Here is a 55,285-nt window from a genome sequence, read left to right as displayed (position 1 = left end):
GCTGCTCGGGCGGCGCGAGGCGCCGCTGCGCGAGGTCGCTGACAGCATTGGCGAGCAGGCCTACGTCACCACCTGCGACGTCACCGATCCCGCGCAGGTCGCCACCGCATTCGCGGCTGCGCGCGAGCGGCGTGGTGCGATCGACATCCTCGTCAACAATGCCGGGGCCGCCACGACCGCCCCGTTCGCCAAGCTCGAATTCGAGACCTGGCGCAGCACGATGTCGGTCAATTGCGATGCCGTGTTCCATTGCACCAGGGAAGTGATCGAGGCGATGGTTGAGGCGGGCAGCGGGCGGATCGTCACCGTCGCCTCGGTCGCGGGGCTTCACGGCGTCGCCTACGCCTCGCCCTACAGCGCGGCCAAGCACGCGGCGGTCGGGCTGATGCGCTCGATCGCGCTCGAGATGGAGGGCAGGGGCGTCACCGCCAACGCCGTCTGCCCCGGCTTCGTCGATACCGACATGTTCGCCCGCTCGGTCGCGACGATCCGTGAAAAGACCGGACGCAGCGCCGACGAGGCGCGCGCCGAACTGGCCCGGCTCAACCCGTCGGGCCGCGTCATCACCCCCCAAGAAGTCGCCGCCGCCGTGGTGGAACTGGTCCGGTCGGACCGGAATGGCGAAGCAGTGGAGATCGCATGAATCCCGAAACCTTCCAGCCCGAGCATTTCCTGTGGGACTTCGCAGACGGCGTCGCCACGATCACGCTCAACCGGCCCGAGCGCAAGAACCCGCTGACCTTCGAAAGCTATGCCGAATTGCGCGATACCTTCCGCGCGCTGACCTATGCCCAGGCGGTCAAGGTGGTGGTGGTCGCGGGTGCGGGCGGCAATTTCTCCTCGGGCGGCGATGTCCACGAGATCATCGGTCCGCTGACCGAGAAACCGATGCCGCAATTGCTCGAATTCACCCGCATGACCGGCGACCTCGTCAAGGCGATGCGCGGCTGCCCGCAGCCGATCGTCGCCGCGCTCGACGGGGTTTGCGTCGGCGCGGGCGCAATCATGGCGATGGCGAGCGACATGCGGCTGGCTACGCCCGAGACCAAGACCGCCTTCCTGTTCACCCGCGTCGGGCTCGCCGGCTGCGACATGGGCGCCTGCGCGATCCTGCCGCGGATCATCGGGCAGGGCAGGGCATCCGAGCTGCTCTATACCGGCCGCGTGATGAGCGCCGAGGAAGGCGAGCGCTGGGGCTTCCACAACCGGCTGGTCGATGCGGGCGACCTGCTCGACGAAGCGCGCAAGCTTGCCCGCTCGCTCGCCGCGGGGCCGACCTTCGCGCACGGCATCACCAAGACCCAGCTCGCGCATGAATGGAATGTCGGGATCGATACCGCGATCGAAATGGAGGCGCAGGCCCAGGCGATCTGCATGGCGACCAAGGATTTCCACCGCGCCTTCGAGGCCTTCGCGGCCAAGGAAAAACCGGTCTTCGAAGGAGACTGACCATGGAGCTACTTCCGTCCGGCCACAGCGACAGCTTCGCGCGCGACAATCTCCCGCCATTCGAACAATGGCCGGAGCTGCTGCTCGACGGGTTCGGTTATGCCGAGCGGCTCAATGCGGGGGTCGAACTGTGCGACCGGCTGGTCGACGAGGGGCATGGCGACCGCATCGCGCTGATCGGCAATGGCCGGTCGCGCACCTACAAGGAACTGGCCGACTGGTCGAACCGGATCGCACGCGCGCTGGTCGAGGATTACGGCGTGGTGCCGGGCAATCGCGTGCTGATCCGCGGGCCCAACAACCCGGCCTTGGTCGCCTGCTGGCTCGCCGCGACCAAGGCCGGCGCGGTGGCGGTCAACACCATGCCGATGCTGCGCGCGGGCGAATTGTGCAAGATCGTCGACAAGGCCGAGATCGGCCTTGCTCTGTGCGATACGCGCAGCCTCGACGAAATGGTCGCCTGCGCCAAGGATTCGCGCTTCCTCGAAAAGGTCGTCGGCTTCGACGGGACCGCCAATCACGATGCCGAGCTCGACCGCGTTGCGCTGTCCAAGCCCGTGCGGTTCGAGGCGGCGGACACCTCGCAGGACGACGTCGCGCTGCTCGGTTTCACCTCGGGCACTACCGGCGAACCCAAGGCGACGATGCATTTCCATCGAGACCTGCTGATCATCGCCGATGGTTATGCGAAGGAAGTGCTCGGCGTGACACCCGACGATATTTTCGTCGGCTCGCCTCCGCTGGCCTTCACCTTCGGGCTCGGCGGGCTGGCGATCTTTCCGCTGCGGTTCGGTGCGGCCGCGGCGTTACTCGAACAGGCGAGTCCGGCCAACATGGTCGAACTGATCGAGACCCACCGCGCGACGATCAGCTTCACCGCGCCGACCGCCTATCGCGCGATGCTCGCCGCGATGGACGAAGGCGCCGACCTCTCCTCGCTCCGCCTCGCCGTGTCGGCGGGCGAGACGCTGCCCGCACCGGTATGGGAGGAATGGGAGCGCAAGACCGGCACACCGATCCTCGACGGGATCGGGTCGACAGAATTGCTGCACATCTTCATCACCAACCGCCCCGACGACCGCGCCCCCGCCTGCACCGGGCGGCCGGTCACCGGCTACGAAGCGCGCATCGTCGACGACGAGATGCAGGACGTGGCGCAGGGAGAAATCGGTCGCCTCGCCGTGCGTGGACCGACCGGTTGCCGCTACCTCGCCGATGCGCGCCAGGCGGAATACGTCCGCGAGGGCTGGAACCTGACCGGCGACAGCTTCCGCCAAGGCGAGGACGGGCGCTTCCACTTCGCCGCGCGATCGGACGACATGATCATTTCCTCGGGCTACAATATCGCCGGGCCCGAGGTCGAAGCGGCGCTGCTGTCGCATTCCGACGTCGCCGAATGCGCGGTGATCGGCGCGAGCGATGCGGAGCGCGGGCAAGTGGTCGAGGCCCACGTGGTCGTCGCCGCGGGCGTGGCGCGCGACGAAGCGACCGTTGAGCGCTTGCAGGAGCACGTGAAGGCCCGCATCGCCCCCTACAAGTACCCGCGCTCGGTGGTGTTCGTGGATGCCTTGCCCAAGACGACCACCGGCAAGATCCAGCGGTTCCGCCTGCGCGAAAATTCATAGGAAAGACACGATGCACGAGACGATCCACCCCGAAGGCTGGGCGCCCGCGATCGGTTATGCCAACGGTATCGCGGCCTCCGGGCGCACGCTGTATCTGGGCGGCCAAATCGGCTGGAATGCGCAGCAGGAATTCGAGAGCGACGATCTGGTCGACCAGTTCCGGCAGACGCTCGAAAACATCGTAGCGATCGTCGAGGCGGCGGGCGGCGAGCCCGGTCATCTCGTTTCGATGACCTGGTTCATGACCGATCTCGAGGACTACACCGCGCGCCTGAAGGAAATCGGGCGCGCCTATCGCGGCGTCATCGGCAAGCACTTCCCCGCGATGGCGGTGGTCGAGGTGAACCGCCTCGTCGAACGCCGCGCCAAGGTCGAAATCCAGGCGGTCGCGGTCTTGCCGGACTAGCGGAGCTTGGCGCGTGCCATCGCTGGGCCAGCCAATCGATCAGTATCACCATGTCCCCCGCCTTTCTTGCTGCGGGTATTTGCGTCTCTGACTGGAACTTGGGTAAAAATTAACTCGGGATCGGCATAACCGGGTATCGCAGCGAGGGCCTTACGCGGGCCGAATTGGCAAGCGAACTGGCGGGCACATGAAACAGGGCAGCATCGGGCGAGAAGTCCTCGATTTTCTGGCGGGCAATCTGCTCGACCCGACGCCGCTGAACTATCGATTCGGCTATCTCTACCTCACCCGCATGAGCAAGGTGGTCGTCGAGGAGACCGACTTCAATATCGAGAACGGCCTGCGCTTGCGGCAGGACACGATCATCGAGATCATGGGCAAGCATGTCGAGGCGTCGGACGATCCGGCGGAACGGCTCGCGGCCCGCGAAGAGGCGGTCGACGTCTACCTCAGCGCCGCGGGCGAACTGGCCCGCGAGACGCAGCAGCAGGCCGACGATCTGGGCATCGATATCGCCGAGGAAAGCCAGACGATCCGTGACGGCGCGCAGGGAGATGATTTGAAGGCGGCGATCCGTCGCATTCTCGATCGTGCGGCCGAAGCCGAGCGCGAACTGGCCGATTCATCGACCCGGATCGAGCGCCTCCAGCGCGATCTCGACGAGGCGCGCAACAAGGCCCTGGTCGACGAACTCACGGGCATCCCGAACCGTCGCGCCACGCGCGCGAAGCTGAAGGACCTAGAAGTCGACAAGGTGCGATTCAGCCTCGCCATCATCGACATCGACCATTTCAAGGCGATCAACGATACTTACGGCCACCCGGTCGGCGACCGTGCGCTGAAACTGGTCGCCAACGCGTTGACCGAATCGCTCGCGCCATGGTCGGTGGTGCGCTGGGGCGGCGAGGAATTCCTCGTGATCGCCGAGACGCCCGACGCCGCCAAGCTCGCCGACAAGGTGCGCGAGGCGAAAGACGAGCTTGCCGGTCGCAAACTGAAGCTGCGCGAGACCGACGAACCGATGGGCGCGATCACTTTCTCTGCCGGCGTCGCAGCCAACATTTCCAGCACCGACGAGACGCTCAAGCAGGCCGACCGTGCGCTGTATGATGCCAAGAAAGCCGGTCGCAACCAGGTGCTGGTCGCGCAGGAGTCCGAGCAAGTCACCGCCGCCGCCTAGAGGACGCCGCGCCCGGCAGGGTCCGGACCGTAGCGCGGCCGAGGCTCATCGGGATTTCGTGCGGGAAGCAGTGGTGCCGCTTACTGGACTCGAACCAGTGACCCCATCATTACGAATGATGTGCTCTACCAACTGAGCTAAAGCGGCGCGGCCCGCGCCTGCCGATCGGGCATTGCGGGCGAGGGCGCGCCAATAGCGTCGTGTGCGCCACGCGGCAAGCGTAAAGCTGGGGCTCTCCAAAAAGCGGTTGACCTGCGCTTGCTCCCCACTAGATGTGAAGCAACTGTAACAACGTGCTGTAACATTGTAATGAGCGATTCGACCGACCAGACCTCGACGTTCGGACCCACGCGGGACGAGGGGGAGTTGCGCACCGGCCTCGCCGAGGCGCTGCTCTCGCCCGAGACGCGCGAGGGCATGCTCGCATTGCTGACCGACCTCTGCACTCCGGCCGAACTGCACTCGCTGGCCGAACGCTGGCATGTTGCCCGGCTGCTCGACGCGACCGAGCTATCCTATCGCGACATCTCCGAACGCACCGGGGTCTCGCCGACCACGGTCACGCGGGTGGCGCGCTTCCTCAAGACCGAACCCCACAAGGGCTACCGGATCGCGATCGATGCGCTCGCGGCGAGGGAGGCGCGCAATGTTCGCTGACCGCGACCGGCTCCACATCGCGATCCAGAAATCGGGGCGCCTGTCCGACGACAGTCGCAACCTGCTGAAGAAGGCGGGGTTGCGCGTGCAGAATGGCAAGAACCGCCTGACTGCGCGGGTCGAGAACTTCCCGATCGACCTGATGTTCGTGCGCGACGACGATATCCCGACCTTCGTCAATGACGGCGTGTGCGAATTCGGGATCGTCGGCGAGAACGTGCTCGAGGAGTTCGCACTCGGTCGCGAGCGGGTCAAAATCGAGACCGTGTGCAAGCTCGGCTTCGGCCGCTGCTCGCTCAAGCTCGCCGCCCCGGTGGGGCGCGACTTTCCCGGGCCCGCGGCGCTGGCCGGCGAGCGCATCGCAACGTCTTATCCGCGCATCACGCGGGCCTGGCTCGAACGGCAGGGCGTCGATGCTCGGGTGGTCGAGATGACCGGGGCGGTCGAACTCGCGCCCAAGCTCGGGATCGCGAACTACATCTGCGATCTCGTTTCGACCGGCCAGACGCTCGAGGAGAACAACCTTCGCCCGGTCGCCGACGTGCTCGATAGCGAAGCGGTGCTGATCCGCGCGAGCCGCGATTTTCCTGCCGAGGTCGAGACCGTGTCCGACAACTTGCTGACCCGGATCGACGGCGTCCTCGCGAGCACCGGGTCGAAATACATCCTGCTCAACGCGCCCGGCGAGGCGCTGGGCGAGATCCAGCGTATCCTGCCCGGTGCGGGCAGCCCGACGGTAACGCCGCTGCACGGCAAGCCGGGCGAATTCGCGGTCCACGCGGTGTGCCAGGAATCGGTCTTCTGGGAGACGTTGCAGGAACTCAAGGAAGCGGGCGGCTCGGCAATCCTCGTCATGCCGATCGAGAAGATGCTGCTGTGATGCAGCGGATCGTCTGGAGCGAGGCCGCGGCAGGGGAGCGGCGCAAGGCGCTGGCACGGCCCGACCTGCGCGCCGATGCAACCATGCGTTGGCGCGTCACGGAAATGCTCGACGCGGTGTGCGATCGCGGCTGGGAGGCGGTTTGCGATCTCGCCACGCGGATCGACGCCTCTGCGCCCCGACTGATTGCGGTCGCTCCTGCCGCAGCGCAAGCGCGGCGGAGCTTGGGTGCCGAAGCGGTCGCGGCGATCGAGCTGGCAGCGGAGAATATCCGCGTGTTTCACGAAGCCTCGCGCCCAAGTGACCTTGCGGTCGAGACCATGCCGGGGCTGACCGTGCGCAAAGTCTGGCGCGCTATCCCCCGCGTCGGACTGTATGTTCCGGGCGGCGAGACCCCGCTGTTTTCCAGCCTGCTGATGCAGGCGCTTCCGGCGCGCGCAGCAGGCGTCAAGGACCTGACCGTCGTCACGCCCCCGCGCAAGGATGGCGGGCTCGATCCGGCGCTCGCGCTGGCGGCCGAATTGTCCGGCATCGAGGCGGTGTGGACGATCGGCGGCGCACAGGCGATCGCCGCGCTCGCGTTCGGCGCGGGCAAGATCGCCGCCTGCGACAAGATCTGCGGCCCGGGCAACGCCTGGGTGGCCGAAGCCAAGGCGCAGGTCGCGGCGCGCGGAGTCGCGATCGACCTCCCCGCCGGGCCGAGCGAGCTCATGGTGATCGCCGATGCCGGTGCGGAGGCGCGCGTGGTGGCGGCGGATCTGCTCAGCCAGGCAGAGCACGACGCCAATGCACAGGTGCTGCTGGCGACGCCCTGCGCGAACCTGGCCTCCGCGGTGGAAGCAGAGCTCGAAATCCAGCTCGCCGATCTTCCGCGCGGGAAGCAGGCGCGCGCTGCGATCGCCAATTCGCGCCTCGCGTTGGTGGATAGCCTCGACGAAGCGGTCGCGATCGCCAATGAATATGCACCCGAGCACCTGTCGCTCGCGGTTGCCGACCCCGAGGCGCTGCTCGACCGAATCGCCAATGCCGGGGCGGTGTTCATGGGCTACGACGCAGCCGAGACCTTTGGCGATTACCTCGCCGGGTCGAGCCACGTCCTGCCGACCGATGGCGCGGCGCGCGCCTGGGGCGGGATCTCGGTGTACACCTTCCTCAAGGCGATCAGCGTGCAGCAACTGACCAGTGACCGGGCCGATGCGCTTGCCGCCCCGGCGGCCACGCTTGCCCGCCTCGAAGGGCTCGAAGCCCACGCCCGTGCGGCCGATCTGCGCGCAGAAGCGGCATGAGTGCGCGACAATCCCTCGCCGAGAAACTGGCACGGCCCGAAATCCGCGCGCTCGCCCCGTTCGACATTGCCGAGACCGGGCCCGATCCCGATGCGATCCTGCTCGACAGCAATGAAAGCCCCTTCGCGCCGATGGGGACCGATGTGCCGATCAATCGCTATCCCGAATCGCAGCCACAGGCACTGCGCGCGCGAATGGCGGCGCTATATGGTGTCGAACACGACAACCTCTGGGTCACGCGCGGCGCGGACGATGCGATCGAACTCCTGGTCCGGACTTTCTGCAATCCGGGAGAGGACGCGATCGCGATCAGCTCGCCGACCTTCACCGCCTATGAGCGCTTCGCCGCAGTGCAGGGCGCGCGGGTGCTCGACGTGCCGCTCGACGATGGCTTCGATCTGCGCGCCGATGTGCTGGCCGAGGCGATCCTTGCCGACGGCAAGGTCAAGCTCGCTTTCGTCTGCTCGCCCGCCAACCCGACTGGCAACGTCGTGCCACCTGCCGATATCCTCGCGCTGGCCGAGCGCCTGCCCGACACGATCGTGGTGGCGGACGAGGCTTATGTCGAATTCGCCGGAGTCGAGAGCCTCGCGGGCGAGGCGGCAGGACGCGGGAACCTCGTCGTGCTGCGGACGCTTTCCAAGGCTTTCGGGCTCGCCGGGGCACGGGTCGGCGCGCTGGTGGGACATCCCGATACGGTCGCGATGACCTCGCGCGCTTCGCCGTTCTATCCTTTGCCGGTGCCCTCGATCGAGGCGGCGATGGCCGCGCTCGCGCCTTCGCGCCGCTCGCTGCACGAGCGCCGGATCGCCGAACTGCTCGAAGAGCGCGCCCGGCTGGCCAAGGCGCTCGAAGGCGCAGACGGCATCGTTTCGGTGCGCGTCGGCGGCGGCAATTTCCTGTTCCTCGAAGTCGAGGATCCGGCGGCCCTGGCGCGCGAAATGCGCGCGCGCGCGATCCGGGTCCGGTTCCGCCCGCAGGCCGCGCCCGGTGGCGTACGGCTGACCGTCGGTACGCGCGAGGAAAACGACGCGGCACTTGCCGCATTCGGAGTGAGGGATTCGGGCGCGAGGACTCCTTCGCGGCGTGCCGAAATCGTGCGCGAAACCAAGGAGACCAGGGTCGCACTCGCGCTCGACCTCGATGCCGAGGGACCGCGGCGCGTCGCCACCGGCAACCCGTTCTTCGATCACATGCTCGACCAGGTCGCCGCGCATGGCGGCTTCGCGCTCGACCTCACTTGCGAGGGCGATCTCGAGGTCGATGCCCACCACACGGTGGAAGACTGCGCGATCGCGTTGGGCGAAGCGCTGCGCGAGGCGCTCGGCGACAAGCGGGGGATCGGTCGCTACGGCTTCGCGCTGCCGATGGACGAGGCCGAGGCCAAGGTGCTGATCGACCTCTCGGGCCGCCCCTACGCAGTGTGGGAAGGCGAGTTCGCCGCCAGCCATATCGGCGATTATCCGACCGAGATGACGGCCCACGTCTTCCGCAGCCTCGCGGATTCGATGAAGGCCGCGATCCACATCGCCGTCGCGGGCGAGAACGACCACCACAAGACCGAGGGCGCGTTCAAGGCGTTCGGACGCGCGCTGCGACAGGCGATCCGCGCCGAAGGCGATGTGTTGCCTAGCACGAAAGGCCTGCTGTGACGCTTGCCATCGTCGATCTCGATTACGGCAATATCGCCTCGATCCGCCACGCTTTCGCGCGGCTGGGCGTGGACGCTGAAGTGACCGCCGATGCGGACGCATTGCGCGCGGCGGATCGCGTCGTCCTGCCAGGCGTGGGAGCGGCGGGGCACGCGATGGCACGCCTGCGCGAGCGCGACCTGGCCGACACGATCCGCGCGCTCGAATGCCCCGCGCTCGGCATCTGTCTCGGCATGCAATTGCTGTTCGAAAGGACCGACGAAAACGACATCGAATGCCTCGGCCTCATCCCCGGCCGAGTGCGCGCGCTCCAGCCTGCGGCGACCCGTCCAATCCCGCATATGGGCTGGAGCGCGCTTTCCCTTCCCGATCCCGCGGCGGGTCTCGCGGCGGGCGACTACGTCTATTTCGCGCACAGCTTCGCCTGTCCCGATGGCGAGGCGACCGTCGCGCGCGCCGATTACGGCGAGCCGATCCCGGCGGCGCTCCGCCAAGGCAATTGGTGGGCCGCGCAATTCCATCCCGAACGTTCCGGCGCGGCCGGGGCGCGATACCTGCAAGCCTTCCTGGAGTGGCAGCCTTGATCCTCTACCCCGCCATGGACCTGATGGACGGTGCCCCGGTGCGCCTCGAAAAGGGCGATTTTTCCGCCCGCACGGATTACGCCGCCGATCCCGCGGAAACGCTTGCCGGTTTCGCGGCGGCGGGCGCGACCTGGGCGCATGTGGTCGATCTCGACGGCGCACGCGCGAAGGAACCGCGCCAGCACCAACTGATCCGCACGCTGGCGAAGGACGCGCCGCTCAACCTGCAGGTGGCGGGCGGATTCCGCACGATCGACGACGTCCGCCGCATGCTCGAAGCAGGTGCCGCGCGGGTCGTGATCGGCAGCCTTGCGATCCGCGAACCGCGCACCGTCAACCGCATGCTCGACCTGTTCGGGCCCGAGGAACTGGCGCTCGCGCTCGACATCAAGCTGATCGAGGGCGAGCCGATCGTGGTTACCGCCGGCTGGACCGAGACGAGTGGCATCACGCTTTACGATGCCGCCGCGCGCTTTCCTGCCGGGTGCCACCTGCTGCTGACCGATGTCGGCCGCGACGGCATGCTGCAGGGGCCCAATTTCGACCTGCTCGACGAGGCGCAGGCGCGGCTCCCGAACTGGAAAATCCAGGCCTCTGGCGGCGTCGCCACGCTCGACGATTTGCGCGCGCTCAAGACGCACGGCGCGGTCATCGGCAAGGCGCTGTGGGAAGCCCGCTTCGGCCTCGCGGAGGCGCTCGATGCCTGCGCGTAGGATCATCCCCTGCCTCGACGTGAAGGACGGCCGGGTGGTCAAGGGCGTGCAGTTTCGCGACCACCGCGACGTCGGCGACATCGTCGAAAACGCGACCCGCTATTCGGCGGAAGGTGCGGACGAGCTGGTGTTTTACGACATCACCGCCAGCCCCGAGGGGCGCAGCGTCGACACCGCGTGGATCGAACGCGTGAGCAGGGTTATCGACATCCCCTTCGCGGTTGCGGGCGGGATCCGCGACCTCGCCACCGCCGAAGCAGTGCTCGAGGCGGGCGCGGACAAGGTCTCGGTCAATTCGCCCGCGCTCGCGCGGCCCGAGCTGATCGACGAACTGGCCGCCGCCTTCGGTGCGCAATGCGTGGTCATCGGGGTCGATTCGATGCGCGAGGAAGGCGGCTATCGCGTCTGGCGCAATACCGGCGATCCCGAGCGCTCGGACGAGGCGGGCAGGCTCACGCTCGACTGGCTGCGCGAAGCGACCCGGCGCGGGGCGGGCGAAGTGGTGCTCAATTGCATGAGGAAAGACGGTGTGCGCGACGGCTACGATTGCGAACACCTGCATGAAGTCGTCGCTGCGGTCACAGTCCCGGTGATCGCCAGCGGCGGCGCCGGCGCGCCCCGACATTTCCGCGAGGCGTTCGAACACGGCGCGAGCGGCGCGCTGGCGGCAACGGTCTTCCACGACCGGTTGATCGCGATCCCCGACCTGAAGCAGGACCTGCTGGCAAACGGAATCGAGGTGCGACCATGACCGAGGACCAGCTCGACCAGCTCGCTTGGAACAAGATGGACGGCATGCTCCCCGCGGTGGTGCAGGACGATGCGACCGGACAGGTGCTGATGCTAGGCTACATGGACCGCGCCGCGCTCGAGGCGACGAAGGAGACCGGCAAGGTCACCTTCTTCAGCCGCTCGAAGCAGCGCCTATGGACCAAGGGCGAGACCAGCGGCAACACGCTCGATCTCGTGTCCGTCATGCCAGATTGCGATGGCGATGCGCTACTTGTGCGGGCCATCCCCAATGGGCCGACCTGCCACCTCGGCACGATCTCCTGTTTCGGCAGCGACGGCGCAACAGGCCTCGCTTTCCTCGCCCAATTGTCGCGGGTGGTTGCAATGCGGGCCGACGATCCACCGGAAGAGAGCTACACCGCGCAACTCCTGTCCGAAGGCCGAGAGAAGATCGCCCAGAAGATCGGCGAGGAGGGCGTCGAGGTCGCCTTGGCAGCCGTCACCCGCGACGACGATGGCCTGACCGACGAACTGGCGGACCTCGCCTATCACCTCGCCGTGCTGCTGCAGGCGCGCGGACTGTCATGGGACGATGTCGGGGAGCGGCTGCGGAAACGTCACGCTGCCGATTGATGGAGGCCCGAGCCGGAATCGAACCGGCGTGCAAGGATTTGCAGTCCTCTGCGTAACCACTCCGCCATCGGGCCTCATGGGTGGTGAACGGCGCGCACTAAACGAGGTCCGCCCGGGTTGCAATCGCCCAATGCACGGAACTTGTCACGTCCACCGCACATAGGCATGACGACGCCCAAAGGAGAACCCCGTGAAAACCAGAGCCGCCGTCGCCTTCGAAGCCAAGCAACCGCTCGAGATCGTCGAGCTCGACCTCGAAGGGCCCAAGGCGGGCGAGGTCCTGATCGAGATCATGGCGACCGGCATCTGCCATACCGATGCCTACACGCTCGACGGATTGGACAGCGAAGGACTCTTCCCAAGCGTGCTCGGCCACGAGGGCTGCGGCGTGGTGCGCGAGGTCGGCCCGGGCGTGACCTCGGTCAAGGAAGGCGATCACGTCATCCCGCTCTACACCCCCGAATGCCGCCAGTGCAAAATGTGCCTTTCGGGCAAGACGAACCTGTGCAGCGCGATCCGGGAGACGCAGGGCAAGGGGCTGATGCCCGACGGGACGACACGGTTCTCCTACCAGGGCAAGCCGATCTACCACTACATGGGCTGCTCGACCTTCTCGAACTTCACCGTCCTGCCCGAGATCGCAGTCGCGAAGATCCGCGAGGACGCGCCGTTCCACACCACCTGCTATGTCGGCTGCGGCGTGACCACGGGCGTCGGCGCGGTGGTCAACACGGCGCAGGTGAAGCCGGGCGACAACGTCGTCGTGTTCGGGCTCGGCGGAATCGGCCTGAACGTGATCCAGGGCGCGAAGATGGCCGGGGCGGACCGGATCGTCGGCGTCGACATCAACGATTCCAAGCGCAGCTTCGGAGAGCATTTCGGGATGACCGATTTCGTCAATCCGAAGGAGGTCGACGACGTCGTTGCCTATCTCGTCGAGCTGCTCGACGGCGGGGCGGATTATTCGTTCGACTGTACCGGCAATACCGACGTGATGCGCCAGGCATTGGAATGCTGCCACAAGGGTTGGGGCACCTCGATCATCATCGGCGTGGCCGAGGCGGGCAAGACGATCGAGACGCGCCCGTTCCAGCTGGTGACCGGGCGCAACTGGCGCGGCACCGCATTCGGCGGGGCGAAGGGGCGCACCGACGTGCCCAAGATCGTCGACTGGTACATGGACGGCAAGATCCAGATCGATCCGATGATCACCCACGTCCTCGATCTTGAGGACATCAACAAGGGCTTTGACCTGATGCATGCGGGCGAGAGCATCCGCAGCGTCGTCGTCTACTGACCACCCCAAGGGAGAGAAGAGAATGTTCAGCCACGTGATGCTCGGCGCCGACGATATCGACGCCTCGAAGAGATTCTACGATGCCTGTTTCAAGGCGCTCGGCGGGCGCGAAGGGTCGGTCGATCCCAAGGGTCGTGTGATCTACATGCACAATGGCGGGGTGTTCCTGCTGACCAAGCCGATCGACGGGCAGCCCGCAAGCTGCGGCAACGGCTCGACCATCGGCTTCGCCGCCGATAGCCCGGAGATGGCCGATGCCTGGCACGCGGCGGGCGCGGCCAATGGCGGGACCCCGATCGAAGACCCGCCCGGCATGCGCGAAGGCGCAGGCATGAAGCTCTACCTCGCCTATCTGCGCGATCCGGCCGGCAACAAGGTCTGCGCGATGCATCGCCCGGGGTGATCGCGTGGCGCTCGAAACCGTATCCGAGAACAAGGCGTTCGGCGGGACGCAAGGCGTATACTTGCACGCCTCCGCCGAGACCGGCACCGAGATGAGCTTCGCGGTCTACGTCCCGCCGCATGAAAAGGGCGCAAGACTGCCGGTGCTGTGGTATCTCTCGGGCCTCACCTGCACCCATGCGAACGTCATGGAGAAGGGCGAGTACCGTGCCGCTTGCGCCGAGCATGGCGTGATCCTCGTCGCGCCCGACACCTCCCCGCGCGGCGACGATGTGCCCGACGCCAAGGACGAATACGATTTCGGCAAGGGCGCGGGCTTCTATGTCGATGCGACGCAGCAGCCATGGGCGAAGCACTATCGGATGCGCAGCTATACCGAGCGCGAGCTGCCCGGGCTGGTCGCGGCGAATTTCCCGGTCGACATGGATCGCCAGGGCATCACCGGGCACTCGATGGGCGGCCACGGCGCGCTGACCATCGGTCTGCGCAATCCCGAGCGCTTCCGTTCGGTTAGCGCCTTTGCCCCGATCTGCGCGCCTTCACAGGCGCCGTGGGGCGAAAAGGCGCTGGGCCGCTATCTCGGCGACGACCGCGCGGCGTGGCGCGAATACGATGCCGTCGCGCTCATCGAGGACGGCGCGCGCGTGCCCGAACTGCTGGTCGACCAGGGCACGGCGGACCAGTTCCTCGACGAACAGCTCAAGCCGGAGCTGCTGCGCGCGGCCTGCCAGGATGCCGGCATCGATGCCGAGGTGCGAATGCAGGAGGGCTACGACCATTCCTATTTCTTCATCTCGACCTTCATGGCCGAGCATGTCGCGTGGCACGCGCGGAGGCTGAGGGCCTAGCTTGCTCGAATCCGTCCCCGTGCAGGCATGGATACTGCTCATCATCGGTATCTGGGCGATCAATCCGGCGCGAAATCTGTGGGACCATGTCAGCCACGCCCCCAACCGCCGCGACATTACCCTGCCTCCGGAAGACTTGGCTTGGCGGACCGGAACAAACCTGTTCCGGTCGGCTGCCTCCCTATTGGTGCTGGGAGGCGTGGCGATCTTCGTCTTCACGCCGACGGCGGAAGAATTTGCCCGCTCAGATTTCCTGGTCCCTGCCCTGTTCGGGACATTCGGCATCCTTGGCCTGCTGAGCAACATCAGGGGCTTACGCGAAGGCGAAAGCGAGCCGTTGGTCAAGGGATCTTCGCGAAGCTACCGGCACGATGACGAGCCCGCGAAATACTGGCTTTCGGTAAGCTGGAACTGGATCCTGGTCGTCGGGCTGCTGGTCGGGGCGGTGGCGACTGGCCGCGATGCAATGGAACCACGGTGCCAATACGATGAGGCGACTGACGAACTGCCCCGTTCGCTGCGCATCTGCGCGGATCTGATCGCTGACGCAGCGGGAGAACCCGAGCAGGCCGGCCTGCTTGCCGAGCGCGGCAGGATTTATGATCTGACTGGCTCGCGCGAACTCGCCCTCGCCGATTACAATCGGGCGACCGTGCTCGATTCGGAAAATCCCTATCTGCGGTATGATCGCGGGTTCCTGTTGCTCAGGATGAACCGCTTGCCTCAGGCTATCGAGGACCTTGATGTCGCCATCGAGCTCAATCCCGATCACAATGATGCCTACCTGAAGCGCGGCGTCGCCTACTTACGTATTGGAGACCTGCCGGCAGCGATCGCAGATTTCACCGTTCTTGCAGATCGTGAACCGGAGAATCCCTATGCCTATGCAAATCGCGGTGCCGCCTATGCCGGGCTCGGACGAGTGGAAGAAGCTCGGGCCGACTTCGCCAGGGTGGACCGCGAGTCCGAACTGTGGCGCGTCGTCTTGCAGGGTCGGGCATTGCTGGCCCTGCGAGAGAAGGACTACGAGCAGGTCGTGAGTCTGTTGACCGATGCGATCGCCCTCAATCCCGAAGATCCGTGGTCGTATCGCTCCCGGGCCGATGCATATTGGGAAATGGGGGAACTGGATCTCGCCCGCGATGATGACGACACTGCGTGGGAGCTCGAACAGAAACTCTATCCCGAGCGGATCCCGGTGCTCATCGAGACCAAGGAAATCCCCCGAGGCGATTAGCCATCCTCGAACGCGCCCTTGCGCTTCGCCATCTGGCTGGCGACGGCTTCCATCTGGTTCCTGGTCCCGATCAGCCGCTGCTGGCGGATCGATTCCTCCATCAGGATCTCGTCGGGCTTGAGGTCGAGATAGGTGCCGAACAGCCCCTTGGCTTCGCGAATGGCGTTGGGATTGCGGTCGGCGATGATGCGCGCGAGCTCGGTCGCGCGTTCGAGCGGCTCGTCCGCAAGCTCGGTGACGACTCCCCAGTCCTGCGCCTGCTCGCCGGTGAACTCCTCATAGGTGTAGACCAGCCGCCGTAGCACGTCGTCGCGCACCGTGCCGCGCCACAGCTGGAAACCGCCCATGTCGGGGATGATGCCCCATTTGAGCTCCATGATGGCCATCCGCGTTGCGGGATGCGCGACCCGGATGTCTGCGCCGCTGGCGATCTGCATGCCGCCGCCGAAACACACGCCGTGTAGCGCCGCCACTACCGGCATCGGCAGCTTGCGCCAGCCGACCGAGACCTCCTGGAACCTGTTGGCATTGCCGTAGGTGCGCTCGGTCAGCGGCGTCGGATCGTTCTGGCCGACCGTGGCCATGCTGGCGAGGTCGAGCCCGGCGCAGAACGCGCGGCCTTCGCCCGACAGGACAACCGCGCGGATACCCCGCGCCCTGGACAGGGCGAGCTGCGCGCGGATGATGCTGTCGAACATCTCCGGGTCGAGCGCGTTCATCTTGTCGGCGCGCACCAGCCGGACCTGCGCGACGTGATCCTCGACCTCGATCGCAACGCGCTCATTGTTCTCATAGGACAGTTCGGTCACGCTCGCGCTCCTCGGCATCTGGATTGCCAGCCTTGTCGCGAAGGATATCGGGCTCGTCCAGTGGGATCAGCCGATATCGTCCGGCGCGATCGGTCGCGAGCATCCCGGCGAGCCCATGGACGCGCAGCTTGGCGCGGAGACGGAAGGCGTGGACCGCAACGCTGTTGGTTTCGGGTTCGTGCCGGATGTCCCAGACTTCGCGCAAGAGGCGGTTCCGGCTAGCCCCGCGCGGCCCGAGTTCGGCCAGGTGCCATGCCATTTCGAATTCGCGTGGGTGCAGGCAGAGCCGGCAATCCCGTACGAAACCATCGCGGCGCAGCAGGTCGAGCGTGAGCGCGCCAACGGATCGACAGCGCGAAACCTCTCCGGCGCGATCGAGCACGCGTCGCGCGCGGATCGCCAGTTCGTCGATTGCGGTGCCGGGCGCGAGCACGTCGCCGACGCCCAGCGCCAGCAGCCGGGCGCGCAGGCGCGGATCGGCGATATCGGTGACGAGCGTGTGTTTGATCGGCTGGGGCAGGAACCCGTGTTCGCGGTCGACGAGCCACAAGACCGGCTCTCCTGCGCGCTCCGCCTCCTCACACCCGATCCGGTGCCACCCTCGCCGTTCCAGGTCGTAGCCGCGCGGCAGGTGCCGCGGCGACTGCCAGCCGAACGCCCCCTTCGATGTCCTCCCCATGCAGCAGGGGAATGCCTCAATATTCGTGCAAAGGTAAGTCGAACCCGTTCGGCTTTGGACCTAACGGCGGGCGAGGAAGTCCTTGAGATTGCGGGCTGCCTGCCGAATACGCTGCTCGTTCTCGACCATCGCGATCCGCACGAAGCCTTCACCCCGCTCGCCATAGCCGACCCCCGGTGCGACCGCGACCTTGGCTTCTTTCAGCAGCAGCTTCGAGAATTCGAGGCTGCCCATCTCGCGATAGGCTTCGGGGAGCGGCGCCCAAGCGAACATAGAGGCAGGTGGCGGGGGGATGTCCCAGCCGGCGCGGGCGAAGCTTTCGGCCAGCACGTCGCGGCGTTTGTGGTAGATCGCGCGGGTCTGTTCGGCATATTCGTCGCCATGGTTGAGCGCCGCCGCGCTCGCGGCCTGGATCGGCGTGAAGGCGCCGTAATCGAGGTAGGACTTCACCCGCGTAAGCGCGGCGATCAGCTCGCGGTTGCCGACCGCGAAGCCCATCCGCCAGCCCGCCATCGAATAGGTTTTCGACAGCGAGGTGAACTCGACCGCGACGTCCTTTGCCCCCTTGGCCTGCATGATCGAGGGGGTCGGGTTGCCGTCGTAATAGAGTTCGGAATAGGCGAGGTCGGACAGTACCCAGACCTCGTTCTCGCGCGCCCAGTCGACCAGCCGCTGGTAGAACGCCGCATCGACCACCTCGGCGGTCGGGTTGGAAGGATAGTTGACCACCAGCACCTTGGGTCGCGGCACGGTATAGGCCATCGCCTGATCGAGCGCGCGCCAGTAATCCTCGCCCGGCGTGGTCGGTACCGCGCGGATGCTGGCGCCCGCGATCATGAAGCCGAAAGTGTGGATCGGGTAGGACGGATCGGGCGCGAGCACGACATCGCCCGGCGCAGTGATCGCGGTGGCGAGGCTGCCGAGACCTTCCTTCGATCCGAGCGTCACGACGATCTCGCTTTCGGGATCGAGGTCGACTCCGAAGCGGCGCTTGTAATAACCCGCCTGCGCCTTGCGGAGGCCCGGAATGCCGCGCGATTGCGAATAGCCGTGCGCCGAGGGCTTGCGCGCGACCTCGCAGAGTTTGTCGATCACGAAGTCCGGCGGCGGACGATCGGGATTGCCCATGCCGAGATCGATCACGTCTTCGCCCGAGGCGCGCGCGGCATGGCGCATCGCGTTGACCTCGGCGATGACATAGGGCGGCAGGCGCCGGATGCGGTAGAAATCGTCGTCCATCGCATTGTCGATAATCGATCACGGTCCCGACCGGAACTGACTTTGTTGCGACGCACTATTTCTATAGGAACGCAGTCGAACGCGAACGGAGAACCCATGGCCCAGGACGAAAACAGCGACGATCCCTTCGGCATGGGGCAGTTCGCCAAGCTGATGCAGTTCCAGGCCGAGGCCGCGCGCGAGATGTTCGGCCAGTTCCTCCCCGGCGCGGGGGCCGAACCCCCCAAGGTGCACGGCATGGAACACTGGCTGGCGCTCGGTCACCGGGTCAACGCGATGTGGGCCGATTTTCTCCAGCACCAGGCGAGCGAGGCGCAGGAACAGGCCCGTGGTTTCACTCCCGCCCAGTTCGCCGCGCTGATGCAGGGTTGGGCGGGTTCGATGCCCAAGGTCGACATGGATGCCCAGCAGAAGGCATGGGGCGAGGGCCTGCAATTGTGGGACAGCGTGATGAAGGGCTTCGCCGGCAAGCAGGGTGAGGAGCCCCCCGAACTGCCCCGCAAGGATCGCCGCTTCGCCGACCCGGCGTGGCGAGCGCACCCAGCCTACGCGTTATTGCATCAATTGTACCTCATGCTGAGCGAGTACTGGGTCTCCACCGCCGACAATATCGAGGGGCTCGATCCGGCCCAGCGGGAGAGCCTGCGATTCGCGACCCGCGCGATGACCGAGGCCATGAGCCCCGATCATTTCCTGATGACCAACCCGGTGGTGCTCGAGAAGACCATGGCAACCGGCGGCGAGAACCTCGTGAAGGGCCTCGAGAACCTGATCGCGGATCTCAAGAAGGGGCAGCTGACCCACACCGATCCCGATGCCTTTACGCTGGGCGAGAACATCGCGACCACGCCGGGCAAGGTCGTCCACCAGACCGATCTCTACCAGCTGATCCAGTATTCGCCTTCGACCGGCAAGGTGCTCGAGGTGCCGCTGGTGATCTTCCCGCCGTGGATCAACCGCTTCTACATCCTCGACCTGACCGCGAAGAAAAGCTTCATCAAATGGGCGGTCGACCAGGGCATCACAGTGTTCGTCGCGAGCTGGAAATCGGCCGACGAGAGCATGGCCGATGTGGTGTGGGACGATTACATCCGCGCGCAAATGGACGCGATCGACCATGTGCGCGCGCGGCTCGACGTGCCCGCGGTCCACACGATCGGCTATTGCGTCGCCGGGACCACGCTCGCCGCGACGCTGGCGATCCTCGCGCGGCGGGGCGAGGCCGAGAAAGTGAAGAGCGCGACTTTCTTCACCGCGCAGGTCGATTTCGAGAAATCGGGCGAATTGAAGAACTTCATCGACGACCAGCAGTTGGAGACGATCGCCAAGCTCAGTCCGCAGGGCTATCTCGACGGGCGCTACCTCGCCGCGACCTTCAACATGCTCCGCGGCAAGGATTTGATCTGGAACTACGTCGTCAACAACTACCTGCTGGGCGAGGACTATCCGGCCTTCGACCTGCTCCACTGGAACGGCGACGTCACCAACCTGCCGTCGAAATGGCACAACGACTATTTGCGCGACCTCTATCGCGACAACAAGCTGGTGGTGCCCGACGCGCTGAGCGCCGACGGCACGCCGATCGACCTGACCCGGATCGAGACTCCGGTCTACCTTCAGGCGGGTCGCGAGGATCACATCGCCCCGGCCGAAAGCGTGTGGCGCTTCACCCGGCACCTGAAGGGCGACAAGACCTTCTTGCTCGCCGGATCGGGCCATATCGCGGGCGTGGTCAACCATCCTGATGCGGGCAAGTACCAGTACTGGCTCGGCGACAGCGAGGCCGACACGCTCGAAGCCTATATCGCGGGCGCGGAGGAGCATCCGGGAAGCTGGTGGCCCCACTGGGTCGATTGGCTGCGCGGCATCGACGATGACGAGGTCGATCCGGCCGGCAAGCGCAAGCCGGGCGGCAAGGGCGACGAAGTGATCGAGGATGCGCCCGGCAGCTACGTGAAGACGCGCTAGACCGTTTCTCACCTGCGATTGTGCACTGCACAAAAATCTTGACTTGATCGCGCGCACCCGTTATTGTGCAGTGCAACAAAGGCGTTCGGAATCCGTCCGGGCGTCGGGCAGATCCAAGTCAAGCGAGGCACTATGGCCGACCAGAATTCCAAAGCCGATGCGCCGGTTGCCGAAAAGGTGACCGAGGCCGTCGCGACCGACGTTCCGGCCAAGCCGGATATGAAGAAAATCGATGCCGCGGTCGAAGCGGCCTCGAAGCCGAAGCAGAAGCCCGCTGCGAAAAAGGCTGCGCCGAAAAAGGCGAAGACGCCCGCAGCGAAGAAAACCTCCTCCAAATCAACGAAGACCAAGGAGCCGAAAATGGCTACGAAGCAGACCAAGACCACCAAGAACACCGCGACGGACCAGGCCAAGGCCATGTTCGCCGACCTCTCGACCCGTGCGCAGGGCGCCTACGACAAGACCCGTGAATATGCCGGCGAAGCCGTCGAATTCTCGAAGGGCAACGTCGAAGCCGTCGTCGCCAGCGGGAAGATCCTCGCTGAAGGCGTGCAGGGCATGGCCAAGGGCGCGGTCGAAAACGGCCGTGAAGCCGTCTCGACCATGACCGCCGACGCCAAGGACTACGCCGCCGTGCGTAGCCCGAGCGAACTGGTCCAGCTCAACAGCAAGATCGCTTCGCGCAATTTCGACGCGATGGTCGCGCAGACCTCGAAGAACGTCGAAGCGTGGACCAAGCTAGCCACCGAAGCGTTCGCGCCGATCCAGGATCGTGTTTCGATCGCGGTCGAAAAGGCACGCAAGGTCGCCTGAGCGACCTGCTCCCCCGAGTTAGTGCGGCCCTTCCGGCGACTCCTCTCCCCGCCGGACGCTGCATGAACCGCAGGCCGGGTGGCGCACGCCATCCGGCCTGTTTGCGTTTCGGCAACACTTCGCCGCGATAGCAGTCCGTTAGGGCCGCGCCTCGAGGGCAGCCCCTTGTCTTTCTTCGCTTCGATAAGATATTCGCCACCGGTAATGATCGATCCCAGCACCATCCTGGCCGCGAGCAAGCCCCCGCAGGGGCCCGATACCGACGACGAAACCGGTATCGCGACCAAGACGCGCGCCAAGCCCAAGCGGCCGAGCCAGTTCAAGGTGCTGCTGTTGAACGACGATTACACCCCGATGGAATTCGTCGTGATGGTCCTGAAGCGCTTCTTCGGCATGGACATGGAAGAGGCGACGCGAGTCATGCTGCAGGTCCACCAGAAGGGCGTGGGCGTTTGCGGCATCTACCCTTACGAGATTGCCGAGACCAAGGTGAACCAGGTGATGGATGCCGCTCGCCAGAACCAGCACCCGCTCCAGTGCACGCTCGAAAAGGCCTGATTGCGCGCACTAGCATAACTGGCAGGTGACGAACGCAGCCTGACGGATTAGGGAGGCGACATCATCCTCCAGCCGCCCGGAAGCGTGTTCACCTTCATTCCCGCCCTCGACCGCTATATCTTCCGGCTCGTGATCGTGCCGATGATCGGCGTGTTCGTGCTCGCGGCCTCGCTGCTGACGCTCGACAAGATGCTGCGGCTGTTCGATTTCGTCGCCAGCGAGGGCGGTCCGGTCGACATCGTCTTCAAGATGCTGGCCAATCTGATGCCCGAATATGCCGGGCTCGCGATCCCGCTCGGCGTATTGCTCGGCATCCTGCTGGCCTTCCGCAAGCTCGCGGTCAGTTCCGAACTCGACACGATGCGTGCAGTCGGCCTGTCATATGGCCGACTGCTGCGCATGCCCTATGCGATCGCGCTGACCATGATGGCTGTGAACCTCGCCGTGGTTGGCTGGCTCCAGCCGCTGTCGCGCTATTATTACGAAGAGCTCGAATTCGAGCTCACGTCGGGCGCACTCGGGGCTTCGATCAAGGTCGGCGAATTCGTCACGATCGAAGACAAGACGGCGCTGCGGATCGAACGCAGCGAGGAGGAAGGCCGCCGTCTGTTGGGGGTGTTCGCGCGGGTGAACAGCGAGGAAGGCGATCTCTCGATTTCCGCAGCGGAAGGGCGGTTCCTGCGGCTCGAGGAAAACCGGAACACGATCGTGCTGCGCCTGCGTGACGGGCAGATCATCCAGGAGGTCGAGGATGCCAGTCCGCGCGTGCTCAATTTCTCGCTCCACGACCTGCCGATCGATCTCCCCGCGCTCGAACGTTTCCGGGAGCGTGGTGGCGACGAGCTGGAATACGTGCTGCCGCAATTGCTCGAAATCGGCTGGAGCCCTACCACCGACAAACAGACGCGGACCGAGATCCAGGCCAATTTCAGCTATCGCCTGGTCGAGGTGGTAATGATGATCTTCCTGCCACTGCTCGCGCTCTCGCTCGCGATCCCGCCCAAGCGATCGACCAGCGCGCTCGGCGTGTTCGTCGCGGTGGTCATGGTGGTCGCCTACCACAAGGTCAACGAGTGGGGCTGGGGGATCGCCGCGCTCGGGCGGGTCGATCCGCTGGTTGCGCTGTGGCTGCCCTGCGTGATCTTCGCCGCGCTGATCTGCTGGATGTACTATCGCACGGCCTTCGTGCCCGGCGCACAGGCGATCGACGGGCTCGAGGCCGTGTTCGCCAAGCTGGTAAAGTGGATCAAGTCGAAGTTCCGTCGCCGCCGCAGGTCCGAGGCGATGACGCGGCACGATGCGATCGCCGCCGAGCAGGAGGAGACCGGCCATGCAGCTTGATTTCTTCCCGTCGAAGACGTTGACGCTTTATCTCGCCCGGACCTTCGTGGTTCGCATCGCGGCGGTGCTGGTGATGCTGGTGCTGGTGCTCCAGGCACTCGACCTGCTGTCGCAAAGCTCGAAAGTGCTGGCCTACGAAGGCAACGGCCAGGGCGAGCTTCTGCGCTACATCGGCTATCGCATGCCGCAGTTGGTCGCGCGCTTCCTGCCCTATTCGGTGCTGCTGGCGACGATCATCACGCTGGCGACGTTCAACCAGAATTCCGAAGTCGTGGCGATGAAGGCGGCCGGGCTGTCCGCGCACCAGATTCTCGCCCCGTTGCTGCTTGCGGCGCTCGCGGTGTCGGTGATCAGCTTCGCCTTCAACGAAAGAATCGTGACGCGCTCCTCGGCCGCATTGTCGGCCTGGCAGGCCGAGGATTACGGCCCGGTGGCGCCCGATTCCGATGTCCGCACCAATGTCTACCTGCGCGACGGGGACAACATCCTCTCGGCGCGCGTGCTGGCCGGTACGGGCGAGGACATCCGCATGCGCGGCGTGCAATGGTATCGCCGCGATGCCGAGGGCCGCGTGACCGAGAAGATCAGCGCCCCCGCCGCGACCTATGCCAATCCGGGCTGGCTGCTCGACGATCCGGTGCGCTTCGATGTCGCCGCGGCACAGGAAATCCCGATCGACCCGGTGCGGATCGCCAAGGGTGTGTCGCCGCGCCAGGCCGAGCTCGGACGGATCGATCCCGACGCGCTGTCGCTCACCGATCTCGGCGGCGCGATCGGAGAGCTGTCCGATGCCGGACGGCGCACCGCCGAACTCGAAAGCAAGTGGTGGCACAAGCTGTCCGGGCCGCTCTCGGCCTTCCTCATGCCGCTGCTAGGGGCGATCGCGGCCTTCGGGCTCGCGCGGTCGGGCCAGCTATTCGTGCGCGCGATCATCGGCATGATGCTCGGCTTCGCCTATTTCGTGGTCGACAACGCCGCGCTGGCGATGGGCAATTTCGGGGCCTACCCGCCCTTCGTTGCGGCCTGGGCCCCGTTCCTGCTGTTCTTCCTGATCGGCGAGACGCTCCTCATCCGGACCGAGGAATGAACGACTGGTCGCTGCGTCTCGCTCGCCCCGGGGATGCGAGCCACTTTCCCGCGGTCGAGCACAGCGCGGCGCAGGCATTCGGCGAGATCGAGGGGCTCGAAACGCTGGTCGATGGCTGGTCGATACCCGAGGAGCGCCACCGGCTGCTGATCGCCAAGGGACACTGCCTGACCGCGCTGGTGGATGACCAGATCGCCGGCTTCGTTGCCGCCGAACGTTTCGGTCGCGCACTGCATCTGTGGGAAATGTCTGTTGCCAGCGATTTCCAGCGGCACGGCATCGGGTCCGGACTGGTGCGAGCCTGCGCGATCGATGCCGCGAATGCCGGCTGCCAGTGCCTGACGCTCACCACCTTCGCACAGGTCCCGTGGAACGCCCCCTTCTATGCCCGGCTCGGCTTCGAACGGATCGAGGATCTGGCCGCATGGCCGCGCCTGGCGCAGCTGCTGGAGGAGGAAAACGAAAGCTTCGGCAAGTCGCACGAACGGATCGCGATGGTGCGATTCCTAGATTGATCGTCGGGCCTTGCCTTTTTTTTGACATATTCCGGAACGGAAGTTGCCGGACGAGTGTTTTCCCACCGACGACCAAACAGGAGACCGTCGATGAAGAAAATTATCGCTGCCGCCACCGCGGCTTCGCTACTGTCGCTTGCCGCCTGCGCCGATGCCGACGAAGCGACCGAAACCGAAACCACCGTGGGCGAGGCCGAAACCGCGCCGATCGATTCCGGCGCCGTCGACACCGTGCAGACCCAGCCCGAAGTCGATGGCGACGGCGTGAGTGTCGGGGTGGACGAAAACGGCGTGCGCGCCGATGTCCGCGATGGCGACACCAGCGTTTCGGTCGATGCGGATGGCAACCCCTCCGCCGAGATCGAAGTCGAATAATAATCCGATTATGCAGGAGAGCGCCGTCCGGTCCTACCGGGCGGCGTTTTCTATGGATTCTAGGCGCGGCGGCTCATGGTCGCGCGCGACAGGCGGATCACCAGCGGGCGCAGCCCAGGATGGTTGGCGCCGTGATAAGTCGAATCCGCTTCAAGATTGGCCTTGAGCCGGCGATGCGCCTCGCCCAGCGAATGATAGGGCATCGACGGCATCAAATGGTGCAGCGCGTGGTAGCGCAAGCCGACCGGCGCCCAGATCGCAGCCAGCGGCGAGGGCGGCGGGACGTTGACAGAATCGAGATATTGCGCGGTCACCGTCATCGGTTCGCCCTCGTTCTCCCACAGATGCGCCACCAGCGTACGGACCTGGTTGAACACCGCGACGGTCGAGAAGATCGCCAGAGCGACGAGGAACGGCTTCCAGCCGAGCAGGGCGATGCTGGCGAGCAGGGCCCACGACCACAGCGTACCGCCCACTTCCTGCTTCAGCACGCGCGGCTTCAAATCGCCTTCGGGGGGGCGACGGCGGAAGTCGGGATTGATCGAAAGCGCCGAGAAACGCTGCCACACGATCTCGCGCAGCTTCGGCACCACCAGGCTCAGGGGGTTGAGCACGGCAAAGCGGAGCAGCAAGGCCGGCGGCGCAAGCAGCGCGATCAGCACGAACAGCGGTAGCGACCACCACTTCATCCGCGCCAGGGGAAGGTATTCGGGATCTTCCTTGGTGCCGTAGCGCGTGCGGTTGTGGTGCAGCGTGTGGACGCCCTCATACATGAAGGAAGGGGTCAGCATCGGCACTCCGACCAGCCAGTTCCACGCGGTGCGGAAACCGGGCAGGGCATTGCGATGGATATGGCTCAATTCGTGGATGAACATCAGCGCGCGATAGATCGCCAGCACCGAAACGGCAGCGAGGCCGAGCGCGGCCCAGACATTCTCGACCAGGATCGCCCCGACCATCGCGCCGTAGCCGATGATCACGCAAGCGAGCATGTCGGGCCAGTAGATGCGTGGATTGGCCTCGCCGAGGTCCTTGGTCAGTTCGCGCGCGGCGCGCAGCATGGCCTTGTCGTCGGCGATCCGGCCATCGGGCTTTCCATCGGGCAGGGGCGCGCACGCGATGTCGCGCATGCTGCGCTTCGCTAGGCCATCCTGGGCGAGGTTGGTGCTCTGTGTCGTTGCCATGTCTCGAAATCCGTCTTGCGCGGCGTAGCTTGCTGCTCCCTCGCTTGACAAGCAAGCCATCGCAAACACAGGGCTAACCCATGCTGAACGAGAGGGCTCGATGGCCGGTGAAATAAGCATCCAACCCGTATCCGGCAAGCGCGACCTCGCCGCCTTTATCGATTGCGCTTATCGCCTGAACGCATCGGATCCGAACTGGGTCGCGCCGTTGCGCAGCGAAATGCGCGAACTGCTGACGCCGGGGAAGAACCCGTTCTTCGACCATGCGCGGGTGCAATTCTTCCTCGCCCGCCGCGGCGGAGATGTGGTCGGGCGCATCTCGGCTCATATCGATGAACTCGCACTCGCGCAGCCGCCCGAACAGGGCATGGGGCCTGGTACCGGCAATTGGGGCCTGTTCGAAGCGGTGGACGAAGCGGTGGGAGTCGCCTTGATCCGCCGCGCCGAGCAATGGCTGCGCGAACAGGGCATGACCCGCGTGCTCGCTCCGCTGTCGATGTCGGTGTGGGAAGAGCCTGGCCTGCTGGTCAAGGGGCACGACCACGCACCGACGGTGATGATGGGGCACGACGATGCCCGCTACCAGGCCTGGATCGAAGGACTCGAATACCGCAGAGCCAAATCGCTGCTGACCTACGAGCTCGACATCACCCAGGATTTTCCGCCGCTGCTCCAGCGCATCATCGCCTCGGGCGAGCGCAACGAGAAGATCCGGATCCGCAAGGTCGACAAGCGGCACTTCGAGCGCGACGCGGCGATCATCATGGGCATCCTCAACGATGCGTGGTCGGACAATTGGGGCTTCGTGCCGTTCACCGAGGCCGAGATCGCCTATGCCGGCAAGAAGCTGAAGCCGCTGGTGTTCGAGGACCTGATCATGATCGCAGAGCTCGAAGGCGAACCGGTGGCTTTCATGATGACTCTGCCCGACGCCAACGAGGCGATTGCGCCGCTCAAGGGGTCGTTGTGGCCGTTCGGTTGGCTCAAGATGCTGCGCTGGCTGCGCCGCCCGCGCGTCACGACGATGCGCGTGCCGCTGATGGGCGTGCTCAAGCGCCTGCAGAGCTCGCGCATGGCGAGCCAGCTCGCCTTCATGATGATCGAATATATTCGCCGCAACTCGATCGCCAATTATGGCGCGACCCGCGGCGAGATTGGCTGGATCCTCGAGGACAACAAGGGCATGATCGCGATCGCCGAGGCGATCGACAGTTTCGTCAACCGCGAATACTTGATCTACGAAAAATCCCTCTAGGACCCGGGTTTGCGGGAACGAGGCTGGGTAGGGGGCGTTTGCAGAACCAGGCGGCAAGGACCGCTCCGGAACCGGGATTTGGGTCGCCACATGGGCAAGCAGGACAGCACCAGGAAGAAAGTCGATCTCGGCGCCGTCCTCGTCGTCGAGGACGATCCGGTGCTGGCGCTCAATCTCGAGGCGACGCTGACCGACCGCGGTGCGCGACAGGTGACGATTTCACCTACCACGCAGGATGCGCTCGAGGCGCTCGAGGAAAACAGTTTCGATGCGATCGTGCTCGATGTCCATCTCGCCGATCGAAGCGACGGATGGACGGTGGCCGAACTGGTCTCCGAGCTCGGTCCGCGCCCGCCGGTCTTCATCTTCGCCACCGGTGCGCCCGAAGCGATCCCCGCCGAAGTCGCGGAACTCGGCATCGTGCTTGAAAAGCCCTACGATGCGCAGGAGCTGGTCGACGCGATCGAGCGCCAGCGCAAGACGGGCGGCGGTGTGCTCGCAAGACTGCGCGAAGTGATCGCCCGCCGCCGCTGAATTGCGCCACTGCCGCACAGGCTGGCGCATGCGACCCTTTCACCTCCCCGATTCGACTGGGTTCAGCCGAAAAAAAGGCCTCCATTCGAACGAATGGAGGCCTTTCGGGATCGTATCACCAGCCGCTTGGACGGGAGGGGGGTCTCGGCGGTGACAGTGATTTAATGAGCGAGCAGAAAAGGGGTTCCCGCCGCCGCGAATTTTTTGCCAGAAATTTCGATCGGCCTTGGATATGAGGCGGTTAGAGGAACGGGCGCGGCTTGTCGTCGAGACCGTCGAACTTCGCGTAATCGCACGCCGCCTCCATGTCCTCGATCGTGATGCCATCGCCGTCCCAGTGCAGCAGGTTGGACTGGCGCAGCGCCTGCATCGTGCGGTTGGTGTGAACCAGCGACAGGCCCAACATGTCGGCGATCTGACGCTGGGTGATGGGGATCTCGAGCCGGGCCCTGCCATTCGCCTCGGCCAGACCGGTCATGATCCCGCGCTGCACCAGGTACAGTGCCAGATAGGCCACGCGTTCGTGCGCGTTGCGCTTGCCGAGCGCGACGAGATGGCTTTCGAGCGCCGATTCCTCTTTCGCCGCGAGCCAGATCACGTCGTAGGAAAAGCGCGGAAAGCGCGTGACGAGGTCGGTGAAGCGGTCGCGCGGGAAGACGCACAGCCGACAGTCGGTAAGCGCCTCCACCGAGTGTTCCATGTCCTGGTCGATCGCCGCTTGGAGCCCGACGAGGTCTCCGGGGAACATGAAGTTCACGATCTGGCGGCTGCCGTCTTCCAGCTTGACCTGCCGGATCATGATACCGTCGAGCAGGGTGTAGATATGCGGGCTGGGCGCGCCCTGGTTGAGCAGCGCGCCGCTGCGCGTCAGCGATAACTCGCCTTCCTTGAATTCCTGGAGATAACGGACGCTTTCGGCATCGTGCGGGCGCAGGCCTTCGCACTGATCGAGCGGACACTCTCTACACGCCACCCAGTGATTTCGGTCCGAACGGATCGAATGCGAATTCGCCAACTGCCCCCTCCTTCGAGCATTCGTCACAGACAATAGGCCGCAAAAGGTCAAGCAAATTCAGAGACCCGGTCCGGATGGCGGCAAAGACCTTTCCCTGCGCAGCGCTATTCGCTACCCGGCGGGAACGCCGAAGGCCAAGGTGCGTTCAGACGGCGGACCAGAAAAGCCCGGGAAGGGAATTACCGAATATGTCGATTGGCGAAGAAATTGCCGCACACCTGCCGTACCTGCGTCGTTATGCCCGTGCCCTGACGGGGTCGCAGGCGACCGGCGATGCCTTCGTGCGCGCCACGCTCGAGGCCGCACTTTCAGACGATCATCTGCGCGATTCGCTCAGCGGTGGTCGCGTCCCGCTCTACCGCGCCTTCAACAAGGTCTGGGCGAGCGCCTATATCGATGCCGGCGAGGAAAGTGGCGCGGGCGAGCCGGCCAATGCCGCGCATTCGAGCCTATCCGCCGCCACCCCGGTCAGCCGCCAGGCCCTGCTGCTCACCACGCTGGAGGATTTCTCCGACGAAGAAGCGGCCGAGATCATGGAAATGGACGAAGCCGACGTGCGTCGCCTCGTTCAGGAAGCGATCGAGGAAATCGACCGGGAGAGCGCAACCAGCGTGCTGATCATCGAGGACGAGCCGCTGATCTCGATGCAGCTCGAAGACCTGGTCAAGAATCTCGGCCATGAGATCTGCGGCACCGCCGCCACGCGCACCCAGGCGCAGGAAGTGGTCGCGGAAAAGCGCCCCGGCCTCGTGCTCGCCGACATCCAGCTGGCCGATGGCAGCTCGGGCCTCGACGCGGTCGACGATATCCTCGCGCTGGGCGACGTGCCGGTGATCTTCATCACCGCCTATCCCGAGCGACTGCTCACCGGTGACCGTCCCGAGCCGACCTATCTCGTGACTAAGCCGTTCAAGGAATCGACCGTTCGCGCAGCGATCAGCCAGGCGCTGTTCTTCAACGCCAACGACGACTGACGTCGAAGCAGGAAAAGTAAGCCGAAACGGCCGGTGCGCGGATCGCGCGCCGGCCGTTTTCTTTGCGCAACGGGTTTATGCTTCTTCGGGGGGCTTGGGCATGCGCGGCGCGCGCAGCCCGAATTCGGCCGGGGTGCGAACCGGGACGGTAAGCGTGCAGCGAACCCCGCGGGCATCGAATTGCAGGTCGACCGGATTGCGCAATTCGTGCGCGACGATCTTGCTAATCAGCTCGGTCCCGAAGCCGCTGCCGCGCTTGTCGTCGGGGGCCACTTTCGGCCCGCCCGACTCGCGCCATTTCACCCGCACAAGGTCCTGCGCGACCAGTTCCCAAGTCACGTCCAGTTCGCCGTCGTGCACGCTCAGCGAACCGTATTTGGAGGCGTTGGTCGCCAGCTCGTGGATCGCGAGCCCGAGCGACAATGCATCGTTCGGGGCCAGTTCCACCTTGGGTCCGTCGAGCCGGACCTGCATGTCGTGACCCTGGCGATAGGGCGCGATTTCGGCTTCGATCACCGACCCCACCGGAGTCGTACCCCAATCGGATTGGGTAAGCAGGTCGTGGGTCGCCGACAGCGCGCGGATGCGCCCGCCCAGGCTGTCGGCGAAATCGTCGAGATCATCGGCCCGGCGACGCGTAAGCGAAATGATCGAGAGCACGTTGGCGAGCGTGTTCTTGACCCGGTGGTTGAGTTCTCGCGTGAGCGTGTCGCGGATCGCGTTCTGCTCCTGCAGCCAGACCAGCGCCTCGCGGTCTTCGGTAGCCTGCGCGGTGAGCAGGCGGGTGATCGCGACGATCATGATCGAGGCGAGCAAGCCGAACAGCAGCGTCGCGAGGGCAAGATTGGACAGGCGACCCGCCGCGGGCTGGGCGATGGCGATATCCCAATCGCGGCCTGAAACGTTGATCGTCTCGCTCGCGAGTTGCACCCCGCCGCCTTCAATCGTGGTGCCACCCCTTGCGAGTTCGATGCGCTCTTCTCCCTCGGCGTCGTAGACCTCGACCGACAGGTTTTGCAGCGATTCGGCGGCGATCGCGTCCTCGAGGAAACCACGCGCCTCGAACGGGCTGAACACGAAACCGCGCAGCGCCCGAAAACCGAACTCGTCGTCGAATACCGGCATCACCAGCATGAAGCCGGTGCGTTGGTCGCCCTCGGGCGTGTTGCCGAGATTGATCGGGCCGCTGGCGGTCGAGCGCCCGGTGCGCTCGGCATGGTCGAGCGCTGCGGCGATCGCCGGGTCGGAGGAAAGGTCGTAACCGACCAGCGCCCGATTGCCGAGCGTTGCCGGATTGACGAAGCGGACCGGCACGATGAAGTCGCGCGTGGCATCGGCATCGCGATCGAGCATGAAGTTGGAGCGCCCCGCTTCGCGCATCTGCTCCTCAAATTGCTCGATTTCGGTAATTGCCACCCGCGGGGCCCAGCCGATGCCGACGACCCCGCGATAGCGGGCATCTTCGCGCATTTCGGTGAAGAAGGTTTCGAAGGCGGGCGCATCGAGATCGTCCTCGCTGGCGACGAATGCCGCCCCCGCGCGCAGATAGGCGACCGCCGTCAAGGATTGCGATTCAAGCCGCGAGCCGAGCGTCTCGGCAATCTGCGTCGTCTGCGCCGCGACCCGCTCGTCCTCGCTCCGCTCGATCGCGTAGACCGCCATCAACGTGATCGCGAGGATGATGATGAACATCCCGATCGGCGCCGCGCGTGGATAGCGCACGTACCAGCGCGCTGCGCGCCGGCTACGTTGGTTCTTGGGGTAGGACTCAGCCATCGATTTTGATTATTCGGCCTTTCGCCCTCACATCGCACGCCCAGCCCGGCCTTTTCGGGCATACAGTCACTTGCGGGAACCGCGAACCTTGCATTTCGTTCCGACAGCGCGCACCGAAGGTGACACGTAAGGCAGGCGCTTCGGCGATGCCACGGCGGGTGGAGGGTTTTCGCCCGCGAAAATGGATCAAGGACGGATAACAGCCACATTATGGCCCCCAAGGACAAGACACCGGACAAGTCCGGCACCCCGCGCAAGAAACAGCCCGACTGGGCCCGTGGCTTGCGCGATCTTTACGACGACGTTGTGGACGAACCGCTGCCGCCGAGTTTCAAGGACCTCCTCGACAAGCTGGACGCACCCAAGAAATGAGCAAGCGCTCAGCCGAAGACGCGGCCGCGTTCAAGCGCGAGCTGGAAGCCGTCATTCCGCACCTGCGCGCATTCGCGCGCGGCCTTTGCGGGCGCCCCGACATGGCCGACGACCTCGTGCAGGAAGCGCTGATGAAGGCGTGGGCAGCGCAGGAGCGGTTCGAACCGGGCACGTCGATGCGCGCCTGGACCTTCGTGATCCTCAGGAACGCCTATCTCACCGATATGCGGCGCAACCGCTTCCGCGGCGAATATGACGACAATGTCGCCGAGCGTATCCTGACCGCCCCGGCGGGCCAGGAGGATCCGCTCCACCTGTCCGACATGCATCGCGCGCTGCTGACGCTCCCGCCCGAGCGGCGCGAGGCGCTGTTGCTGGTCGGCGCGGGTGGCTTTTCCTACGAGGAGGCGGCCGAAATCTGCGGCTGCGCGATCGGCACGATCAAGAGCCGGGTCGGTCGTGCGCGCGCGGCACTCAATTCGATGTTGGCCGATGGCGACATCCCGAAGCGTTCGCTCGACGATGCCGGTGCGCACCGCGCGATCCTCGAAGAGCTCGACGATGTCGCGGCGGGAGACGGGGTCACCGGCGGGAACTGAATTTCGCTGTCGGCCATTTTCTGCTCACCGACATCGGTGAGAGGCATGATGACGAAACAGGATGAATCGAGCGCCCGCGCGCCCAAAGCGACCGAGACGACGATCCCCCGATTGCTCGAACAGGCCGGCGCCGTACTCGATACCGCCAAGGACAGGCGGAAAAGCGGCATCGCAAGCCCAATTAAGCGCTTGTAACGCCTGTCCGTGCCGCGCATTGATGGGCGCGCGCGGTCCCCGCGCGAACCGAGGAGCCCTGGCGCATAATGGCCGACGAACCGGCGGATCCGACTGCGGAAGACAAGGCCGCGCCCTCGACCGGCGCGCCGCCGACGCGGCGCCTGCTCGCCGAACAGGAATTGCGCCTGATCTCGGCGCTGGTCCTGATGCTCGGCATCGGCCTGTTCCTCGCCCTTCCGTTCGTGCTGTCGATCGGCTCGGTGGTGTTCCTGCCGGTCACCACCGCGATCATCCTCACGATCATTCTTTCGCCGTTGGCCGACCGTTTCAGCGGGTGGGGCGTACCCAACATCCTGTCCTCGCTGCTCGCGGTGATGATCTTTCTCGCCCTGCTGGTGGCGGCCCTGCTGACGATCCTCCAACCGGCGCTCGACCTGATCGACACGCTGCCGGCCTTCCTCGCCCGGGTCGGGGAACGCGTGATGCAATTGCGCGGTGCGTTCGCGTGGCTGGCCGATGCCGCCGCCCAGCTCGAACGCGTGCTCGGCAGCGAGGACGACCGCCAGGTCGTGGTCGCCAGCCCCTCGCTGATCCAGCAGCTCGCGCTCGCCACGCCGTCGGTCGTGGTCGAAACGCTGGTAACCTTCCTGATGGCCTTTTTCATGATCGAGGCGCGCGGGCGCTGGCGGCGCCAATTGCTGCTCGGTCGCAGCGATTACGGCGCGAGCCTCAAGGCCGCGCGCGTATTGCGCGACGTGCAGGACCGGGTGGCGCAATACTTCGCCACCGTCGCGACGATCAATTTCGCGGTCGGCGTGATCGTCGCGCTGGGGGCCTGGGCGTTGGGGATGACGGCGCCGTTGATGTGGGGCGGATTGGCAGCGCTGCTCAATTTCCTGCCCTATCTGGGTCCGCTTGCGATGACCGTGTTCCTGACGCTCTACGGCCTCTCTACCGACGGCAACATCCTCGTCGCGCTGATTCCCGCCTTCGCCTATGTCGGCCTGCACACGGTCGAGGCCAACGTGGTTACACCTTCGGTGCTCGGCGTGCGCTTCACGATCAACCCGGTGATCATCCTGATCGGGATCAGCTATTTCGCGTGGATCTGGGGCGTGGTCGGGGCGCTGCTGTCGGTGCCGATCGTGATCACGCTCAAGGCGCTGTTCCAGCACATCGGAAAGCCCAACCTGCTGGGCTTCGCATTCGGCGAGACGCTGTTCCCCAACGCCCCGGCCGAGCCCGCGCCCGAACCGCGGCCCGACAGGCCCCCCGCATAGGAACGGCGCGCCGCCCGGGTGGGCGACGCGCCGTTCATCAAGCGTTGCGCCGGATCAGCCGGGGTAGGCCCAGGTGCTGCCGCGCGCGAGGTTGTCGGCAGCGAAATCCCAGTTGAGGTGGTTGTCGACCACCGCGTCGAGATAGCTCGGGCGCGCGTTCTGGTGGTCGAGGTAATAGGCGTGTTCCCACAGGTCGATCACGAGCAGGGGGTTCTTGTCGCCATCGGCGATCGTGTCGGCATCGTGGCTGTCGACGACTTCGAGCTTGCCGCCATTGTCGACCAGCCAGACCCAGCCGCTGGCGAAGTGGCCGGCGCCCTTTTCCTTGAGCGTCTTCTTGAGCTCCTCGAGCGAACCGAAGGCGTCGTCGATCTTCGCCTTCAGGTCGCCGCTCGGGCCGTCGGTCGAAGGGGTGAGCGAGTGCCAGTAGAAGCCGTGATTCCAAGTCTGGGCCGAGTTGTTGAACAGGCCCTGATCGCTGCCGCGCGCGACCGAGATGACCTCGATCAGGCTCTTGCCGTCATGGGCCGTGCCTTCGATCGCGGCGTTGGTCTTGTCGACATAGGCCTTGTGGTGCTTGCCGTGGTGATAGGAAAAGGTTTCCGCCGAAATCGCGGGGTCGAGCGCGTCGTCGGCGAAGGGCAGGGGGATAAGGTCGAAAGCCATGAGATCTCCGTCTCTTTAGTCTTGTGTGGGTCGCGGGATTCCGGGTCGGGCGCGCGCATTCGCGCCCGCCTTCACCCTACCAACGCATGAAGTGGCTCACGGTTGCAAGCGCGATTTTTCGCACCCCGTGACTTTGCCCGCGAAACCGAGCATGTAGCGGCGCAGATCGAACGAACGACAGGCAAGCAGGCACGATGGCACGACAATATTTCGGCACCGACGGGATTCGCGGCCGGATCAATGCGGACAAGATGACCGCCGACATGGCGATGCGCGTGGGGCAGGCGGCGGGCTGCCACTTTTTGCGCGGCGATCACCGGCACCGGGTCGTGATCGGCAAGGACACGCGGCTGTCGGGCTACATGATGGAAAGCGCGATGGTCGCCGGCTTCACCAGCGTCGGGATGGACGTGGTGATGACGGGGCCGCTGCCGACCCCGGCGATCGCGATGCTGACGCGCGAGATGCGCGCCGACCTGGGCGTGATGATTTCGGCCAGCCACAACCCCTACGAAGACAACGGTATCAAGCTGTTCGGCCCCGACGGGTTCAAGCTCTCGGACGAGGACGAGGCGGCGATCGAGGCGCTGCTCGCCAGCGGTTGCCAGCTGGCCGATGCGCCCGATGTCGGCCGCGCGCGGCGGATCGACGATGCGCGGGGGCGCTACATCCACGCGGTCAAGCAATCGCTGTCGAACGATATCCGGCTCGACGGGCTCAAGATAGCGGTCGATTGCGCGAACGGGGCGGCGTACCAGGTCGCGCCCTCGGCGTTCTGGGAGCTGGGCGCGCAGGTCGTGACGCTGGGGACCAATCCCAACGGCAAGAACATCAACCACAATGTCGGCTCGACCCATCTCGAGGCGATCCAGTCCGCCACGGTGGCGGCGAACGCCGATATCGGGATCGCGCTCGACGGCGATGCAGACCGGCTGATCGTGGTCGACGAGAAGGGCGAGAAGGTCGATGGCGACCAGATCATGGCGCTGATCGGCAGCCAGTGGGCCGCCGACGGGCGCCTGCGCGGCGGCGGCGTGGTGGCGACGGTGATGTCCAATCTCGGGCTCGAACGCTTCCTCCAAGGCAAGGGGCTCGACCTCGTGCGGACCAAGGTCGGCGATCGCCACGTGCTCGAGACGATGAAGGCCAAGGGCTACAATGTCGGCGGCGAGCAATCGGGCCACATGATCCTGCTCGATCATGCCACCACCGGCGACGGCACGGTCGCGGCGCTGCAGGTGCTCGCGGCGCTGGTGAAGTCGGGCAAGCCCGCGAGCGAGCTGCTGCACCTGTTCGACCCCGTGCCGCAGGTGCTCAAGAACGTCCGGTACCCCTCGGGCAGCGCGCCGCTCGAAGCCGACAGCGTCAAGCGCGCGATCGCCGAGGGCGAGGGCCGCTTCGGCGACAAGGGCCGGGTCGTGATCCGTCCCTCGGGCACCGAGCCGGTGATCCGCGTGATGGCCGAAGGCGACGATGCCGACACGGTCGAGGACGTGGTCGATACGATCTGCGGCGCGGTCGAGAAGGCGGCGGGCTGAATGCTGGAGCTGAGACCGGATTGCGAGCGCTGCGGGGCCGACCTGCCGGCGCATCTGGGAGGGGCGTTCATCTGCAGCTTCGAATGCACCTTCTGCGCGCAATGCGCCGAGGCGCTCGACGAGCAATGCCCCAATTGCGGCGGCGAACTGCTCGACCGCCCCACCCGCGCGCCGGACTTGCTGGCGAAGTACCCGGCCAGCACCGAGCGGCGTCACAAGACATGACTTCGCACCGATCTCGTCTTTCCCGCGCAGGCGGGAATCGAGGGCGGCGTGGCGCAAGGCGACCCAGGGTCCCCGCCTGCGCGGGGATGACAATCTAAGATGGCCAGCAAACCTCCTCCCCGCATCCTGATCGTCGCCGGCTCGGACTCTTCGGGCGGCGCCGGCATCCAGGCCGATATCAAGACCGTCACCATGCTGGGCGGCTATGCGATGACCGCGGTGACCGCGCTGACCGCGCAGAACACGCAAGGGGTGCGCGACGTCGCGCCGTCCTCGCCCGACTTCGTGCGCGCGCAGATCGCGGCCTGCGTCGAGGATATCGGGGTCGATGCGGTCAAGATCGGCATGCTCGGCGGGGCGGCGATCGCCAGCGCCGTGGCCGAGGAGATGGACAAGCTCGCCGTGCCGATCGTGTTCGATCCGGTGATGGTCGCGACCAGCGGCGCGGCGCTGGCCGACGAGGGCACGATCGCAGCCTTCGCCCGGCTGATGGAGCTCGCCACGGTCACGACGCCCAACCTGCCCGAGCTGGCCGCGCTGACCGGCATGTCGCCCGGCAATTCGGTCGCGGTGGCCGAGGCGGCGCAGGTGCTGCGCGACCGGCATGGCTGCGCGGTGCTCGCCAAGGGCGGGCACGGGACAAGCGATCGGTTGCAGGACATCCTCGTGACCGAGGACAAGGCCGCGAGCTTCGACGACGAGCGGATCGACACGCGCCACACCCACGGGACGGGCTGCACGCTGTCTAGTGCGATCGCGACGCTGCTCGGCCACGGCCAGTCGCTCGAACACGCGGTGCGCCTCGGCCGCCAGTTCACCCGCAAGGCGATCCTCGCCGCGCCGGGTTTCGGCAAGGGCAATGGCCCGCTCGGCCACCAGGGCGTGCGCTGAAAGGGAGTGCCCATGGACCACCGACCGGGGGGTTTTGCAAAACTCCCCGCTCACCGGTTTGCACTCCCGCGCGCGACCGCCTCGCACAGCGCATCGTGCCGTCGCAAGACCCTTAAAAGCGCGGAATTGTCGGGCCTGCGGCGGATCGCGGTGAGCTTTCCGGCATAGAGCACGGGCTGGACGAGGCCCGTCTCGACCCGCTCCATCAGCGTTGGATTCGTAACCTTCCGCCAATCGGTCTTGGGGCACGCCATCTTCCCCATGCCGGGCAGTGCGAAGATATGATCCCATGCGCAGGCAAAGCTCTCCGCCCCCGCGCGCCGCCGCAGCCGATAGGCGCTCATCCGCGACATCCCCACGGCCCGCGCTGCGGCAGTCACCGATCCGGTGAGGTAGAGCTCGGCGAGGAAGGTGCATTGCCGCAGCTCGCTCCACCCGTCGCGCCGATGGCGCAACGGCACGGGCCGAAAGAAGGGCGGCTTTCGGCGGATACGATGGGCGGGGGGGTGGGACACGCGCCGAGGTTACGTCGGGCGCGTGCGGGTAGGAAAATGGTTTTGAGAGGGATGGCTGCTATTGGGTGGAAAGCCGACATTCAGATCACCCAAGTCTATTTTGGCATCTTGGACAAACTGGATCTGTGTGGAGGCAAAGGTTCACAGTTGTGGTATGGGGAGATAACAGACCAGCCGGTGCAAGCGATACTTACGGACCCTCACGGGCGATTTTCTATCAGCGAACGGACACTTTGCTCATCCAGGAATTGGCCAAAGTTGACGCTGGAATATTCGCCTACGTCGACCCCAACAATGCTAACTTGATTGCCTAGCACTAGAATAAAGGCGCCACCCGAGGCACCGCCGTTTTCGTCACAGAGATGGCTAAAGAAGGGCGCCCCCCGCTGTAAGGACGGCATTAGCTCGCACTCCCCTGATGTGTAGGTCGTCTTCGCGTCCAAATCTTCGTGATGTGCGATCAACTCAATTCCTTTTTTCAGGAAACGCTCGTCTGCTCGCAATAGGAGAGGCCTTACCGGATCATGCACCATTACGTCTCTTGGCACCTCATCCTCAAGCACGATGGTGGCAATTTGTTGAAATATTTCGAATGACGAGATTTTGCTTTCAAATACTTTATTTTGAATAGAATTATATATTCTGAAAACACATTGATTTGCAGTGAACCGGGGCCCAGTTTTCTCATCGTCTCCGAGGAAGTGGCCTGATCCAACTAGTTGTCGACGGCTATTGACCACTGTTGCGGATGAGGCGGTAAAAGCACCTGTCTGACGATTTTTACAATAGATGACACCCATCGCTTGACCGTAGATAGAATAGGCTTGGGGGTTTAGCGGGCGTCGATCATCAACTCCTCTCACTTCTGCCATCAACGAGCCTTCGCCGCTAAGTGCGAAACACAGGAGATACAAAAATGTGAGGCCAATGGACTTCTTCACTGTGCACGCATCAAGCTGTCGGGACTCCTATCGAGAGTCCGAAATTACTTGGACTAACGCAAATGTCAAAGTGCAGTCATGAGGCGGCCGCATAAGTTTAGCGTCCGCAATCGGGTCGTTACCCGACCGTCTGTTCCCGGCACTAGCCTATCTCGGTGAACGCGTCCCCAGATGGGTGGCTAGCTGTCGTTCTCGTTGTCCCATGACAAACCCGCTAGAATGCCCAGTCGGGCTCGAAACACGTAAGCAAGGAAGAGAAGTCCACCCGCCCAGAAAAGGGCCCAAGTCACGCTTCCTCCGAGCAACAAATGATAGCCGAATATCACCACGACAAAGGGGGCAAGAATTACGATCCCCAACGGAGCTGTGCGATTGAAAAACAGAGCGGAGCCTCCGAAGATGAAGCAAGCCAGCATCACAGGAACCACAAATCTCGTTTCTTCCAAAGCCCTTTGAAAGTCGGCACCGGGTCCGGGCCGCACATCGAAAGGGTTACCGCCTCCCGAAAGAAGTGAATAGCTGCCGTAAAGGCCGACAATTACAAAGAATGCTCCGTATCCAATCCTAAAGATTGATTTCGCCCAGCCGCCGATACTCATCGTGCCTCTCCCGCTATCACGGAGCAAAACTACGGCGCGACATCAATGTCCGCAATCGGATCGCAAGCGGACCTTTCAATCACCCCTCGATCCCGTAAAACTTCGCAATCGCGTCCCACGCCTCGGTCGCCGTCTCGCACCAGGTGATCAGGTCGAGGTCCTTCTTCGAGATCGTGCCCTCGTCGGCCAGCGCGTCGAGGTCTACCACGCGGTTCCAGAACTCCTTGCCGAACAGGATGATCGGCATCGGCTTCATCTTGCCGGTCTGCACCAGCGTGAGCAGTTCGAAGAATTCGTCGAACGTGCCGAAGCCGCCGGGGAACACCGCCACCGCCTTGGCGCGCAGCAGGAAGTGCATCTTGCGCAGCGCGAAGTAGTGAAAGTTCAACGAGAGATACGGCGTCACGTAGGGATTGGGCGCCTGCTCGTGCGGCAGGATGATGTTGAGCCCGATGCTTTCCGCGCCGGCGTCGCTCGCGCCCTTGTTCGCCGCCTCCATGATCGACGGGCCGCCGCCGCTGGTGATCACGAACTGGCGCTTGCCGTCCTCGATGATCGCCTTTTCGCTGACCATCTTCGCGAGCTGGTAGGCCTCGGCGTAATACTTGCTCTTCTTGACGAGGTTCTCGACCACGCGGCGCTCGTCCTCGGGCAGGTCCTTGGCGCCGTCGAGCGCTTCCTGCGCCGCCTCGGGCGGGGGGATGCGGGCCGAACCGTACATCACCAGCGTGGAGCCGACGCCGGCTTCGTCGAGCAGCATTTCGGGCTTCAGCAGCTCGAGCTGGAAGCGCACCGGGCGCAATTCCTCGCGCAGCAGGAAATCGGTGTCGCGGAAGGCGAGGCGATAAGCCGGGTGGCGCGTCTGCGGGGTGCCGTGCGGCGCCTTGTCTGCGAATTCGGCCTCCTGCGAGGCGTGGTAGAACTTGCTGTCGTCCGCGATATCGGACTTGTTCTTCTTGTCGTCTGTCATGCCACTTGCCCTAGGCAGCGCACGCCCGGGCCGCAAGCGTGCTTGAGCGCGTCACCGCAAGCCCTTATGCCTTTGCGCAGAGGAGAACTGATCATGGCCACCGCAGCGAGTCCGCAGGACAATTGCAGCCCCGAGGAATGGGAGGCGCGGGTCCAGCTCGCCGCCTGCTATCGCATCTTCGAGCATCTCGGCTGGTCGGAATCGATCTACAACCACATTTCGGTGAAGGTCCCGGGCGAGGACGGGGCGTTCCTGATCAACCCGTTCGGCCTGCTCTACGACGAGGTGACCGCGTCGAACCTCGTCAAGATCGACGTCGACGGCAACACGCTGTCGGGCAATTATCCGGTCAATCGTGCGGGCTTCACCCAGCACGCGCATTTCCATCGCCATATCGAGGATGCACACGCGATCTGCCACGTCCACACCACCGCGACGATGGCGGTGTGCAGCATGGAAGAAGGCCTCCAGCCGACCAATTTCTACGCCTGCGGCTTCATCGGCCAGATCGGGTATCACGATTTCGAAGGCGTCACGATCCGCCCCGAGGAGGGCGATCGCCTGCTCGATAACCTCGGCGACAAGCGGATCCTTATGCTGCGCAACCACGGCCCCGTGGTGATCGGCAAGACGATCCCGCAGATGTTCCAGACGATGTGGGCGCTCCAGCGCGCCTGCGAGATCCAGGTCGCGACCCTGTCGATGGGGCAGCCGCTCCACGTCCCGCAGGAAGTGCTCGACGTCCACCAGCGCGACCTCAAGGTGATGCAGGGCGATAGCGGCGCGGGGCTGTTCGATTTCGGCGCGTGGATGCGCAAGATGGATCGGATCGACCCGAGCTACAAGGAATAGGGCGCCGCGCCCCGGCAGCCATGGTGGCCATTCCGCTCACGATCAACGACCGACCGCTGGCGATCGAGATGGATCCGCAGACCCCGCTGCTGTGGGCGCTGCGCGATGCCGTCAACCTGACCGGCGCCAAGTATGGCTGCGGCAACGGCGATTGCGGCGCGTGCATGGTGCTGGTCGACGGCACCGCCTTGCGCTCGTGCCTGGTCACGCTGGGCGAGGCCGAAGGGCGCTTCGTCCAGACGATCGAGGGCCTGTCGCGCGGCGGGCTGCACCCGGTCCAGCAGGCGCTGGTGGACGAAGGCGCGATCCAGTGCGGTTTCTGCAGCCCGGGCATGGTGATGGCGATCGTCGGGCTGCTCGACCGGACCGCGCGCCCGAGCGAGGACGACATCGCCGCGGCGATCCCGAACATCTGTCGCTGCGGGGCCTATCCGCGGATCAGGCGCGCGATCCTGCGCGCCAGCGGGCAACGGCTTCCGCGCCGCGAGCAGGCAGAAGAAACCCCGGCGCCGGGGTTCGAAACGGCGCCGGGGTCCGATCCCGCCTAGCGGTCGATGCTTCAGAAGCGCAGGCGTGCGGTCAGCGAGGCGTTGGCCGGGCGCGCGGGCTGGATGTTGTTGTCGCCATGCGCCGAGGCGTAATAGGTCTCGTCGAACACGTTCTCGACATTGAGCTGGAAGGACAGCCGCTCGGTCGGGTTGTAGAACGCGGCGAGATCGACCCGCGTGTAGCCGGGCAGCGTCACGGCGTTGCTGAAGCTCGCGAACTGGTCCGACTGCGCGATCAGGCCGCCGCCGATCCCGAACTTGTCGGTGATGTCGTAGCGCGCCCAGGCGGCGAAGTGATGCTCGGGCAGCTGCTGCAGGCGGGTGCCGGCTGCCGCGAAATCGCTGTCCGAGGTGATCTCGCCGTCGAGATAGGTGTAGCCGAGATTGACGTGCAGCCGCTCGGCGATCTCGCCCGCGATGGCCAGCTCTGCCCCGCGCACGCGGCTCGCGCCGGTCAGCACGGTCAGGCCCGGATTGGCCGGGTCGGCGGCCTGCGTGTTCGAACGGTCGAGCTGGAACACCGAGGCGGTCAGCAGCAGGTCGGCGGCCGGGGCCCATTTCGCACCCACTTCGAAGTTATCGAATTTCTCCGGCTCGAGCGTCGCGGTGGTCGGCGACAGCGCGTAGAACTGGTCGCCCGATTGCGGCAGGAAGCTCTCGGCGTAGCTGGCGTAGAGCGAAACGCTTTCGGCCGGGTGGAAGACGATGCCGACGCGCGGGCTGAGCAGTTCGTCTTCACGCGCGAGCGTGCCGCCGGTGCCGAGCAGGTCGGTGGTTTCGAGATCGAAGCGATCGAACCGGACGCCCGCGATGAGGTCCACCATCGTACCGATATCGAACTGCGCCTGCGCATAGGCCGACTGGGTCGAAAGGTCCGAGGCGCGATCGCGGATCAGCGGCGTGGTCGAGACCGCCGGGAGAGTGAGGGTTTCGGCCAGCGGCACGGTGACGCTCGAGGCCGGGCCCGTCGCGGTGGCGAAGCTGATGCCGTTGCGGCCGTTGCGCGTGTCCTGCCAGCTCGCCTCGACACCGCCGAGCAGGGTCAGGCCGAAACCGTCGCCCTGCATCTGGTAGACGAGGTTGCCCTGCGCGATCCAGTTCTGGCGGGTGGTCTGGTCCTGGTAGCCGCCCAGCGTGACGGTGGTCGCGGTCGCCGACGACGGCACGACATTGGCGTAGACCTTGTCGAAATCGGCGAATTGCAGCGACGCGTTGGCCGAAAGCGCATCGGAGAATTCGTGGTTGAGGCGCGCGCGGGCGATGTGGGCCTGCGCCGAGGCGCGGTTGAAATCGCGATCGCCGAACAGCGTCTCGTCATAGCCCGCGATCGGCAATCCGTTCAGCGAGGGGACCCCGCGATCGGTCACGCGCTCGTCGTCGTCATAGCTGTAGGTGAGGGTCAGCTGGGTGTCCGGACCGAGACCGAAGGTGGCGGTCGGCGAGATGCCGAAGAAGCGCCCGCCGTAGAACTGGCGGTGGCTGTCGAATTCCTCGTAGATCGCGTTGATGCGCGCGCCGCTATCCTCGCCGAAGGGCAGGTTCGCGTCGACCGCACCGTGGAACGCGCCGAAGGTGTCGACCGAGCCCTCGAACTCGGTGAAGGCGTCGCCGCGATTGGCGACCTTGCTGACGCGGTTGATCACCCCGCCGCCGCCGCCGCGGCCGAAGATCAGCGCATTCGGGCCCTTGAGGACCTCGACGCGCTCGACGTTGTAGAGCGGGCGGTAATACTGCGCGTCGTCGCGCAGCCCGTCGAGATAGAAGTCGGCGGTGGTTTCCTGGCCGCGGATGAACACCTCGTCGCGATGGCCTTCGCCGGTTTCGAGGCTGATGCCCGGGACGAAGCGCAGCGCCTGGTCGAGCCGGGTCGCGTTCATGTCGTCGAGCTGGTCCTCGGTCAGCACGCTGATCGTCTGCGGCACGTCGATCAGCGGGGTCGGCGTCTTGGTCGCGGTCGATCCGTCTTCTTCCGAATAGGTCTCGCGCTTGCCGACGATGGTGATGTTGCCGGGCGCGTATTCGGGGTCGACGTCGTTCGAATCGGCGACGACCGGCGCGGCGGCTTCAGCCGCCTCGTCGGCCATCGCGGGCGAGGCGAGGGTGGCGATCGAAAGGGCGAGCAGCGAGGCGGCGGAGCGGGAATTGCGAAGTTGCACTTGCGGGGGACTTTCTGAACTTGGGTCGATGAGTAATTGCGAATCGCTCGCAAGCCTCTATTGCGAGCGATTATCAGTTGCAACCAAAGTCTCGCTGTTGGCGTGAAAAACTTGTCGCGCTAGGGGCGAGGGCAAATCCGACCTGGGAGAAAATCGATGAAGGCGACGATCTGGCACAACCCGAAATGCGGCACCTCGCGCAAGACGAAGGCGATCCTCGAGGACCGCGACGACGTCGAGCTTACGGTGGTCGAATATCTCAAGGATGCGCCGAGCCGGGACAAGCTCGCGCAGTTGTTCGCCGATGCCGGAATGACCCCCAACGAGGGCCTGCGCCTGCGCGGAACCGACGCCGAGGAACGCGGACTTCCCGATGCCGATGCGGATACCGTGCTCGAAGCGATGGCGGCCGATCCGATCCTGATCGAACGCCCTCTGGTCGAAACCGAGAAGGGCGTCGCGCTGTGCCGCCCGCAGGAAAAGGTGTTCGACTTGTTGTGATCTTCGCCGGCTAACGCACCCGGCAATGATTCCTACAAATCAGCCCCGCGCAACCAATTCCTCGTCGCGCTCCATCGAGCGCCAGCCGAGCAGCAGCACGGCCAGGCACAGCGCGACGATCGCACCGAAGCCGAGCCAGACGTGCTGGTTGTAGAGGAACACACCCAGAGCGGGCGCGAAGATATAGGCGGCTCCGTTGGTCGAGGCGACGATTCCCGCGACCTGGCCCTGCTCGGCGCGCGATACCGCGAGCGAGGAGCCCGAGGTGAAGCCCGGGCGGAACAGGCCGAAGCCGAGCGAGGCGAGCGAGAACCCCAGCGCGATCGTGTGCAGGTCGTCCGCCACCGCGACCACCAGCACCCCGACCAGCGCGAGCCCCACGCCCCACAATGTCGAGGCGCGCGGACCGAGGTCGAGCGTGGGGATCAGGCCCCATTGCGCCACCAGCGTCGCGAAGGCACCCGCCATCAGCACGAGCCCGGTGGGAGCCGCGCCCAATTCGGGCGTGGCACGCAGCCCGAGCCGGTCCAGTATGAGGAAGCCGATGATGCCGAGCACGGCTGCCTGCGCGTGTCCGCCGACCAGCCCGGCGACGATCCAAGGGCGAAGCCGTCGGTCGCGCCATGAGAGTTTGGGCGGATCGGGATCGGGCTCGGCACCGACGGGCCGGTCTTCGCGCTCGTCGTCGGCTTCGCGCAGCTGCGCGTTGGAGGCGGCACTGAAGGGAGCGGCGACCACCCGGCCGCGTGCGGCGTAGGTCGGATCGTCATTGGGCAGGATGAGGCGCAGCGCGACAAGCATCGCCACGCCGATCAGCGCCGAGGCGATGAACGGACCGGTCAGCCCGACCACGGGGAAGATCAGGAGCGGCGCGATCGCGGGGCCGATCACCGTGCCTAGTCCGAACGAGGAAGCGATCAGCGCGAGCACGCGGGTGCGGTCGGATCGCGGCGTGCGGCTGGCGACATAGGCCTGCACCGCCGGTGGCGCGGCCGATCCCAGCCCGCCGTAGAACGAGCGGAAGGCAGCAAAGAGCAGCAGCGTCGCGGTCGCGCCGAGCAGGCCCTTGAGCCCGAACCACAGTACCGCGCCGCACAGCGCGAAACTGGCGATGAAGCCGATCATGCCCAGCGCCATCATCGCCTTGCGGCCGCGCCGGTCCGAGCGTGCGGCCCAGTAGGGAGCGGTGGCCACCCACAGCAGCGCCGACCAGCTGTATGCGAGGCTGATCCAGACGTCGGCAACCCCCAATGCGGTGCCGATCGACGGCATCACCGATTGCATCGCGGTGTTGCCTGCGGCGGTCACCAGCATGACCATGAACAGCACCGCCATTCGGTCCTTGGGTAACGAGGCTCGCGGCGCCTCGGCAGTTGGCGGTTTGTCCGGCCACTCCGAACGGGGAGAAGATGGGTTGCTATCTGCCATGCAAAAAAGCGGCTAGGCCTTCCCCCGCATGCTTGCAACGCCGGAGGCAAGCTGCCACCAAACCGCCGAAGTTTTCGAGGGAGATCGAATGTCGGGTCGAGATATTGCGCGCGAGGCGCCGGGTAGCGGGTTGCGCCGCAGGATCGAACGCAGCCTCGGGGCATGGGGCGTGTTCTTCAAGGGCTTCGTGCGCGAGCCGGTCATGGTCGGTTCGATCATTCCCTCCTCGCGGTTCACCGTGAACAAGATGCTCGACCCGGTGAAGTGGGACGAGTGCGACCTGTTCGTCGAGTACGGACCGGGTGTGGGCACGTTCTGCCAGCCGGTGCTCGACCGGCTGAAGCGCGACGGCACGCTGATCGTGATCGACACCAACCCGCTCTACATCGACTATTTGAAGCGCACGATCACCGACAGCCGCTTCCACGCTGTGCTCGGCTCGGCCGAGGACGTCGAGGAAATCGTCAAGGCGCACGGTTTCGACCATGCCGATTACGTGCTCTCGGGCCTGCCGTTCTCGACCCTGCCCGACGGCGTGGGCGAGCGGATCGCCGCCGCGACCGGCCGCGTGATCCGCAAAAGCGGTGCCTTCCTGGTCTACCAGTTCTCCGCCGCCGCGCGCGATTTCATGGCCCCGCATTTCGCGCGGATCGACAGCGGCTTCGAACCGCTCAACGTGCTCCCCTGCCGCCTGTTCTGGGGCTGGAAGGGCTGACGCCCTAGTCCTCGACCGTCGGCGGGACGCTGGTAGTGCCGGTCGGCCCGGCAGACAACTGGCGATAGATCATCGCGATGCAGGCGATCACCACGACGGTGACAGCGCTTTCGAGCACGGCGGACACGATCAGCGCCAGCTGCTCGCCCGTCTCGGACCCGGCCACCGCGATGAATACCAACCCGAGCACGGCGCCGATGATCGCCATCACGATCGCGGCGGCGATGACGAGCAGCAGCAGGAAAAAGAAAATCCGCAGGCTGTTGCCCTGGGTGATGGCGAAGGATCGCTTGAGGATCGTGACGGGATTGTTCGTCCGTTCCGCCATCAGCACCGGCCCCGACAGGATTGTCCGCATCGAGATCCAGATCGCCACCGGGATGACGAACAGGATCAGGAATACGCCCACACCACCAATTGCCAGCGGGATCGCGAACAGCAGGCCGACCGGGATGCCCACCAGCAGCGATGCCCCGATCATCGGCAGCAATCCCTTGACGGCATCCTGCAGGGCCCCGCTGACCGTGCGGTCGTCGCGGCTCGCGGCGAGCCGGTAGATCGCGAGCGATCCCAGCGTCGAAAGCACCAGCGTGATGAGCATGATCCACCAAGTCTCGCCGTAGAACGCGCCGAGGATCGTGACCATTTCGTCCCATGTCGCGTTTTCGGGGACTTCGGGGGGAACGAACATCAAGCCGAACACCGCCGCCGGCAGGAAGAACAATAGGCCGGCGATAACCGTCAGCAGGCCGGCATTGTTGCGCGTGAAGCGAAGCCCGCTCTGCCAGGCCTGATCGAGATCGAGTTTCATGTGGGGTCCCTTCCGTTTCCCCCTTGATAAGCGGTCGAGGGCACGCCACGCAATCGCCGATGGACGTTAATGCCGAAATCGAGTGGCTGCGCGAGGCGGCGCCCGTGCCCTATCGAGCGGCGCTGGCGGAGATGACTGCGCGCAACGCCGCGATTCGCGAAGAGGGTGCGCGCGAACTCGTCTGGCTGCTCGAGCACCCGCCAGTCTACACGGCGGGGACGTCGGCCGACGAGACCGAACTGCTCGATCCGCGTTTCGACGTCGTGACCGCGGGGCGCGGCGGGCGTTATACCTATCACGGACCGGGACAGCGGATCGGCTATGTCCTGCTCGACCTGACGAAACGCGCGCGCGACGTGCGCGGCTTCGTCCACGCGCTCGAGGGCTGGGTGATCGCCACGCTCGCCGAATTCGGGGTCGAGAGCTGGCGCGCCGAAGGCCGCATCGGCATCTGGACGCAGGATATCGACGGGCGCGAGGCCAAGATCGGTGCGATCGGCGTGCGCGTGCGGCGCTGGGTCACGATGCACGGCTTCTCGGTCAATCTCGATCCCGACCTGTCGCATTTCGCCGGAATCGTGCCGTGCGGGATCGACGAATATGGCGTGACGAGCCTCGCGCGGCTTGGCATGATGGTTTCGAGCGAGGAATGGGATGCGGCGCTGCTGCGCCATGCCGACGATTTCCTCGCCGCGCTCGGGCGGGCCTGCCCCAAGGAGGATTCGTGAGACTAGCCGTTGTGATGGTGGCGCTGCTGGGCGTGTCGGCCTGCGGCGGCGAAAGCGCTGGCGAGGTGGCCGAAGGCGATGCGACCGGCGAAGTGCTGCCCGGATCGGCCAGCGATGCGATGATCCCGCTCGACCAGCTGCGTTCCGAAGCGCCCGCCGACCCGCAGGGCACGAGCGTGCCGACCGAAGAAGGTACGGAAGACGGGGAAGCAGGCGACGCCGCCAAACCCGATGGCAGCGCGCCCGCTACGGAAACGCCCCGGCCGGGGGGAACCGCGACGTCTCCCTCCCCCGCACCGGCACCGGCGCGCCCCTCGGCACCTGCCAAGGCCGCATCGTCCGATGCCCCGCCGCCGCCGGTCTCGGTCCTGCCGTCGAAGACCCCGAGCGACGAATAAGTCCGCTGGGGCGGCTGCCCGCTGGCGGCTAGCTGTCCATCCCGAGCACGCGCCGCGCCAGCTGCAAGTGCGGCTGGTCGAGCATCTTGCCGTCGAGCGACAGCGTCCCGACCCCCGGCTGGCTGGCGAAGGCGGCGACGATCCGGCGCGCCTCCTCGACCTCTTCTTCGCTCGGTGTGAAGGCGCGGTTGATGACCTCGACCTGCTTGGGGTGGATCGCGAGCATGCCGGCGAACCCGTCGGCGCGGGCATTGCGCGCGGCGGTCTCGAGCCCTTCCATGTCGGAAAAATCGTCCCACAGCGTGTCGATCGCGGGCACGCCCGAGGCATGCGCCGCGAGCAGCACCTGCGCGCGGATCATGCGGAAGGCGTCGGTCCAGTTCTTGTTCGCGTCGCGCTTGCGCGAAGCCCCGATCGCGGCCGAGAGATCTTCGGCGCCCCAGGTCAGCCCGCCCAGTCGCGGCAGCGCGGCCCCGGCATAGGTCCCGATCGTCAGCGCCGCCTGCGGCACCTCGCTCACCAGCGGGAGGATCCGGGTCGTGCCCTTTTGCGCGCTGCCCGCCTGTTCGAGCTGGTAGAGCTCGCCGGCGAGCTGGCTGACGCTGTCGGGGCCGAGCGCCTTGGGCAACATGATCCCGGCCGGCGCGCCCGGCATCACCGCGCGCAAATCCGCCGCCCAGTCATCGGTGTCGAGCGCGTTGACGCGGATCCAGCGCTGCGGCGCTTCGGGATCGAGCGCTTGCGCTTTTGTCCGTTCGAGCCACTCGCGCGCCATCTCGCGGCCTTGGTGCTTGTTCTGCGGAGCGACCGAATCCTCCAGGTCGACGATGATCACGTCGGCCCCCAAATCCATCGCCTTGCCCAGCTTCTTCTCGCTGTCGGCGGGGACGAACATCCACGAACGGTGTTGCGACATCACGCGGCCTCCTCTGCCATCGTCGGATAGTCGATATAGCCGGCGGGCCCGGGCAGGTACCAGCTTGCGGGCACGTCCTTGTTCGGCGCGAGCGGCGCCTGCTGGGCGAGCCGCTGATCGAGGTCGGGATTCGAGATATACGGGCGTCCGAAACTGATCGCGTCGCAGCGGCCGAGCCGGACGTCGCGCGTCGCATCCTCGCCGGCATAGTCGCTGTTGAAGATCAGCGGCCCGGTGAAGATATCGCGGATCATCGTGCCCTGCTTGGGCACGCCGGTCTGGCCGAAGGTGCCGTCGACCCCCGGCTGGCGGAGTTCGAGATAGGCGATGCCGAGCTCTTCGGCGACGCCTGCCGCCGCACCGAACGTGTCGGCCGGGCTGATATCGTCGCAACCTTGCGTCTCGCCATTGGGCGAGAGCCGCAGTCCGACGCGGTCGGCGCCGATCTCGGCGATCAGCGCGGTCAGCACCTCGCGCAGGAAGCGGGTGCGGTTCGCGGTCGAGCCACCATACCTGTCGTCGCGAAGGTTGGTCGAGCGGCGCAGGAACTGGTCGACGAGGTAGCCATTCGCGCCGTGCAGCTGCACCCCGTCGAATCCGGCTTCCATCGCATTGGCCGCGGCCTTGGCATAGTCGGCGACGACACGCGCGACCTCGTCGGTGCCGAGCGCGCGGGCGGGCTGGTAGTCCTGTCGCCCGGTCGGGGTGTGCGCGTGCCCCGGGGCGCAGGTCGCGGAGGCCGAGACCGGCGGTTCGCCGTCGAGGAAGTCCGGGTGGACGAGACGGCCCATATGCCACAGCTGGCAGGCGATCCGGCCGCCGGCCTCGTGCACCGCGCTCGTGACGCCCTTCCAGCCTTCGACCTGTTCCTCGCTCCACACGCCGGGCGCGGCCGGCCAACCGAGCCCTTCGCGGGTGATCCCGGTTGCCTCGGACAGGATCAGCCCAGCGCCGGCGCGTTGGCGATAATAGGTTGCCATCATCTCGTTCGGGACCGAGCCCGGCTGGGTCGAACGGCCGCGCGTCAGCGGGGCCATGAGGATCCGGTTGGGCGCATCGATCGCGCCGAGCTTGATCGGCTGGAACAGGGCTTCGGTCACGCAGGTCTCCACGATTTTCTCTAGGCAGGACGTGCCGCTCGGCTAGGGCAGGGCAATGGGCATTGCAACGCATGACGAGACCGAGGGCAAGGTGCCCGCGCTGGCCTTCGCCGCGCTGCTTGCGGGCAATGCCGCGCTCGCGATCGGGCCGTGGTTCGTCCGGGTCGCCGATAGCGGTCCGGTGGCAGCCGGATTCTGGCGCCTTCTCATCGCATTGCCCTTGCTGTTGGCTTTCGCGTGGCACGAGCGAAAGGGCGCCCCGCCGCTGCCGCGCCGGGTTCTCTGGCTGGCGCTGGGTGCAGGCGTGTTTTTCGCGCTCGATCTTGCCAGCTGGCATGTCGGGATCGAACGCACCCGGCTCGGCAACGCGACGCTGTTCGGCAATTCGGGCAGCGTGTTGCTGATGGCGTGGGGCCTGTTCCTGTTGCGGCGCCTGCCGACCACGAAGGAAGCGATCGCGGTGGCGGCGGCGCTGGGCGGAGCCGCAATCCTTCTGGGACGCAGCCTCGAGATTGATCCGCGCTTTCTGGTCGGAGACCTGTTCTGCATCCTCGCCGGACTCCTCTACACCTTTTACATCCTCGGCCTCCAGCGTGCGCGGATGCAGGCAGGCAATTGGACCCTGCTCGCAATCGCCAGCGCCGCTGGCATACCTGTCCTGCTGGCAATCGCGCTTGCGCTTGGCGAGCCGGTCCTGCCGCAGACCTGGTGGCCCAATATCGGCCTCGCCTTGTCGAGCCAGATCGTCGGCCAAGGCTGCCTCGTCTACGCACTGCGCTATTTCGCGCCGCTGATCGTCGGCATGGCGCTGCTGACCCAACCGGCGATCGCTGCGGTGATCGGCTGGTTCGCCTTTCGCGAGGCGGTGTTGCCGCTCGACGCGCTCGGCATGGCGCTGGTCGGCGGGGCGCTCGTGCTGGCGCGATCGAGCAGGGCGGGCGACCCGGCGCGACTGGCGAAAATCAGCTAGCCGAACGCCTTTTCGAACGTGGCGAAGCGCGCCTCGACCGCCTCGAGCTCGGGCCCGACCAAATGTTCGCGCGACTGGCGGATGAGCAGGTCGCCCTCCTGACGGAGCAGCGCGTCGCGGCTCTCGCTGACGAGCGAGGAGCGCGCATTGAGCAGCGCATCGAACATCGCGAGCGCGGCAATCCGGTTGGTCGCCACGCCCGAGCGGATCGAGCCGAAGCCGCGCTGGAGGTAGTGCCGAAAGTCGTCGTCCAGCGTGACCACATGGTCGTCGATATCGTCACCGTTGCCGAGCTTCAGGCGGAGGTCGCGGCCGCCCAGTTCCGCCGTCGCCGCGCCGAGCCAGTGCAGCGCCGTGATCGCGGTGAAGGGATCGTTGATGCCGGGCGACAGTGCGCGCAACCCGATCTCGACCAGCTCGTCGATCAGGAATTGGAGGTCCTGCCCGGGGGTCCGGCGGCTGCCGAGCGCGAAGGCCTCGCGGACCTCGTCGTCGGGACAATCGGCAGCCTCGTCGTCATCCTTCACCCAGTAGGCCAGCACCATGTCGCGATGAACGAAATCGCCCGTGCGCACCGCCATCACGAGGCAGCATTCGTTGCGGTCTGCAACCCGGTGGAGCTTCTCGTAGTCGACGATCTGGATGTAGCCGTTGCCGGTTGCACGAATCGGAATGCCGTCGGGCCGGTTCTCGGGTTCGATCCCGGCATCGTCGTCGGGGAAGCGGTGGCGGACCTTCTCGATCAGCCGCGCGCCGATATCCTTGAGTACCGAATTGATCCGGATCGAGGCGGGGATGTGATTGAGGAAGAACACCAGCACCGCGACCGACAGGGCCATCAGCCCGTAGGCGACCAACAGCGACAATTGCGGCACGAAGCCCGGCAGCGCGGTGGAAACGGCGTCCTCGAAATTGGCGGCCGCCTCGTCCTCCGCCCGCACACTGCGGAGCACGGTGATCGCGTAGACGAAGGTACCGATGAAGGTCGCGAGACTGAACTGGTTGCCGCGATCCTCCATGAAATTGGTCAGCAGGCGCGGGCCGTAATTGCCGCTGGCATAGGCCACCGCGGCGATGGTGATCGAGAACACGGTCGAGGCGACGCCGATCATGCTGCCCGCGATCACGGTGAGCATGTTGGAGGCCCCCTCGGGCCGCGCGGGGATGATGTAAGACAGGTCGGTCAGCCGGTCGGACCAGCCACTCCGGTCGAGAGAGATCGTGACCACGGCCAGCAACACCGCCGCGCCCGCGAACAGTGCCGGGAGGAACCAGTAGCTAGCATTGATATTCTGCCACAGGGCGCGCAGCTGGGTCATGCGGCGACCTTGAGCGGCGACGCGTCGTCGAAGCGGAGATAGGCCTGTTCGATGGCGGTTCGATCCTTTCGATGTTCGGCATTGTCGGCGGCGTGGGCGCTCAATTCCTGCGCCCTTTGCCTGAGAAAGGCGAGAAGGTTCGGCGAAGCATCCCCCGCCGCCAGCAAGGCATACAGCCGCCCGTAATTCTCGATCATCCGGATCGAGACCGAAGGGTAATCCGCCGCGGCCTGGCGGAACTGGTCGAGCGGCGCGTCGAAAAGGCCGCGGAAATCCTGCCCCGGCAGTTCGAAGCGCGGATCGTCCGCCCAACAGGAAGCCTGCCCCTCGTCGACCCAGTTTACGGCCTGCCCGGCCATCGCGGCGGCGAGCCGGTCCGCACAGGCGAGCGCGGTGTAGAAATCGTTGATCCCGGGCGACAGCGCGCGGGCTGCCACTTCGACCAGCAGGCGCACTTCGAACACGGTCGACTGCACGCCCGATCGGAAGTCCCCGATCGCGATCGCCTTGCCGATGGCGTCGACATCGTCGGGGCGCGAGGCGAAAAGGGCGATCGGCTCGCCGTCCAGCACGTGGCTGCCCGGCGGCGCGCAGATGCGGATCGCTTGGCAGTGATCGGGCACGAGCTCGCGCAGGCGCGCGAGATCGACCCCTTCGACATATCCCTCGCGCGGGGTGGAAAGCACGTAGGACCAGGGGCCATCGAACGCCTCGCGCGCATCCAGCCGCAACGTCACCTCCGCTGCCGCGGCACCGACATGCGCGATCGACCGGTCGACGAACATGGTCCGCCCCAGATCGTGGATCGCGACGCCGAGCATGCCGAGATTGAACAGCTGGAGGACGAACATCGCCGCGAGGGCGAAATGCGGCAGGGCGGAGAGTTGTGCTTCGGGATCGAGCCGGGCGAGCACGATGATCGAGAAGACCAGGCAAAAGGTCAGCCCCGCCATCGACAGCCGGACCAGTCCCTTGTCGAGCCAGCGATCGACCAGTCGCACGCCGAGATGCCCGGTGGCGAGCGTCAGCACGATCAGCGTGACCGACCAGTAGAGCGTGAGAAAAGCGGCATCGATGCCGACGATCGCGATCGCGAGGTCCTGCGCGGTGTCGGCGGCGACCAGCAGGTTGAGCCCCCGCGCGAACACCCATGCGCCGGCCCCCGCGCGATCGGCCCACAGGACCAGCGCGGCGACGATCGGCGCGGCGATCACGGCGACCGCGGGCAGCGACCAGTAATTCGCCACCAGCCGGTGGAGAATCCAGGCCCTCAGCCCCTTGAGTGGCGTGCCACCGGTCAAGCGCGTATCCCCCTTCGACTGCGTTACGAGGGAGATAACGCGCCGGAACGCGATCCGTGCCTACTGGGTGTCGGCTTCGCTCCCGATCTCGCGGTTGAGGAAGGCGAGCAGCAGCGCGGCGCGCTTGGCGTCTTCCTCGTGGTCGGCGCCGACCGAATGGCCGCCTTCGCGATATTCGTGGTAGTAGAAGGTCTGCCCGAACGCCTCGTGCTTGGCGGCGGCCTTGCGCGCATGGCCCGGATGGACCCGGTCGTCGAGCGTCGACAGGTAGTAGAACGCGGCCGGGTAGCCCGGAACGTCGCGCATGTTCTGGTAGGGCGACCATTCGCGCATGAACGCCCAGTCCTCGGGCACGTCGGGATTGCCGTATTCGGCCATCCACGAGGCGCCGGCGAGGAGCTTGTTGTAGCGCCGCATGTCGATCAGCGGGCTGCCGCTGATGAAGGCGCCGTAAAGGTCGGGCCGCTGGTTGGCGACCGCGCCGACCAGCACGCCGCCGTTGGAGCGACCCGAGGCGGCGATGCGTCCGGGCGTGGTCAGATTCTGCGCGACCAGGTCGTCGGCCACGGCGTGGAAATCGTCGAAGCTGTTCTGGCGCTTCTCGCGCAGCGCGTCCTCGTGCCAGCGCGGACCGTATTCGCCGCCCCCGCGAATATTGGCGAGGACGTAGGCGTTGCCGCTTTCGAGCCAGAACAGCGACAGCGGACCGCTGCGATAGGGCTCGGCGGTGAGGTATTTGGGCGTCTGGGCGGCACGAAACCCACCATAGGCGTGGATCAGCGTTGGCAGCGGGCCTTCGGCGCCTTTCGGTCGGACGAGGTAATACGGCACCTGCGTACCGTCTTTCGAGGTGGCGAACTTCTGCACGACCTCAAATTTCGACGCGTCGAACTGGGCCGGCTCGCTTGCGACCGCGACCGGCTCACCCTCGCTCGACACCGCATAGAGCGTCGGCGGCGACAGCATGCTCTCGACCGTGACGAAGGCGGTGTCGCCCTTGCCGCTGGTCTCGGCGATCTGGATCGTGCTGTTGGCGGGCAGGGCGATCTCGCGTTGGGTCCAGCCG

59 protein-coding genes and 2 tRNA genes (2 of these 61 running past the window's edge) are annotated in these 55,285 nt (G+C 65.7%); 40 read left to right on the top strand and 21 right to left on the bottom strand.

Features of this window, described 5'->3' with window-relative positions; genetic code table 11:
- The 5 genes from T8S45_RS09910 to T8S45_RS09890 all read left to right on the top strand — a co-directional run.
- A protein-coding gene (locus T8S45_RS09910; protein WP_322293601.1) for an SDR family NAD(P)-dependent oxidoreductase crosses the window boundary here: on the top strand, positions 1-643 show its 3' portion. 98 nt of this gene lie to the left of the window's left edge; 643 of the gene's 741 nt are visible here — the last part of the coding sequence; the start codon falls outside the window, past its left edge; the stop codon is at positions 641-643.
- Complete coding sequence (locus T8S45_RS09905) at positions 640-1,449, top strand: enoyl-CoA hydratase family protein (protein ID WP_322293600.1); 810 nt, start codon at positions 640-642, stop codon at positions 1,447-1,449. The genes T8S45_RS09910 and T8S45_RS09905 overlap by 4 nt, the downstream gene beginning before the upstream one ends.
- 2 nt (positions 1,450-1,451) lie before the next feature.
- Positions 1,452-3,074 carry a benzoate-CoA ligase family protein gene (locus T8S45_RS09900; protein WP_322293599.1) on the top strand — a complete coding sequence of 541 codons (1,623 nt, stop codon included), beginning with the start codon at positions 1,452-1,454 and terminating at the stop codon, positions 3,072-3,074.
- A 10-nt stretch (positions 3,075-3,084) separates the two neighbouring features.
- Positions 3,085-3,480, top strand: coding sequence for a RidA family protein (locus tag T8S45_RS09895; protein WP_322293598.1), 396 nt, complete (start codon positions 3,085-3,087; stop codon positions 3,478-3,480).
- Positions 3,481-3,667: 187 nt separating this feature from the next.
- Positions 3,668-4,660, top strand: coding sequence for a GGDEF domain-containing protein (locus T8S45_RS09890; RefSeq protein WP_322293597.1), 993 nt, complete (start codon positions 3,668-3,670; stop codon positions 4,658-4,660).
- 71 nt (positions 4,661-4,731) lie between these two features.
- On the opposite strand, the gene T8S45_RS09885 is transcribed toward T8S45_RS09890, so the two are convergent.
- Positions 4,732-4,807 (bottom strand) — tRNA-Thr (locus tag T8S45_RS09885).
- Between the two features lie 162 nt (positions 4,808-4,969).
- Between T8S45_RS09885 and T8S45_RS09880 the strand changes: the two genes are divergently transcribed.
- From T8S45_RS09880 to hisIE, 8 genes are read left to right on the top strand one after another with little or no spacing between them, the layout of a single operon-like run.
- On the top strand, positions 4,970-5,317 hold the full coding sequence (locus T8S45_RS09880) for a YerC/YecD family TrpR-related protein (RefSeq protein ID WP_188642672.1): 348 nt from the start codon (positions 4,970-4,972) through the stop codon (positions 5,315-5,317).
- Positions 5,307-6,197 carry an ATP phosphoribosyltransferase gene (hisG, locus tag T8S45_RS09875; protein ID WP_322293596.1) on the top strand — a complete coding sequence of 297 codons (891 nt, stop codon included), beginning with the start codon at positions 5,307-5,309 and terminating at the stop codon, positions 6,195-6,197. The genes T8S45_RS09880 and hisG overlap by 11 nt, the downstream gene beginning before the upstream one ends.
- The gene (hisD, locus tag T8S45_RS09870) at positions 6,197-7,483 is read left to right on the top strand and encodes a histidinol dehydrogenase (RefSeq protein WP_322293595.1); all 1,287 of its coding nucleotides are present in this window, start codon (positions 6,197-6,199) and stop codon (positions 7,481-7,483) included. Before hisG ends, hisD begins: the two co-directional genes overlap by 1 nt.
- Positions 7,480-9,135 (top strand): histidinol-phosphate transaminase, encoded by a 1,656-nt coding sequence (gene hisC, locus T8S45_RS09865; protein WP_322293594.1) that lies wholly within the window; start codon positions 7,480-7,482, stop codon positions 9,133-9,135. Before hisD ends, hisC begins: the two co-directional genes overlap by 4 nt.
- Complete coding sequence (gene hisH / locus T8S45_RS09860; RefSeq protein ID WP_188642668.1) at positions 9,132-9,719, top strand: imidazole glycerol phosphate synthase subunit HisH; 588 nt, start codon at positions 9,132-9,134, stop codon at positions 9,717-9,719. Before hisC ends, hisH begins: the two co-directional genes overlap by 4 nt.
- Entirely contained in the window at positions 9,707-10,432 is a 726-nt protein-coding gene (locus T8S45_RS09855) for a 1-(5-phosphoribosyl)-5-[(5-phosphoribosylamino)methylideneamino]imidazole-4-carboxamide isomerase (RefSeq protein ID WP_322293593.1), read from the top strand. Before hisH ends, T8S45_RS09855 begins: the two co-directional genes overlap by 13 nt.
- The gene (hisF, locus tag T8S45_RS09850) at positions 10,419-11,183 is read left to right on the top strand and encodes an imidazole glycerol phosphate synthase subunit HisF (RefSeq protein WP_322293592.1); all 765 of its coding nucleotides are present in this window, start codon (positions 10,419-10,421) and stop codon (positions 11,181-11,183) included. Before T8S45_RS09855 ends, hisF begins: the two co-directional genes overlap by 14 nt.
- A complete protein-coding gene (hisIE, locus tag T8S45_RS09845) occupies positions 11,180-11,797 on the top strand; it encodes a bifunctional phosphoribosyl-AMP cyclohydrolase/phosphoribosyl-ATP diphosphatase HisIE (protein ID WP_322293591.1) in 618 nt (205 codons plus the stop codon). Before hisF ends, hisIE begins: the two co-directional genes overlap by 4 nt.
- On the opposite strand, the gene T8S45_RS09840 is transcribed toward hisIE, so the two are convergent.
- Positions 11,798-11,871 (bottom strand) — tRNA-Cys (locus tag T8S45_RS09840). It lies immediately after the preceding gene.
- Positions 11,872-11,987: 116 nt separating this feature from the next.
- Between T8S45_RS09840 and T8S45_RS09835 the strand changes: the two genes are divergently transcribed.
- Genes T8S45_RS09835 through T8S45_RS09820 form a run of 4 tightly spaced genes read left to right on the top strand, consistent with a single transcriptional unit; the run spans position 11,988 to position 15,581 of the window.
- Positions 11,988-13,094: an S-(hydroxymethyl)glutathione dehydrogenase/class III alcohol dehydrogenase gene (locus T8S45_RS09835; protein ID WP_322293590.1), complete on the top strand. Its 1,107-nt coding sequence runs from the start codon at positions 11,988-11,990 to the stop codon at positions 13,092-13,094.
- 22 nt (positions 13,095-13,116) lie between these two features.
- Positions 13,117-13,497, top strand: a complete 381-nt coding sequence (locus tag T8S45_RS09830) for a VOC family protein (RefSeq protein WP_322293589.1) — start codon at positions 13,117-13,119, stop codon at positions 13,495-13,497.
- A gap of 4 nt (positions 13,498-13,501) precedes the next feature.
- A complete protein-coding gene (gene fghA / locus T8S45_RS09825) occupies positions 13,502-14,344 on the top strand; it encodes an S-formylglutathione hydrolase (protein WP_322293588.1) in 843 nt (280 codons plus the stop codon).
- Position 14,345: 1 nt separating this feature from the next.
- Positions 14,346-15,581 carry a tetratricopeptide repeat protein gene (locus T8S45_RS09820; protein ID WP_322293587.1) on the top strand — a complete coding sequence of 412 codons (1,236 nt, stop codon included), beginning with the start codon at positions 14,346-14,348 and terminating at the stop codon, positions 15,579-15,581.
- Here the strand turns inward: T8S45_RS09820 and T8S45_RS09815 are convergent.
- From T8S45_RS09815 to T8S45_RS09805, 3 genes are all read right to left on the bottom strand, one after another.
- Positions 15,578-16,390, bottom strand: coding sequence for a crotonase/enoyl-CoA hydratase family protein (locus T8S45_RS09815; RefSeq protein ID WP_322293586.1), 813 nt, complete (start codon positions 16,388-16,390; stop codon positions 15,578-15,580). The two genes, T8S45_RS09820 and T8S45_RS09815, sit on opposite strands and share 4 nt — an antisense overlap.
- Positions 16,371-16,940, bottom strand: coding sequence for a winged helix-turn-helix domain-containing protein (locus T8S45_RS09810; RefSeq protein WP_322293585.1), 570 nt, complete (start codon positions 16,938-16,940; stop codon positions 16,371-16,373). Before T8S45_RS09810 ends, T8S45_RS09815 begins: the two co-directional genes overlap by 20 nt.
- A 189-nt stretch (positions 16,941-17,129) precedes the next feature.
- Positions 17,130-18,308: an LL-diaminopimelate aminotransferase gene (locus T8S45_RS09805; protein ID WP_322293584.1), complete on the bottom strand. Its 1,179-nt coding sequence runs from the start codon at positions 18,306-18,308 to the stop codon at positions 17,130-17,132.
- Between the two features lie 96 nt (positions 18,309-18,404).
- On the opposite strand from T8S45_RS09805, the gene T8S45_RS09800 reads away from it, so the two are divergent.
- The 7 genes from T8S45_RS09800 to T8S45_RS09770 all read left to right on the top strand — a co-directional run bounded on the left by T8S45_RS09800 (position 18,405) and on the right by T8S45_RS09770 (position 24,965).
- Entirely contained in the window at positions 18,405-20,276 is a 1,872-nt protein-coding gene (locus T8S45_RS09800) for a PHA/PHB synthase family protein (protein ID WP_322293583.1), read from the top strand.
- 132 nt (positions 20,277-20,408) lie between these two features.
- Positions 20,409-21,089, top strand: coding sequence for a phasin family protein (locus T8S45_RS09795; protein ID WP_322293582.1), 681 nt, complete (start codon positions 20,409-20,411; stop codon positions 21,087-21,089).
- 204 nt (positions 21,090-21,293) lie between these two features.
- On the top strand, positions 21,294-21,647 hold the full coding sequence (gene clpS, locus T8S45_RS09790) for an ATP-dependent Clp protease adapter ClpS (RefSeq protein ID WP_188642628.1): 354 nt from the start codon (positions 21,294-21,296) through the stop codon (positions 21,645-21,647).
- An 84-nt stretch (positions 21,648-21,731) separates the two neighbouring features.
- Positions 21,732-22,988, top strand: coding sequence for an LptF/LptG family permease (locus T8S45_RS09785; RefSeq protein WP_322293581.1), 1,257 nt, complete (start codon positions 21,732-21,734; stop codon positions 22,986-22,988).
- Positions 22,978-24,075: an LPS export ABC transporter permease LptG gene (gene lptG / locus T8S45_RS09780; RefSeq protein WP_322293580.1), complete on the top strand. Its 1,098-nt coding sequence runs from the start codon at positions 22,978-22,980 to the stop codon at positions 24,073-24,075. Before T8S45_RS09785 ends, lptG begins: the two co-directional genes overlap by 11 nt.
- The gene (locus tag T8S45_RS09775; RefSeq protein WP_322293579.1) at positions 24,072-24,590 is read left to right on the top strand and encodes a GNAT family N-acetyltransferase; all 519 of its coding nucleotides are present in this window, start codon (positions 24,072-24,074) and stop codon (positions 24,588-24,590) included. Before lptG ends, T8S45_RS09775 begins: the two co-directional genes overlap by 4 nt.
- Positions 24,591-24,680: 90 nt before the next feature.
- Positions 24,681-24,965: a hypothetical protein gene (locus T8S45_RS09770; protein ID WP_188642624.1), complete on the top strand. Its 285-nt coding sequence runs from the start codon at positions 24,681-24,683 to the stop codon at positions 24,963-24,965.
- Positions 24,966-25,024: 59 nt separating this feature from the next.
- On the opposite strand, the gene T8S45_RS09765 is transcribed toward T8S45_RS09770, so the two are convergent.
- On the bottom strand, positions 25,025-26,095 hold the full coding sequence (locus tag T8S45_RS09765; RefSeq protein WP_322295213.1) for a fatty acid desaturase family protein: 1,071 nt from the start codon (positions 26,093-26,095) through the stop codon (positions 25,025-25,027).
- Between the two features lie 154 nt (positions 26,096-26,249).
- On the opposite strand from T8S45_RS09765, the gene T8S45_RS09760 reads away from it, so the two are divergent.
- On the top strand, positions 26,250-27,404 hold the full coding sequence (locus T8S45_RS09760; protein WP_322293578.1) for a GNAT family protein: 1,155 nt from the start codon (positions 26,250-26,252) through the stop codon (positions 27,402-27,404).
- Positions 27,405-27,494: 90 nt separating this feature from the next.
- Positions 27,495-27,938, top strand: a complete 444-nt coding sequence (locus T8S45_RS09755) for a response regulator (protein WP_188642622.1) — start codon at positions 27,495-27,497, stop codon at positions 27,936-27,938.
- 241 nt (positions 27,939-28,179) lie between these two features.
- Here T8S45_RS09755 and T8S45_RS09750 read toward each other — a convergent pair whose 3' ends face one another.
- Positions 28,180-28,953, bottom strand: coding sequence for a Crp/Fnr family transcriptional regulator (locus T8S45_RS09750; protein ID WP_322293577.1), 774 nt, complete (start codon positions 28,951-28,953; stop codon positions 28,180-28,182).
- Between the two features lie 188 nt (positions 28,954-29,141).
- Between T8S45_RS09750 and T8S45_RS09745 the strand changes: the two genes are divergently transcribed.
- Positions 29,142-29,927 (top strand): response regulator, encoded by a 786-nt coding sequence (locus T8S45_RS09745; protein WP_322293576.1) that lies wholly within the window; start codon positions 29,142-29,144, stop codon positions 29,925-29,927.
- Positions 29,928-30,002: 75 nt separating this feature from the next.
- Here the strand turns inward: T8S45_RS09745 and T8S45_RS09740 are convergent, their stop codons facing one another.
- The gene (locus T8S45_RS09740) at positions 30,003-31,703 is read right to left on the bottom strand and encodes a CHASE domain-containing protein (RefSeq protein ID WP_322293575.1); all 1,701 of its coding nucleotides are present in this window, start codon (positions 31,701-31,703) and stop codon (positions 30,003-30,005) included.
- Positions 31,704-31,913: 210 nt separating this feature from the next.
- Between T8S45_RS09740 and T8S45_RS09735 the strand changes: the two genes are divergently transcribed.
- The 3 genes from T8S45_RS09735 (at position 31,914) to T8S45_RS09725 (ending at position 34,131) form a co-directional block, all read left to right on the top strand.
- A complete protein-coding gene (locus T8S45_RS09735) occupies positions 31,914-32,075 on the top strand; it encodes a NepR family anti-sigma factor (protein ID WP_188642618.1) in 162 nt (53 codons plus the stop codon).
- On the top strand, positions 32,072-32,674 hold the full coding sequence (locus T8S45_RS09730) for a sigma-70 family RNA polymerase sigma factor (RefSeq protein ID WP_188642617.1): 603 nt from the start codon (positions 32,072-32,074) through the stop codon (positions 32,672-32,674). Before T8S45_RS09735 ends, T8S45_RS09730 begins: the two co-directional genes overlap by 4 nt.
- Positions 32,675-32,937: 263 nt before the next feature.
- Complete coding sequence (locus T8S45_RS09725; protein ID WP_322293574.1) at positions 32,938-34,131, top strand: AI-2E family transporter; 1,194 nt, start codon at positions 32,938-32,940, stop codon at positions 34,129-34,131.
- 54 nt (positions 34,132-34,185) lie between these two features.
- Here T8S45_RS09725 and T8S45_RS09720 read toward each other — a convergent pair whose 3' ends face one another.
- On the bottom strand, positions 34,186-34,797 hold the full coding sequence (locus tag T8S45_RS09720; protein ID WP_322293573.1) for a superoxide dismutase: 612 nt from the start codon (positions 34,795-34,797) through the stop codon (positions 34,186-34,188).
- 194 nt (positions 34,798-34,991) lie between these two features.
- Here T8S45_RS09720 and glmM point away from each other — a divergent pair, with 194 nt between their 5' ends.
- The 3 genes from glmM (at position 34,992) to thiD (ending at position 37,451) form a co-directional block, all read left to right on the top strand.
- A complete protein-coding gene (gene glmM, locus T8S45_RS09715; RefSeq protein ID WP_188642613.1) occupies positions 34,992-36,335 on the top strand; it encodes a phosphoglucosamine mutase in 1,344 nt (447 codons plus the stop codon).
- Complete coding sequence (locus T8S45_RS09710) at positions 36,336-36,560, top strand: DUF1272 domain-containing protein (protein ID WP_188642612.1); 225 nt, start codon at positions 36,336-36,338, stop codon at positions 36,558-36,560.
- 99 nt (positions 36,561-36,659) lie between these two features.
- On the top strand, positions 36,660-37,451 hold the full coding sequence (gene thiD / locus T8S45_RS09705; RefSeq protein WP_322293572.1) for a bifunctional hydroxymethylpyrimidine kinase/phosphomethylpyrimidine kinase: 792 nt from the start codon (positions 36,660-36,662) through the stop codon (positions 37,449-37,451).
- 50 nt (positions 37,452-37,501) lie between these two features.
- On the opposite strand, the gene T8S45_RS09700 is transcribed toward thiD, so the two are convergent.
- The 4 genes from T8S45_RS09700 to T8S45_RS09685 all read right to left on the bottom strand — a co-directional run bounded on the left by T8S45_RS09700 (position 37,502) and on the right by T8S45_RS09685 (position 40,476).
- Complete coding sequence (locus tag T8S45_RS09700) at positions 37,502-37,912, bottom strand: hypothetical protein (RefSeq protein WP_322293571.1); 411 nt, start codon at positions 37,910-37,912, stop codon at positions 37,502-37,504.
- Positions 37,913-38,166: 254 nt separating this feature from the next.
- Positions 38,167-38,907 carry a hypothetical protein gene (locus T8S45_RS09695; protein WP_322293570.1) on the bottom strand — a complete coding sequence of 247 codons (741 nt, stop codon included), beginning with the start codon at positions 38,905-38,907 and terminating at the stop codon, positions 38,167-38,169.
- Positions 38,908-39,086: 179 nt separating this feature from the next.
- A complete protein-coding gene (locus T8S45_RS09690) occupies positions 39,087-39,506 on the bottom strand; it encodes a hypothetical protein (RefSeq protein ID WP_322293569.1) in 420 nt (139 codons plus the stop codon).
- Positions 39,507-39,585: 79 nt separating this feature from the next.
- A complete protein-coding gene (locus T8S45_RS09685; RefSeq protein ID WP_322293568.1) occupies positions 39,586-40,476 on the bottom strand; it encodes an LOG family protein in 891 nt (296 codons plus the stop codon).
- A gap of 93 nt (positions 40,477-40,569) precedes the next feature.
- Here T8S45_RS09685 and T8S45_RS09680 point away from each other — a divergent pair, with 93 nt between their 5' ends.
- Positions 40,570-41,328, top strand: coding sequence for a class II aldolase/adducin family protein (locus T8S45_RS09680; protein ID WP_322293567.1), 759 nt, complete (start codon positions 40,570-40,572; stop codon positions 41,326-41,328).
- Positions 41,329-41,348: 20 nt separating this feature from the next.
- Entirely contained in the window at positions 41,349-41,876 is a 528-nt protein-coding gene (locus tag T8S45_RS09675) for a (2Fe-2S)-binding protein (protein WP_322293566.1), read from the top strand.
- Positions 41,877-41,887: 11 nt separating this feature from the next.
- On the opposite strand, the gene T8S45_RS09670 is transcribed toward T8S45_RS09675, so the two are convergent.
- The gene (locus T8S45_RS09670) at positions 41,888-44,032 is read right to left on the bottom strand and encodes a TonB-dependent receptor (RefSeq protein WP_229658166.1); all 2,145 of its coding nucleotides are present in this window, start codon (positions 44,030-44,032) and stop codon (positions 41,888-41,890) included.
- A gap of 156 nt (positions 44,033-44,188) precedes the next feature.
- Here T8S45_RS09670 and T8S45_RS09665 point away from each other — a divergent pair, with 156 nt between their 5' ends.
- Positions 44,189-44,533: an arsenate reductase family protein gene (locus T8S45_RS09665; RefSeq protein WP_188642605.1), complete on the top strand. Its 345-nt coding sequence runs from the start codon at positions 44,189-44,191 to the stop codon at positions 44,531-44,533.
- A 39-nt stretch (positions 44,534-44,572) separates the two neighbouring features.
- On the opposite strand, the gene T8S45_RS09660 is transcribed toward T8S45_RS09665, so the two are convergent.
- Positions 44,573-45,868, bottom strand: a complete 1,296-nt coding sequence (locus T8S45_RS09660; protein WP_322293565.1) for an MFS transporter — start codon at positions 45,866-45,868, stop codon at positions 44,573-44,575.
- 181 nt (positions 45,869-46,049) lie between these two features.
- Here T8S45_RS09660 and T8S45_RS09655 point away from each other — a divergent pair, with 181 nt between their 5' ends.
- Positions 46,050-46,676, top strand: a complete 627-nt coding sequence (locus tag T8S45_RS09655; protein WP_322293564.1) for a class I SAM-dependent methyltransferase — start codon at positions 46,050-46,052, stop codon at positions 46,674-46,676.
- Between the two features lie 4 nt (positions 46,677-46,680).
- Here T8S45_RS09655 and T8S45_RS09650 read toward each other — a convergent pair whose 3' ends face one another.
- Positions 46,681-47,487 carry a hypothetical protein gene (locus T8S45_RS09650; protein ID WP_322293563.1) on the bottom strand — a complete coding sequence of 269 codons (807 nt, stop codon included), beginning with the start codon at positions 47,485-47,487 and terminating at the stop codon, positions 46,681-46,683.
- A gap of 59 nt (positions 47,488-47,546) precedes the next feature.
- On the opposite strand from T8S45_RS09650, the gene lipB reads away from it, so the two are divergent.
- Positions 47,547-48,215: a lipoyl(octanoyl) transferase LipB gene (gene lipB, locus T8S45_RS09645; RefSeq protein ID WP_188642601.1), complete on the top strand. Its 669-nt coding sequence runs from the start codon at positions 47,547-47,549 to the stop codon at positions 48,213-48,215.
- A complete protein-coding gene (locus T8S45_RS09640; protein ID WP_322293562.1) occupies positions 48,212-48,613 on the top strand; it encodes a hypothetical protein in 402 nt (133 codons plus the stop codon). Before lipB ends, T8S45_RS09640 begins: the two co-directional genes overlap by 4 nt.
- Positions 48,614-48,641: 28 nt before the next feature.
- Here the strand turns inward: T8S45_RS09640 and T8S45_RS09635 are convergent, their stop codons facing one another.
- Positions 48,642-49,529: an HpcH/HpaI aldolase/citrate lyase family protein gene (locus T8S45_RS09635; protein WP_322293561.1), complete on the bottom strand. Its 888-nt coding sequence runs from the start codon at positions 49,527-49,529 to the stop codon at positions 48,642-48,644.
- Positions 49,529-50,629, bottom strand: coding sequence for an alkene reductase (locus tag T8S45_RS09630; RefSeq protein ID WP_322293560.1), 1,101 nt, complete (start codon positions 50,627-50,629; stop codon positions 49,529-49,531). Before T8S45_RS09630 ends, T8S45_RS09635 begins: the two co-directional genes overlap by 1 nt.
- Positions 50,630-50,684: 55 nt before the next feature.
- Here T8S45_RS09630 and T8S45_RS09625 point away from each other — a divergent pair, with 55 nt between their 5' ends.
- Entirely contained in the window at positions 50,685-51,599 is a 915-nt protein-coding gene (locus T8S45_RS09625; RefSeq protein ID WP_322293559.1) for a DMT family transporter, read from the top strand.
- Here T8S45_RS09625 and T8S45_RS09620 read toward each other — a convergent pair.
- The 3 genes in view from T8S45_RS09620 to T8S45_RS09610 are tightly spaced (at most 60 nt apart) and all read right to left on the bottom strand, a layout consistent with a single transcriptional unit that may run on beyond the window.
- Complete coding sequence (locus tag T8S45_RS09620; protein WP_188642596.1) at positions 51,596-52,918, bottom strand: DUF2254 domain-containing protein; 1,323 nt, start codon at positions 52,916-52,918, stop codon at positions 51,596-51,598. The genes T8S45_RS09625 and T8S45_RS09620 overlap by 4 nt on opposite strands.
- Complete coding sequence (locus T8S45_RS09615) at positions 52,915-54,219, bottom strand: DUF2254 family protein (protein ID WP_188642595.1); 1,305 nt, start codon at positions 54,217-54,219, stop codon at positions 52,915-52,917. The genes T8S45_RS09620 and T8S45_RS09615 overlap by 4 nt, the downstream gene beginning before the upstream one ends.
- Positions 54,220-54,279: 60 nt before the next feature.
- A protein-coding gene (locus T8S45_RS09610; protein WP_322293558.1) for a prolyl oligopeptidase family serine peptidase crosses the window boundary here: on the bottom strand, positions 54,280-55,285 show its end. Its footprint extends 1,106 nt past the window's final position; the window shows 1,006 of its 2,112 coding nt (coding positions 1,107-2,112); its start codon lies off the right edge, out of view; it ends in the stop codon at positions 54,280-54,282.

It is taken from the genome of Pseudoblastomonas marina (genome assembly GCF_034374265.1).
Taxonomy (GTDB): domain Bacteria; phylum Pseudomonadota; class Alphaproteobacteria; order Sphingomonadales; family Sphingomonadaceae; genus Alteriqipengyuania_A; species Alteriqipengyuania_A marina.
This window is presented reverse-complemented; position numbering and strand designations above follow the sequence as displayed.

Coding starts and splice junctions, on each gene's coding strand:
- T8S45_RS09765 (WP_322295213.1), bottom strand. CDS start 26,095: ATGCGCGACATCGCGTGCGCGCCCCTGCCCGATGGAAAGCCCGATGGC.
- T8S45_RS09760 (WP_322293578.1), top strand. CDS start 26,250: ATGGCCGGTGAAATAAGCATCCAACCCGTATCCGGCAAGCGCGACCTC.
- hisC (WP_322293594.1), top strand. CDS start 7,480: ATGAGTGCGCGACAATCCCTCGCCGAGAAACTGGCACGGCCCGAAATC.
- T8S45_RS09650 (WP_322293563.1), bottom strand. CDS start 47,487: ATGAAACTCGATCTCGATCAGGCCTGGCAGAGCGGGCTTCGCTTCACG.
- T8S45_RS09905 (WP_322293600.1), top strand. CDS start 640: ATGAATCCCGAAACCTTCCAGCCCGAGCATTTCCTGTGGGACTTCGCA.
- T8S45_RS09660 (WP_322293565.1), bottom strand. CDS start 45,868: ATGGCGGTGCTGTTCATGGTCATGCTGGTGACCGCCGCAGGCAACACC.
- hisD (WP_322293595.1), top strand. CDS start 6,197: ATGCAGCGGATCGTCTGGAGCGAGGCCGCGGCAGGGGAGCGGCGCAAG.
- T8S45_RS09635 (WP_322293561.1), bottom strand. CDS start 49,529: ATGTCGCAACACCGTTCGTGGATGTTCGTCCCCGCCGACAGCGAGAAG.
- T8S45_RS09620 (WP_188642596.1), bottom strand. CDS start 52,918: ATGACCCAGCTGCGCGCCCTGTGGCAGAATATCAATGCTAGCTACTGG.
- hisF (WP_322293592.1), top strand. CDS start 10,419: ATGCCTGCGCGTAGGATCATCCCCTGCCTCGACGTGAAGGACGGCCGG.
- T8S45_RS09805 (WP_322293584.1), bottom strand. CDS start 18,308: ATGGACGACGATTTCTACCGCATCCGGCGCCTGCCGCCCTATGTCATC.
- T8S45_RS09800 (WP_322293583.1), top strand. CDS start 18,405: ATGGCCCAGGACGAAAACAGCGACGATCCCTTCGGCATGGGGCAGTTC.
- glmM (WP_188642613.1), top strand. CDS start 34,992: ATGGCACGACAATATTTCGGCACCGACGGGATTCGCGGCCGGATCAAT.
- T8S45_RS09830 (WP_322293589.1), top strand. CDS start 13,117: ATGTTCAGCCACGTGATGCTCGGCGCCGACGATATCGACGCCTCGAAG.
- T8S45_RS09710 (WP_188642612.1), top strand. CDS start 36,336: ATGCTGGAGCTGAGACCGGATTGCGAGCGCTGCGGGGCCGACCTGCCG.
- T8S45_RS09675 (WP_322293566.1), top strand. CDS start 41,349: ATGGTGGCCATTCCGCTCACGATCAACGACCGACCGCTGGCGATCGAG.
- T8S45_RS09735 (WP_188642618.1), top strand. CDS start 31,914: ATGGCCCCCAAGGACAAGACACCGGACAAGTCCGGCACCCCGCGCAAG.
- T8S45_RS09795 (WP_322293582.1), top strand. CDS start 20,409: ATGGCCGACCAGAATTCCAAAGCCGATGCGCCGGTTGCCGAAAAGGTG.
- T8S45_RS09690 (WP_322293569.1), bottom strand. CDS start 39,506: ATGAGTATCGGCGGCTGGGCGAAATCAATCTTTAGGATTGGATACGGA.
- T8S45_RS09740 (WP_322293575.1), bottom strand. CDS start 31,703: ATGGCTGAGTCCTACCCCAAGAACCAACGTAGCCGGCGCGCAGCGCGC.
- T8S45_RS09880 (WP_188642672.1), top strand. CDS start 4,970: ATGAGCGATTCGACCGACCAGACCTCGACGTTCGGACCCACGCGGGAC.
- clpS (WP_188642628.1), top strand. CDS start 21,294: ATGATCGATCCCAGCACCATCCTGGCCGCGAGCAAGCCCCCGCAGGGG.
- T8S45_RS09655 (WP_322293564.1), top strand. CDS start 46,050: ATGTCGGGTCGAGATATTGCGCGCGAGGCGCCGGGTAGCGGGTTGCGC.
- T8S45_RS09720 (WP_322293573.1), bottom strand. CDS start 34,797: ATGGCTTTCGACCTTATCCCCCTGCCCTTCGCCGACGACGCGCTCGAC.
- T8S45_RS09900 (WP_322293599.1), top strand. CDS start 1,452: ATGGAGCTACTTCCGTCCGGCCACAGCGACAGCTTCGCGCGCGACAAT.
- T8S45_RS09625 (WP_322293559.1), top strand. CDS start 50,685: ATGGGCATTGCAACGCATGACGAGACCGAGGGCAAGGTGCCCGCGCTG.
- T8S45_RS09745 (WP_322293576.1), top strand. CDS start 29,142: ATGTCGATTGGCGAAGAAATTGCCGCACACCTGCCGTACCTGCGTCGT.
- thiD (WP_322293572.1), top strand. CDS start 36,660: ATGGCCAGCAAACCTCCTCCCCGCATCCTGATCGTCGCCGGCTCGGAC.
- hisG (WP_322293596.1), top strand. CDS start 5,307: ATGTTCGCTGACCGCGACCGGCTCCACATCGCGATCCAGAAATCGGGG.
- hisIE (WP_322293591.1), top strand. CDS start 11,180: ATGACCGAGGACCAGCTCGACCAGCTCGCTTGGAACAAGATGGACGGC.
- T8S45_RS09685 (WP_322293568.1), bottom strand. CDS start 40,476: ATGACAGACGACAAGAAGAACAAGTCCGATATCGCGGACGACAGCAAG.
- T8S45_RS09680 (WP_322293567.1), top strand. CDS start 40,570: ATGGCCACCGCAGCGAGTCCGCAGGACAATTGCAGCCCCGAGGAATGG.
- T8S45_RS09895 (WP_322293598.1), top strand. CDS start 3,085: ATGCACGAGACGATCCACCCCGAAGGCTGGGCGCCCGCGATCGGTTAT.
- lipB (WP_188642601.1), top strand. CDS start 47,547: ATGGACGTTAATGCCGAAATCGAGTGGCTGCGCGAGGCGGCGCCCGTG.
- T8S45_RS09730 (WP_188642617.1), top strand. CDS start 32,072: ATGAGCAAGCGCTCAGCCGAAGACGCGGCCGCGTTCAAGCGCGAGCTG.
- T8S45_RS09770 (WP_188642624.1), top strand. CDS start 24,681: ATGAAGAAAATTATCGCTGCCGCCACCGCGGCTTCGCTACTGTCGCTT.
- T8S45_RS09755 (WP_188642622.1), top strand. CDS start 27,495: ATGGGCAAGCAGGACAGCACCAGGAAGAAAGTCGATCTCGGCGCCGTC.
- T8S45_RS09775 (WP_322293579.1), top strand. CDS start 24,072: ATGAACGACTGGTCGCTGCGTCTCGCTCGCCCCGGGGATGCGAGCCAC.
- T8S45_RS09890 (WP_322293597.1), top strand. CDS start 3,668: ATGAAACAGGGCAGCATCGGGCGAGAAGTCCTCGATTTTCTGGCGGGC.
- lptG (WP_322293580.1), top strand. CDS start 22,978: ATGCAGCTTGATTTCTTCCCGTCGAAGACGTTGACGCTTTATCTCGCC.
- T8S45_RS09725 (WP_322293574.1), top strand. CDS start 32,938: ATGGCCGACGAACCGGCGGATCCGACTGCGGAAGACAAGGCCGCGCCC.
- T8S45_RS09665 (WP_188642605.1), top strand. CDS start 44,189: ATGAAGGCGACGATCTGGCACAACCCGAAATGCGGCACCTCGCGCAAG.